This is a genomic window from Chryseobacterium sp. FR048 (assembly GCF_056844665.1).
In genome coordinates this window covers 807,399-865,069 of sequence record NZ_JBXDSE010000002.1, presented here as the reverse complement: position 1 = coordinate 865,069, position 57,671 = coordinate 807,399, and the positions used below count along the sequence as shown (strand labels likewise).

Annotated in this window: 48 protein-coding genes (1 of these 48 only partly in view); 28 read left to right on the top strand and 20 right to left on the bottom strand. The window is 37.7% G+C overall.

Going from position 1 to position 57,671, the window contains the following annotated elements; genetic code table 11:
- Positions 1 to 2,094 carry the 3' portion of a patatin-like phospholipase family protein gene (locus AC106K_RS08830; RefSeq protein WP_482444605.1) on the top strand. Its footprint begins 273 nt before the window's first position, so only the last 2,094 of its 2,367 coding nucleotides appear in the window; its start codon lies beyond the left edge, outside the window; the stop codon is at positions 2,092 to 2,094.
- A gap of 139 nt (positions 2,095 to 2,233) precedes the next feature.
- Here the strand turns inward: AC106K_RS08830 and AC106K_RS08825 are convergent, their stop codons facing one another.
- From AC106K_RS08825 to AC106K_RS08790, 8 genes are all read right to left on the bottom strand, one after another.
- On the bottom strand, positions 2,234 to 3,370 hold the full coding sequence (locus AC106K_RS08825; protein ID WP_482444604.1) for a cytochrome-c peroxidase: 1,137 nt from the start codon (positions 3,368 to 3,370) through the stop codon (positions 2,234 to 2,236).
- A gap of 10 nt (positions 3,371 to 3,380) precedes the next feature.
- Entirely contained in the window at positions 3,381 to 4,895 is a 1,515-nt protein-coding gene (locus AC106K_RS08820) for a DUF6850 family outer membrane beta-barrel protein (protein ID WP_482444603.1), read from the bottom strand.
- Between the two features lies 1 nt (position 4,896).
- Positions 4,897 to 6,117, bottom strand: coding sequence for a DUF4876 domain-containing protein (locus AC106K_RS08815; RefSeq protein WP_482444601.1), 1,221 nt, complete (start codon positions 6,115 to 6,117; stop codon positions 4,897 to 4,899).
- Between the two features lie 22 nt (positions 6,118 to 6,139).
- Positions 6,140 to 8,932, bottom strand: a complete 2,793-nt coding sequence (locus AC106K_RS08810) for a TonB-dependent receptor plug domain-containing protein (RefSeq protein ID WP_482444599.1) — start codon at positions 8,930 to 8,932, stop codon at positions 6,140 to 6,142.
- Between the two features lie 540 nt (positions 8,933 to 9,472).
- Complete coding sequence (locus AC106K_RS08805) at positions 9,473 to 11,428, bottom strand: T9SS type A sorting domain-containing protein (RefSeq protein WP_482444597.1); 1,956 nt, start codon at positions 11,426 to 11,428, stop codon at positions 9,473 to 9,475.
- 159 nt (positions 11,429 to 11,587) lie between these two features.
- Positions 11,588 to 12,766, bottom strand: coding sequence for an acyl-CoA dehydrogenase family protein (locus tag AC106K_RS08800; RefSeq protein WP_482444595.1), 1,179 nt, complete (start codon positions 12,764 to 12,766; stop codon positions 11,588 to 11,590).
- Between the two features lie 128 nt (positions 12,767 to 12,894).
- Entirely contained in the window at positions 12,895 to 13,683 is a 789-nt protein-coding gene (locus tag AC106K_RS08795) for an NUDIX hydrolase (protein WP_482444593.1), read from the bottom strand.
- Positions 13,684 to 13,706: 23 nt separating this feature from the next.
- On the bottom strand, positions 13,707 to 14,894 hold the full coding sequence (locus tag AC106K_RS08790) for an MFS transporter (RefSeq protein WP_482444592.1): 1,188 nt from the start codon (positions 14,892 to 14,894) through the stop codon (positions 13,707 to 13,709).
- A gap of 177 nt (positions 14,895 to 15,071) precedes the next feature.
- Between AC106K_RS08790 and AC106K_RS08785 the strand changes: the two genes are divergently transcribed.
- From AC106K_RS08785 to AC106K_RS08750, 8 genes are all read left to right on the top strand, one after another.
- A complete protein-coding gene (locus AC106K_RS08785) occupies positions 15,072 to 17,990 on the top strand; it encodes a SusC/RagA family TonB-linked outer membrane protein (protein ID WP_482444590.1) in 2,919 nt (972 codons plus the stop codon).
- 12 nt (positions 17,991 to 18,002) lie between these two features.
- The gene (locus tag AC106K_RS08780; RefSeq protein WP_482444588.1) at positions 18,003 to 19,553 is read left to right on the top strand and encodes a RagB/SusD family nutrient uptake outer membrane protein; all 1,551 of its coding nucleotides are present in this window, start codon (positions 18,003 to 18,005) and stop codon (positions 19,551 to 19,553) included.
- A gap of 3 nt (positions 19,554 to 19,556) precedes the next feature.
- Entirely contained in the window at positions 19,557 to 20,981 is a 1,425-nt protein-coding gene (locus AC106K_RS08775; protein WP_482444586.1) for a glycoside hydrolase family 30 protein, read from the top strand.
- A 9-nt stretch (positions 20,982 to 20,990) separates the two neighbouring features.
- Entirely contained in the window at positions 20,991 to 23,213 is a 2,223-nt protein-coding gene (gene bglX, locus AC106K_RS08770; protein WP_482444584.1) for a beta-glucosidase BglX, read from the top strand.
- Positions 23,214 to 23,255: 42 nt separating this feature from the next.
- Positions 23,256 to 24,065: a glycoside hydrolase family 16 protein gene (locus AC106K_RS08765; RefSeq protein ID WP_482444582.1), complete on the top strand. Its 810-nt coding sequence runs from the start codon at positions 23,256 to 23,258 to the stop codon at positions 24,063 to 24,065.
- Positions 24,066 to 24,101: 36 nt separating this feature from the next.
- Positions 24,102 to 25,541 (top strand): glycoside hydrolase family 30 protein, encoded by a 1,440-nt coding sequence (locus AC106K_RS08760; RefSeq protein WP_482444580.1) that lies wholly within the window; start codon positions 24,102 to 24,104, stop codon positions 25,539 to 25,541.
- 355 nt (positions 25,542 to 25,896) lie between these two features.
- Complete coding sequence (locus AC106K_RS08755; protein ID WP_156172976.1) at positions 25,897 to 26,709, top strand: hypothetical protein; 813 nt, start codon at positions 25,897 to 25,899, stop codon at positions 26,707 to 26,709.
- Between the two features lie 12 nt (positions 26,710 to 26,721).
- Complete coding sequence (locus tag AC106K_RS08750) at positions 26,722 to 27,612, top strand: protein-glutamine glutaminase family protein (RefSeq protein ID WP_482444579.1); 891 nt, start codon at positions 26,722 to 26,724, stop codon at positions 27,610 to 27,612.
- A 134-nt stretch (positions 27,613 to 27,746) separates the two neighbouring features.
- Here the strand turns inward: AC106K_RS08750 and AC106K_RS08745 are convergent, their stop codons facing one another.
- A complete protein-coding gene (locus tag AC106K_RS08745) occupies positions 27,747 to 28,556 on the bottom strand; it encodes an enoyl-ACP reductase FabI (RefSeq protein ID WP_062670284.1) in 810 nt (269 codons plus the stop codon).
- Positions 28,557 to 28,676: 120 nt separating this feature from the next.
- Complete coding sequence (locus tag AC106K_RS08740) at positions 28,677 to 28,976, bottom strand: DUF883 domain-containing protein (RefSeq protein WP_482444577.1); 300 nt, start codon at positions 28,974 to 28,976, stop codon at positions 28,677 to 28,679.
- Between the two features lie 133 nt (positions 28,977 to 29,109).
- Between AC106K_RS08740 and AC106K_RS08735 the strand changes: the two genes are divergently transcribed.
- The 4 genes from AC106K_RS08735 (at position 29,110) to AC106K_RS08720 (ending at position 32,569) form a co-directional block, all read left to right on the top strand.
- Complete coding sequence (locus AC106K_RS08735; protein ID WP_482444575.1) at positions 29,110 to 29,667, top strand: DNA-3-methyladenine glycosylase I; 558 nt, start codon at positions 29,110 to 29,112, stop codon at positions 29,665 to 29,667.
- A 261-nt stretch (positions 29,668 to 29,928) separates the two neighbouring features.
- Positions 29,929 to 31,197 (top strand): hypothetical protein, encoded by a 1,269-nt coding sequence (locus AC106K_RS08730; RefSeq protein ID WP_482444573.1) that lies wholly within the window; start codon positions 29,929 to 29,931, stop codon positions 31,195 to 31,197.
- Between the two features lie 170 nt (positions 31,198 to 31,367).
- Entirely contained in the window at positions 31,368 to 31,790 is a 423-nt protein-coding gene (locus tag AC106K_RS08725) for a MarR family winged helix-turn-helix transcriptional regulator (RefSeq protein WP_482444572.1), read from the top strand.
- Between the two features lie 2 nt (positions 31,791 to 31,792).
- Complete coding sequence (locus tag AC106K_RS08720; RefSeq protein WP_482444570.1) at positions 31,793 to 32,569, top strand: Rossmann-fold NAD(P)-binding domain-containing protein; 777 nt, start codon at positions 31,793 to 31,795, stop codon at positions 32,567 to 32,569.
- 184 nt (positions 32,570 to 32,753) lie between these two features.
- Here AC106K_RS08720 and AC106K_RS08715 read toward each other — a convergent pair whose 3' ends face one another.
- The 3 genes from AC106K_RS08715 to AC106K_RS08705 are packed head-to-tail and all read right to left on the bottom strand — an operon-like array spanning position 32,754 to position 34,642.
- Positions 32,754 to 33,272 (bottom strand): hypothetical protein, encoded by a 519-nt coding sequence (locus AC106K_RS08715; RefSeq protein ID WP_482444568.1) that lies wholly within the window; start codon positions 33,270 to 33,272, stop codon positions 32,754 to 32,756.
- A 6-nt stretch (positions 33,273 to 33,278) separates the two neighbouring features.
- Positions 33,279 to 34,133 (bottom strand): nucleoside phosphorylase, encoded by an 855-nt coding sequence (locus AC106K_RS08710; RefSeq protein WP_123940045.1) that lies wholly within the window; start codon positions 34,131 to 34,133, stop codon positions 33,279 to 33,281.
- Between the two features lie 23 nt (positions 34,134 to 34,156).
- Positions 34,157 to 34,642: a hypothetical protein gene (locus AC106K_RS08705; protein WP_482444566.1), complete on the bottom strand. Its 486-nt coding sequence runs from the start codon at positions 34,640 to 34,642 to the stop codon at positions 34,157 to 34,159.
- Between the two features lie 231 nt (positions 34,643 to 34,873).
- Here AC106K_RS08705 and AC106K_RS08700 point away from each other — a divergent pair, with 231 nt between their 5' ends.
- Positions 34,874 to 36,703, top strand: coding sequence for a cytochrome-c peroxidase (locus AC106K_RS08700; RefSeq protein ID WP_482444565.1), 1,830 nt, complete (start codon positions 34,874 to 34,876; stop codon positions 36,701 to 36,703).
- A 150-nt stretch (positions 36,704 to 36,853) separates the two neighbouring features.
- Here AC106K_RS08700 and AC106K_RS08695 read toward each other — a convergent pair whose 3' ends face one another.
- Complete coding sequence (locus AC106K_RS08695; protein WP_482444563.1) at positions 36,854 to 37,273, bottom strand: helix-turn-helix transcriptional regulator; 420 nt, start codon at positions 37,271 to 37,273, stop codon at positions 36,854 to 36,856.
- A 273-nt stretch (positions 37,274 to 37,546) separates the two neighbouring features.
- Here AC106K_RS08695 and AC106K_RS08690 point away from each other — a divergent pair, with 273 nt between their 5' ends.
- Positions 37,547 to 39,700: an alkaline phosphatase PhoX gene (locus tag AC106K_RS08690; protein WP_482444562.1), complete on the top strand. Its 2,154-nt coding sequence runs from the start codon at positions 37,547 to 37,549 to the stop codon at positions 39,698 to 39,700.
- 57 nt (positions 39,701 to 39,757) lie between these two features.
- A complete protein-coding gene (locus AC106K_RS08685; RefSeq protein WP_482444560.1) occupies positions 39,758 to 40,657 on the top strand; it encodes a leucine-rich repeat domain-containing protein in 900 nt (299 codons plus the stop codon).
- A 2-nt stretch (positions 40,658 to 40,659) separates the two neighbouring features.
- Here AC106K_RS08685 and AC106K_RS08680 read toward each other — a convergent pair whose 3' ends face one another.
- Positions 40,660 to 40,983, bottom strand: coding sequence for a translation initiation factor (locus AC106K_RS08680; RefSeq protein WP_047099033.1), 324 nt, complete (start codon positions 40,981 to 40,983; stop codon positions 40,660 to 40,662).
- A gap of 156 nt (positions 40,984 to 41,139) precedes the next feature.
- On the opposite strand from AC106K_RS08680, the gene AC106K_RS08675 reads away from it, so the two are divergent.
- The 8 genes from AC106K_RS08675 to AC106K_RS08640 all read left to right on the top strand — a co-directional run bounded on the left by AC106K_RS08675 (position 41,140) and on the right by AC106K_RS08640 (position 48,972).
- The gene (locus tag AC106K_RS08675) at positions 41,140 to 41,700 is read left to right on the top strand and encodes a hypothetical protein (protein WP_482444558.1); all 561 of its coding nucleotides are present in this window, start codon (positions 41,140 to 41,142) and stop codon (positions 41,698 to 41,700) included.
- Between the two features lie 42 nt (positions 41,701 to 41,742).
- The gene (locus tag AC106K_RS08670; protein ID WP_482444556.1) at positions 41,743 to 42,723 is read left to right on the top strand and encodes a hypothetical protein; all 981 of its coding nucleotides are present in this window, start codon (positions 41,743 to 41,745) and stop codon (positions 42,721 to 42,723) included.
- 135 nt (positions 42,724 to 42,858) lie between these two features.
- Positions 42,859 to 43,788: a DUF2268 domain-containing putative Zn-dependent protease gene (locus AC106K_RS08665; protein WP_482444554.1), complete on the top strand. Its 930-nt coding sequence runs from the start codon at positions 42,859 to 42,861 to the stop codon at positions 43,786 to 43,788.
- Positions 43,789 to 44,032: 244 nt separating this feature from the next.
- On the top strand, positions 44,033 to 45,574 hold the full coding sequence (gene gpmI / locus AC106K_RS08660) for a 2,3-bisphosphoglycerate-independent phosphoglycerate mutase (RefSeq protein WP_482444552.1): 1,542 nt from the start codon (positions 44,033 to 44,035) through the stop codon (positions 45,572 to 45,574).
- 149 nt (positions 45,575 to 45,723) lie between these two features.
- Complete coding sequence (locus AC106K_RS08655; protein ID WP_482444550.1) at positions 45,724 to 46,701, top strand: acyl-ACP desaturase; 978 nt, start codon at positions 45,724 to 45,726, stop codon at positions 46,699 to 46,701.
- Between the two features lie 98 nt (positions 46,702 to 46,799).
- Positions 46,800 to 47,231 (top strand): BT0820 family HAD-type phosphatase, encoded by a 432-nt coding sequence (locus AC106K_RS08650; protein WP_047099037.1) that lies wholly within the window; start codon positions 46,800 to 46,802, stop codon positions 47,229 to 47,231.
- A 164-nt stretch (positions 47,232 to 47,395) separates the two neighbouring features.
- Positions 47,396 to 48,205, top strand: coding sequence for a type I methionyl aminopeptidase (gene map, locus AC106K_RS08645; RefSeq protein WP_047099038.1), 810 nt, complete (start codon positions 47,396 to 47,398; stop codon positions 48,203 to 48,205).
- Positions 48,205 to 48,972, top strand: a complete 768-nt coding sequence (locus tag AC106K_RS08640; RefSeq protein WP_482444548.1) for a class I SAM-dependent methyltransferase — start codon at positions 48,205 to 48,207, stop codon at positions 48,970 to 48,972. Before map ends, AC106K_RS08640 begins: the two co-directional genes overlap by 1 nt.
- Positions 48,973 to 49,048: 76 nt before the next feature.
- Here the strand turns inward: AC106K_RS08640 and AC106K_RS08635 are convergent, their stop codons facing one another.
- From AC106K_RS08635 to AC106K_RS08625, 3 genes are all read right to left on the bottom strand, one after another.
- Positions 49,049 to 49,765, bottom strand: a complete 717-nt coding sequence (locus tag AC106K_RS08635) for a T9SS type A sorting domain-containing protein (RefSeq protein ID WP_482444546.1) — start codon at positions 49,763 to 49,765, stop codon at positions 49,049 to 49,051.
- A gap of 111 nt (positions 49,766 to 49,876) precedes the next feature.
- Positions 49,877 to 50,209 (bottom strand): DMT family transporter, encoded by a 333-nt coding sequence (locus tag AC106K_RS08630; protein ID WP_047099040.1) that lies wholly within the window; start codon positions 50,207 to 50,209, stop codon positions 49,877 to 49,879.
- A gap of 645 nt (positions 50,210 to 50,854) precedes the next feature.
- A complete protein-coding gene (locus AC106K_RS08625) occupies positions 50,855 to 51,418 on the bottom strand; it encodes a Crp/Fnr family transcriptional regulator (protein ID WP_185288188.1) in 564 nt (187 codons plus the stop codon).
- Between the two features lie 429 nt (positions 51,419 to 51,847).
- On the opposite strand from AC106K_RS08625, the gene era reads away from it, so the two are divergent.
- Together era and AC106K_RS08615 are read left to right on the top strand one after the other, a co-directional pair.
- Positions 51,848 to 52,723: a GTPase Era gene (gene era, locus AC106K_RS08620; protein WP_482444544.1), complete on the top strand. Its 876-nt coding sequence runs from the start codon at positions 51,848 to 51,850 to the stop codon at positions 52,721 to 52,723.
- A gap of 66 nt (positions 52,724 to 52,789) precedes the next feature.
- On the top strand, positions 52,790 to 53,221 hold the full coding sequence (locus AC106K_RS08615) for a DoxX family protein (protein WP_482444542.1): 432 nt from the start codon (positions 52,790 to 52,792) through the stop codon (positions 53,219 to 53,221).
- A gap of 75 nt (positions 53,222 to 53,296) precedes the next feature.
- Here the strand turns inward: AC106K_RS08615 and AC106K_RS08610 are convergent, their stop codons facing one another.
- Positions 53,297 to 53,446 (bottom strand): bacteriocin-like protein, encoded by a 150-nt coding sequence (locus AC106K_RS08610; RefSeq protein WP_482444540.1) that lies wholly within the window; start codon positions 53,444 to 53,446, stop codon positions 53,297 to 53,299.
- 121 nt (positions 53,447 to 53,567) lie between these two features.
- Between AC106K_RS08610 and AC106K_RS08605 the strand changes: the two genes are divergently transcribed.
- Positions 53,568 to 55,970 carry an alpha/beta hydrolase family protein gene (locus tag AC106K_RS08605; RefSeq protein WP_482444538.1) on the top strand — a complete coding sequence of 801 codons (2,403 nt, stop codon included), beginning with the start codon at positions 53,568 to 53,570 and terminating at the stop codon, positions 55,968 to 55,970.
- Positions 55,971 to 56,110: 140 nt separating this feature from the next.
- Here AC106K_RS08605 and AC106K_RS08600 read toward each other — a convergent pair whose 3' ends face one another.
- Positions 56,111 to 56,800: an HAD family hydrolase gene (locus AC106K_RS08600; protein WP_482444536.1), complete on the bottom strand. Its 690-nt coding sequence runs from the start codon at positions 56,798 to 56,800 to the stop codon at positions 56,111 to 56,113.
- Positions 56,801 to 56,876: 76 nt separating this feature from the next.
- On the opposite strand from AC106K_RS08600, the gene AC106K_RS08595 reads away from it, so the two are divergent.
- The gene (locus AC106K_RS08595) at positions 56,877 to 57,440 is read left to right on the top strand and encodes a Crp/Fnr family transcriptional regulator (protein ID WP_482444534.1); all 564 of its coding nucleotides are present in this window, start codon (positions 56,877 to 56,879) and stop codon (positions 57,438 to 57,440) included.
- Positions 57,441 to 57,671: the final 231 nt, after the last annotated feature.

Sequence of the window (57,671 nt, the reverse complement as noted above, 5' to 3'; positions counted from 1 at the left end):
AAGTCTACCATCTATAAAGTAGACTGGAACAGGATTCTGAGCAATAAAATTCCTTACAGCAAGGTGAATATCAGTGAGAAGGACGAATATGACAAATATATTCTTGAATTTCCCGTAGTGAAAGGAATTCCTACGCTTCCCAGTTCTTATATTGAAGGACAGTATATGGGAGAAGTACTGAATACACTTACCTTCAATGCCAAACACATCAATGACTTCAGCAAGCTGAGAATTCCAGTGGAGCTTACGTCTTCAGATATTGAAAATGGAGGGCTGATAATGCAGAAAAAAGGATCTTTACCATTAGCGATCCGTTCTACACTGGCCATTCCGGCTGCGTTTGCTCCTGTTTATATCGATGGAAAGCTTCTTGTAGACGGTGGATTAGACCGTAATTATCCTGCCAATGAGGTTCGGGAAATGGGAGCCGATTTTGTGGTTGGAGGCTATACCGGTTTCAGGCTCTTTACCAAAAAGGAAATTGAGAACCCGATGAAAATGATTTACCAGACTCATGCCATCCGTTCTGTAGAAGATTTCAAACATCAGAAAGAGCTGTCTAATATCCTGGTAGATTTTGTAGATCCTTTGGGTGATATTACCACTAAAGATTTCGCCAGATACAGAAAGATCATTAAAATCGGAGAAATTGAGGCCAGAAAGCACCTTCCTGAATTTGTAGCATTGGCAGAAGCGCAGCGTAAAGCCGGGATCAGATATGAGCATGAAATGATAGAGGAGGTGAAACTTCCGACAACGAAATTTACATTCAATGAAGAGGATGGAACTCCTATGACTGATGCTGCGGAAATTGAGGTGATCAAGAAACAGATGGGGCTTACGGAAGGAAAATACTATGATGTAAAAACGGTGAATGAAGCCATAGACAGAGTATTCGGTATGCGGCAATACCTAAAGGTGTACTATACTTACACCAATACCGGAGAAAGTCTTACCATGAATGTTTTTGTAAAAAGAGCCAAAAAAGGGGCCTTTAAGCTTGCCCTGCATTATGATACGGAGCAGTCTGTAGGAATTATTGTAAACTATACCTACAGAAATATTCTTCTGAATCGATCGAGATTCCTGGTAACAGTGGATATTTCTGAGCGTTTTAAAGCCAGATTGGCTTATCAGCAGTTCTTAGACAGCGGAGAGCGTCTATGGCTGGACCTGGAAGCTAAAATGATCCATCTTAAAAGTAATGACCTGAACTTCAGATTGTATGATGTAGGAAGTGAAGACACCAACGATAATTTCCCCAACCATATGTACCGGAATATAACGGGAAAAATAGCCCTGAATTATAACATCAGTCCTAATGCTTTAATCTCCCTGGGAACAGAATTCAGTACAGAAAGAATGTACAGTTTACTGGATAAAGTAGATCAGGCTAAAATAGATAATTACAGTAAAAAGCTTTATAATCACAGCAATTTCAATACTTTCTTGAAGTTTGAACAGAATAATCTCAACAAAAGATACTTTTCAACGAAAGGAAACCATCTTCAGATAAGCACAAGATTCTATTACGGAGACCGATACCAGCTTTATGATCTGGAAACCGTACAGCCTCTGCTGTATCCTATATTAAATCCTAAAGAACCTTATTATTATCAGCCTAAAAATCTGGTTTCTTTTACTTTAAATGAAAACTTTTCTTATCCGGTGACCAGAAGACTGGCTGCTAAAGTCAATGTATTTCTGGGAACAAGTTTCGGATCAAAAAGAGAGGATCAGGTGCCTTATCTTTTTCTTAATCAGAAATACAATTTAGGGGGAAGCGAGTATAATTATGACCTGCTGAGCCCGGAATTCAATGGTCTGAGACAGAAAGAACTGCCTATGACCTCTGTGGCAAAATTAGGATTGGCGCTACAGTACAGAATTATGAAAAGATTATATCTTACTCCTTCACTCAGCTATGGTAAAGTAAGTGAAGAGTATTCTCCCTTTAATGACAGTTTTAATATGTTCGGCTATGGGGTGAATCTGGGATATGAATCTCTTATAGGGCCTATCAGCCTGAATATTTCCAGAAATGACCAGCTTGATTTTTCAAGAATATATTTTACTATCGGCTTTAAGTTTTAGGAAGGAAGATGGAGGATGGAAGATACAAGAGCTTGAATTTAAGGGAATGATTGTAACTTTATGATTTAATGGGTTACGGTAACATTCATGTATTATTTATTTAATAGTACTTCTTCCAGCCTCCAGCTCAATAAGTTCTTTATTTCCTCGGGATGTCCGGACGGGGCATTTTGTAATAGCTCCCTGACATGGCTTTTAAAAAGGCGACAATGGCATCTATTTCCTGTTCATTCAGCTTTAATGGCTTTACCAGGCGATCTGTTACAGGAAAGTTAGGATCGGCTTTCTTTTCCTCAGGAGTAGGGTTGATCATTTGCATTCCGCTGTTGTATAGACTTACAATACCGTGCATATCATCCATTAAACCATTATGCATCCATGGAGCAGTATAATCCAGATCTCTCAGAGAAGGGGTCTTGAACTTTCCAACATCATCCGGCTTTCCTGTAATATGGTACAGACCAAGATCTTCATATTCTCTTTTATAGTAGGTAAGTCCTATATTGTGGAAAGATTCATCGGTCAGGTATTTTCCATAATGACAGTTCATACATCTTGCTTTGGTCCGGAATAAATGCATGCCGTATATCTCTTTATCGTTCATGGCTTTATAATCTCCGTTGATGAATTTGTCAAGTTTGCTGGGCTGGCTTCTGATGGTTTTCTGAAAAGCAGCTAGGGCTCTGGCAATTTTATCAAAAGTAATCTTTTCGCTCTGATATGCTTCTTTGAAGAGCGGCTTGTATTCTTTTATTTTGGAAAGTTTCCCGGCAAGTTTATCCGGGTTCATATTCATTTCATTGTGCGCTGAGATAGGACCTACAAGTTGTTTTTCCAATGTTGTTGCTCTTCCGTCCCAAAAATAGGAGGTTCTTTCTGCAATATTGAATAGAGACTGGGTATTCCTTTTTCCCTGTAAATGATCATTACCTAAGGCGACTTCCTGTCCATCTGCCCATCCTAATTCAGGATTATGACAACTGCTGCAAGAAATCTGGCTGGATGAAGAAAGTTTGGGGTCAAAAAACAGCTTTTTCCCCAGCATAACCTCTGGGAGCTCTTGAGTTTCATAATAGTTGGAATCCCATTCGATAGCCTCAAACTCCTTCCAGCTGACTTCAGCATCTACAGACGGTTTGGGCCAGTATTGTAAAGGTTTTTTGTAGTGAACCGCGACTTCTCCGTAGTCTACATTATGTTTTTGAAGGGTATGCTGCATAAAGAAGAGTGAAATTCCTCCAACGAGCATAACTAATTTAACATCTGAAAATTTCATGATAATAAGTTTAAAAAATACTTCCTATACTGACCGCCCATTGAGAATTGCTGTCGTGTTTAAAATGGCTGTACATCATTTTGCTTCCCACAAAAACATTCTTCATAACAGGAACACTGAAATGAAAATGAATATCAAGTTTAGCCTGCCAGAAATCAGAAGACTGAAAAGCATAATTGTCCTGAAGCATCTCATAAATGGCAGGTGTTCCGGAGCTGTTGAAAACAGCATCTTTATGATAAACATTGGTTGCGGAAAGGCCTAATAAGACAGAGAGTGTTTGATTTGATTTAAAAGTTTTTAACCATTGATAATCCAATCCATACGCTATTTTACTTAATTCTATTCTTGATAGAGGACTGCTGTATCTTTCCTTTTCCTGAGCCCACCCGAAAAAAGGTAGAAAAGAAGACTTTGCATCATCATTACCCATCTGTAAAAGTCCTTTGAAAATAAGCTGGTGGATCTTATGATTGTATTTTTCCACACTGCCTATCTGAATGTAATTTCTCGAATTTTCATTCAGAAAAAGGTTTTCAGTTCCTTTCCTTTCCATACTGTTTCCATCGGCAGTAATTCCCCAGACTATTTTCCCGGTATTAAAAAATCTTCCTAATGACACATTGAATTGCTGTTCTTCAACGTTAGATGCATTAAGATCCGAATATTCTGTCAGAAGCTTATCTATGTTCAGTTTTTTTAATCCCAGATTCAGATACCAGTTTCTGTTGTCAGCCTCAAAGATTTGTATTCCACCTCCATAGGACCAGCCTTCATAATAGGCCTGTCGAAGTTTTCCGGACAGAAGTTCATTATAATTTCCAAGTCCGCTCATATTATAGATCATAGGGTAGCCCTGGTTGCTTACAAAACTCAGATAATGTTTTTGAGTGTATTTTTCAGCCTCCAGATAAGCTCCCAGTCTGAATTTCTGAAACATTAGTTTATTGGCACCAAGGGCCAGTGAAAAATCTGCGGTTGTATTCTTTGGCCGGGGATCAGTATCTCTATAGCTCAATGTGGCTTTGTAACTTCCAGTAATGCCTATGGTATATGAACTGATCTTCTTAGAATAGCCTCCTGAGAAGCTGTATCTTTCAAATTTCATATCACCACCTACACTGTCGGCCGCTACATAAGGGTAGATAAGGTCATAATCCGTATTTTCATTCCATACCACCTGCTTGTTTTTTCCTTGTGAGTAGGAAGCATTACCCCAAACCGTCGTTTTACCATCAAGAGCCTGCGAGGTACGGGCTTCCGCGCCCCATAGATTGAACCCTTTTCCTTTTTGTTTTAACTGGTTGGGGGTGTCAGAATTTTCAGTAAACAGACGGAAAGTGGTGATATTGTATTTCCTGGCGTTCATCTGGCTGGCTGGATTTATCGTGATACTGTTTTTAAGCAACCTTTCGGCGCTGTATTCTTCACGAATTTTTCCTTTGATTGAATCATTGGTCTGAGCCTGAATGAAGGTGCCGGATAATGCGGTAAACAGGATGGGTATGGAAAGAAAATAATTCATTTTAGTTGAATAATGAAGGTTTTACACCATGTTCAAAGTCTGCAGTAGAATTGTTGGTATCTTTAAAGATATTTTTACCTTCCATTGTTTTTCCAATGATTTTTCTGCGTACAGATTTTCCGAAACGGTTTTTATCGCCATCAAATGACGTAACGGAAGTCCAGCCCATATCCAGTGAAGGCGAAGTTACCAGCCATTGGAAAGAGTCCTGTACACTTAAGTTTACAACGTCTGTAATCCATTCATTCGGGATTTTAACAGCGGTTCCGTCCATAGGATAAATATCTCCTCCGAAACTAAGGTTGTAAGTATAAGTGTATGAATTCTGAGCAACCAATCCTTCATTAGTCATTCCCTGCGGCATACGTGCCAGTGCATAAGCATAATATCCCTGATTATGGATTACCATTTTGTCGGAAACATTGATCATTTTTGGAACAGCAGGATTGTCGATGTCATCCGAATTTTCTTTGAAGATCTGGAAGTTAGCGGTAGAAAGATTAACAGATGAAGGGTTGAAATCTTTGTGATTGATGGCATCTTCAGCGATAATAATAGATTCACCAGGCTTTACAGGGTATATATTTCCGGTTCCCGGGATTCTGATGATTGCTCCGGCAGATAGAGTAGTTCCCATGATGTTTGGGCTGTAATCCTGCTTTTCATTGGTCATAAAAGCTGACTGTATCAACAGCATTCCGTCTGCATATAACAGCTTGTCTGTATTATTGGTGATTTTAAAATACTGATCCCCAAAATACATGGCTCCCTGCGGTGTTCTTGTTCCTGTGAAGAAAATCTCTTCCAGAATAAGATCGCTGCTGTTTCCTGCTTTCAGAGAAAGTTCTATGGTTTTACTGGCCTCATTGCCGTTGATCACCATTCCGTTTTGTACTCCGGCTACTTTCGCTTCTATAGATCCGGATGGGTCAGAATAAACAATGTTTCCTTCTGCAATGATCTGATAGGTTCCGGAAGGAAGACTAACCTGTAAGGTATTGGTATTTGAAAGCTCTTTTGTTAGAGTAAACCCAGAGTTAAGCTCTTTGAAACTTAGCGTCATTTTTTTATATTCCTTAACCTGAATATGATCAGGAATTACTTTGAGCTCCAGTTTTAATAAGGTTTGAGCTTCCGGAGTTTCGTTGGAATCCGAAGAGCATGACGTAATACCGATGAAAGCACACAATACAAATAGTGTTCTTAATAGATGTTTTAACATAAGTTGATTGAATTGAAATTATTTATAAATTGAAGTTGATCTCCATTCCGAAATAAGGATCGTAGGCTCCTTTTCTGTTGATTGTAATTCCGTTGATGCTGTAAGGAGCATAATAGCTGAAAAGCCTGCTCGCAAACATGGAGACTACAATGGCTTTATTCCTGAAGCTTTTGGTTACTTTCAGATTAAGGTTCATTTCCATGGGCCTTCTGACTGCATTATACAGATCCTGATTCTGTGCAATGACCAGGCTTTCAAGAATGCTTCCCTTCGCTGTTTCAGGATTGAAAGGGAAAATATTGCCATTCGGATCTACATAATGGCTTGGAATTCCGTTCATAGGGAGCATTTTTCGCATAGAATACCATGAAAATTGGAAAGAGGAAGAAAAAACAAGATCCAGTTTCGGAATATAAGTATCCATCATCAGATTTGTATTCAGGACTTCATTGATGGAGTTAGGTTCCATACCTTCATACAATCCGAGATAAGGATAAGGTTTTCCGCCGATCAGCAGATCTCTTCCTCTGTAGACAGGCATACTGTTGCCATATTTTGTCCGGAACCATGCTCCGTTAAGGGTAAATCTTGTATTAATTACCGGAATTCTATTGGATGAATATTGGAATTCCACACCTTCTTTATCTACTTTACTTCCATTTTGTTGTGTTGTATACAGGAAGTTTTCATTTAAGGTCTGATAGGGAAGTGTATTGATGTCCGGTGGGGAAGTGATGGCATCATGATTCAGTCCGGAGGTATCATATTTTTTGTACTGATAACCGGAATATTGATTCATGGAGCGGAAAGCATTATGCATATTTTCCTTAAAGACGGTCACAGATAGCTGATGAGCTCCGATACCCAAATCAATCCTTGCTTCAAATTTTTCATTGACAGCAGGTTCTATTTCCGGATTTTGAGGGTTGTAAATCAGTGTTTTGTAATTGATTCTTCTGTAATTAGGATTGTTATGGAAGTAATTCAGCTGCTGAATGTCTTTATAAATAAGTTCCGGGTAGAGCAGGTTAAGATCGGGGAACAGGCTTTGTTTACCATATCCAAGAGTCAGGGCCAGCTGAGTCTTTTTATTCATCCAGTCAAACGATGGAAGTTCCCATTGAAAATTGGCTCTGGGGTCAGCATAGATTTTTCCGTTTATTTTAAAATGCGAAGGCAGGTTCATCATTGAATTTCCTCTTACTCCCAGTGCAAGCGTGAATTTGTGGTTTCCGGCATTCATGGTACTGATCGATTCTAAAAATAGAGCAGAGGTGATATAGGCCGGGACGTCACGGTAGGCGCGGGGTCTGAAAGTTGCTTTTGGATCTATGGGTTTATAGATGTCACATTCCTGTCCTTTACCCCAGTTCTTACTCAATTGCCAGTCGAATCCAGCATTGATTTCATTTTTAAACGATTTGAAATCCACCTGAAATTTATTAATCATGCTAACAAATACATCCAGAGGTTTTCCATCGACCAGGTAGTTGGAAATATACCGGGGCTCAGGATAGTAGCCGTCAAATTCTCCTTCAGTCCTAGATAAGGGAAATGCTGTTGCATTCTCCAGTTGAACGAATTTGGTCTGTTTTATTTGGTCAAATCTCTGATTGATTGTTGCCTGTATTTCTGTTGCCTGATAAAAAGAGGACTTGTTTTTCGTATAGGTAAACAGATTGGACAGGCTTACAAGATGGTTATTCACCTCATAAGAATTCAGTTCAGAAAGATCAATGTCAGGATCAGACTTTGAGCCATCCAGAGAACCCGTATAACTCAGGTTGGTCTGCCATTTTGAGGTTCCCTGGTTGTGTTTTTTTTCTTTTACAACAGCAAAATTGGCCGTGATTCTTTTATAATTTTCAAGTCTGTCTCTTGGGTCAGCTTTGGCGTCCAGATAATCTATACCGGCATTGATTTTCAGATCCTGATCTTGGTTTTCAAAACCTTTATTGATGGCAAAAAGTTTAGAATAACCATCTGCTTTGAATCTGGCTTTCCATTTTGTATAGCCTGACTTATTGGTGATTTTTACAATTCCTGAAGTCAGGTTTCCATACCTAACAGAAGGTATTCCGCGGAGAACTTCCACACTTTCAATCTGATCTGTTGAAATGCTTCGCATGTCTACACCACTGGTCAGATTAAGCCTTCTTTTCAGTCCGTTGTTGGTTTTATCCAGAAAATCATAGGTATATTGAAGATTGGCTCCGGAATTCAGAGGGGCACCATCAACAAGGAATGTCGTTCCCATGGAGGAGGTATTATAATCACTTCCGGGTCTTCCGGTTTCACGAAGGCTTATTTTATTCATCTGATTCAGAACCGGATCACCTGATCTCCCTCCGGGAAGCAGTTCCAAAAGATCCGAGAAGCTTGAAGGCTGCAGGTGCTGCATAGCCCGCTGATTAATAATAGATGAAGACGTAAGCCCTTTTCCTTCTTTGGCGGTAATGACCACCTCCTCAATCGTATTTATTCTGTTGGTAAGAATGAGGGTAAATGTCTCTTCCTTTGTTATGGACAGAAGATTTGAATATCCGGAATGACCATTGCTGTCACTTTCTACTTTATATTTTCCAGGCACTATATAAATGACTGCAATTCCTTTATCATTGCTTGATACAGTATACTTATCCTGTCCGGATGAAATTTTGATTTCAGCATCTTTCACCAATTGTAAAGCGCTATCTTTTACTTCAAAAGTGACTTTTAATGTACGTTCCTGTGAGGAGATTGTTATTGCTGTAAAGAGAAAGAGGGAAGTTAAAATCTGGAGCCTCAGAGAGGAAAGGGAGTCATTGTGGACCATCTGTCATTATTCTTTCGGCAAAAGTAGGAGGCTCATCATGAGTTTGCTAATTTTATTTAGAATAATTTAAAATAATTGATATAAATCATTTTAAAATTGATGGAAATATTTTTGTTAAAATTTAAAATTTTACACTTAAGTGTCTTTTAAATAAGTGTATATGGTGTTTATCTAATGTTGTTTCTACTTTTTTTATTCGATCTTATTTTTTATAGTTATTTTTAAATGCCACGAATACACGAATGAATTTATTCGTGTATTCTAAATAGATTTGCAAATTATATCTTATTAAATTTATAAAAGATTCCTCTCTTTTTACTTCGTAACCATTCTATATATGAGTTTACCACATACTGTATTTATAATAGAGTTTTGCACTTTTCCCTGCTCTTTTATTCGTGAATTAGTGGCAAAAAAAATCATGTGCCTCAACAGGACCACTTCTCCGTTATCATCCATCATTTACAAAAAAAGCACTCCATTGCTGAAGTGCCAAAAATTAACTTGAAAAAATGATATATTATAGAAAATGAAATAGTGTTACAATTTGATTTTTTTATTAATGACTTTCCCGTTGACAAGAGTAACCTGTACCACATACACTCCGGGTTCTAAGCTTCGGGATTCGAAGATAGGTTTATTGATTTCCTGCTGAACAATCTGAGCTCCGGAAATACTGTAAATATTAATACTTTTAATATCACTGCCGGTTTTCACCTTGATTTGTCTGTTTTGTGTAAAAATATCGGTTGTATTTTCAGATGCCGGATTAGAGATCGCTTTATTAAACTGCAGATTGTAGAAAGGAGTAGCCACTTCAAATATATAGTTCTTAGTCTCAAGATCCTGAAGGCTGATTCCGCCGTTTTGCTGATATTGTTCTTTAGAAACAGTTCTGATCAAAGTTTTGTTTTCATCAAAAATATAAACGGCAGAAAGTTCTTCCTGATCAATTTTTAATTGTAAAATCCCCTTATTTTCTGACTGGATGATTTCATTTTCAGGAATTTCCTTGGGAGTGCTTTTGATGTATGGAAGCATTTTATTTTCATTGTTTTCCGATACTTTTAAAAGATAAACTCCATCTTTTAGTGAAGATAAGCTGCGTTCATTGGCTGATCTGCTTGCTGCTTTTTCCTGATTAAAGTCGGTAATCTCAACCAGCTGCATATTTCCAAGATCCGGTTTTATTTGTGAAGGAGATAAAGGAGCTGTTTCTGATGGAGTGGCTGCCGACTGTTTTCCAAAGATAGATCCTGCTATTGCCCATTGATTGAGGAGTCCGCCGCTTCTCAAAGTATTAAATTTTGCGTTGGATGCCAAAGTAAACGGAACAATACCGCCTACATGCCCTATAGGTCCCCAATAGAAAGAATCCAGTTTGTATTTATTCAGATCCCACCAAGGATAATATCCTCTTTGAACATCAATGGTTTTAGACGTATTTTCAGGCGGAATGGCCAGATCTACCGTAGAATGTCCTAAGGTCATAGGGGTTTTATTATACCAGTCATAGACATCTTTAGGCTTCATACACTGTCTCAGCTTATTGTTGGGATTATTGGTAACATCATTGACAAAACTGGGGGTAAAGAGTTTCCTCCAGATCACAGGTCCCCACAGCAGACCTCCATTGTCCTGTACAACATGATAATTATATCGGTCCAGATATTCTGCGGAAATCACTTCTGAAATATTGGTATTATAAGTTTGGTAGCCTGTATTGTTACAGCTGTGAAGAACATTGGCCAAAAATGCGGTGAACGGGTAAATATCTTTTTCCAAGACCCCTTTCTGGAGAGTAACTCCGGAAAAATCATACGGCCCGTCTCCCATATAGGCGTATTTGAATTGTATATTGTTCGTATTTGAAATGCTTAATCGTTTTAAAGTGGACATTGCTGCATGAGCTCCCTGTGAATAGCCTGCCAGAAAATATTCATCATAGCGTTTCACATTCAGCTGTGTCAGAGCTTTATTGGCTGCTGTGATAAAATCTATCGTAGCTCCTGCTTCTGTGGCATAATCCACATAAGGATGTGTACCTTCACCTGTTCCCATCCCTACATAGTCCGGAGCCATTAAAATATAACCATTAAGAACATAAGAAAGTTCAACAACAAATCCGGCAGTAAGCGCTCCTTTGAAATTGGAAGGAACGTTGTGTCTGCTGTCTGTTGTTCCGTGATCAGATACCACTGTAGAAAGCTTGAAACCAACATTAGGGTACATGAGCAATCCGGTAGCTTTTACAAGAACATTCTTTTCGTTTTTGGTGTAATAAGTGATTTTGTAGCCCTTCAATCCGACATTGAAGCTGTTGAGATAACTTACAAAATCCGGTGCATTCTGTTCACCAAGATTATTGGCGATGAAATTGATAACTCCCTGCGGTGTAAGATCCAGTTTCTGTTCCGCGCTTACCAGGTCTCCTGCCTGCTGGGCAAAGTAAAAAGGAGCGGATAGTCCTAATAAAAAAGTCGTTATTTTCTTCATATCGTGAATTTTTGCTAACCTCAAGGTAATAACTTTATTAAATCCACAAAAATATTCAGACATCAATAATTATTCATTGAATATCAATTCTCTGAAAAGTGAGTAAAATAAAAGAGTCTGATCCAAAGACCAGACTCTTTCAAAAAATATTTTTTTCGCTTAGAAAGCGTTGATACCTGTAATATCTAAACCGGTGATCAGCAAGTGAACGTCATGAGTTCCTTCATACGTAATCACAGACTCTAAATTGGCAGCATGTCTCATCATCGGGAATTCGCCCATGATTCCCATACCTCCAAGGATCTGTCTTGACTCTCTTGCAATGTCAATCGCCATTTTTACGTTGTTACGTTTAGCCATTGAGATCTGTGCAGGAGTTGCTTTATGATCGTTTTTAAGATTACCCAGCTGAAGACATAATAACTGAGCTTTTGTGATTTCCGTAAGGAACTCAGCCAGTTTTTTCTGTTGAAGCTGGTAAGAACCAACTGGTTTCCCAAACTGTTTTCTTTCTTTAGAATATTGAACGGCAGTACAGTAGCAGTCGATTGCTGCACCAATTACTCCCCATGAAATTCCATATCTTGCAGAATTCAGACAAGAAAGAGGTCCTTTCAGTCCTGTTACACCCGGAAGAAGGTTTTCTTTCGGTACTTTTACGTCATTGAATACCAGTTCTCCGGTTTTGGAAGCTCTTAAGCTCCATTTATTGTGAGTTTCAGGAGTGGTGAATCCTTCCATTCCTCTTTCAACGATTAATCCCTGTACTTTTCCTTCCTCATTTTTCGCCCATACTACAGCAATGTCGCAAAGAGGAGAGTTGGTGATCCACATTTTAGCCCCATTCAAAAGATAGTGATCACCCATATCTTTAAAATAAGTTTCCATAGATCCCGGATCAGAACCGTGGTTAGGCTCAGTCAATCCAAAAGATCCGATCATTTCTCCTGAAGCAAGCTTAGGAAGATATTTCTTTTTCTGTTCTTCAGAACCGAATTCATTGATTGGGAACATCACCAGAGAGCTCTGTACCGAAGCAGCAGAACGTACTGCGGAATCTCCTCTTTCAAGTTCCTGCATGATAAGACCATAAGAAATCTGATCCAGTCCGGATCCTCCATATTCCACAGGAATATATGGTCCTAATGCTCCAATTTTACCTAATTCTCTCATTAGGCCAGGAAGATCTGTATGATTTTGTGCTGCCTGGTCAATCTGCGGCATTACAAAACTTTCAACCCAATCTCTTATCGATTGGCGGATCAGTTTGTGTTCTTCAGTAAGTAAAGCATCAATTCCGTAATAATCAGGGATGCTTGTAAGAGGATAATATGACATGATTTTTTGATTTTGTTAAAAATAACATTTTTCGTGGTGTCTGAGAAATTTTTTTGAAAACTTATCTTAATGCTGGTTTTCAAATAGATAATGCAGTATTTTCCTGTTTTAGAGAGAAAGTCTGCATTTTAAGCCTCCTCATCGTTAGAGATAGGGTACTGATTCGTGGAATTGTGCACCTTGGTTTTAAATTTATACAGGTATGGTGCTTTGTTCGCAGAACCATCATATAACTTTTCCAGTCGGTCCAGGATATTAAGGCTTAATATTTTTCGCTGGAAGTTGTTTCTTCTGAATTTCTGGCCCAAAATGGTTTCATAAAGTGCCTGGAGATCTTTCATGGTAAACTTTTCCGGGAGCAGGTTGCTCGCAGCCACTTCCGTATTGATGTTCATTCGCAGGTATTCAAGACCGGTTTCTATGATTCTGTCATGGTCAAAAGCCATTTTTGGGAGATTATTCACCTCAAACCATTCGCAGCTTTCATTGAAAGCATCCGGAAAAGTATCGGCAATTGAAAAGTCGATAAGGCTGCAGTAGCCCACCGTGATGAATCTCTGAAAGATCCAGTGATCTTCCGGAACTTCTATTCCTTTATTCTTAAGAAGAATTTGATGTACATTGTTTTCGGTGCGGTCTATCCTTCCAAAGGTATGGAATTGCTTTAGAAACAAGTCTTTAAGGTGCGTTCTTTCATACAGAACCCTCGCTGCTGCTTCCCGAAGGTCTTCATCATTGAAAACAAAACCACCCGGAAGTGACCACAAATCCAGATCATGATACTTCAAAAGCAGGACTTTCAAAATATTGTTGTGAAATCCGAATATGGTGCAGTCTACAGAAATATGAGCTACGAAATCTTTGGTATCAATAAGTTCCTGAAGAGTTTCTTTGCTTTTTGTGTCTTTGATTTTCATGGCAGTAAAAATAAAACTATTTTCTATATTTTTCTTTTGGCGACGTTAAAATACACTAAACTGATCATAAAAAGAAGAATTACGCAGGATAAAATATATAACGGATAATAATTCAGCAATTGTTTTCCGAACAGTATGGCCATGATGATAGAGCTTACAGAACTGCCCAGAGAGGAGAAAATAACAATAAGTGAAGTGAAAAGATTGATCTTTTCTTTATCGACCTGTGCGATCATTCTTGAGTTGATAACAGGGTAGAGCGGAGATAGGAAAAGCCCAATAACCGGAAATAAAAACAGAATCAGCTTTGAATCTTCAGAATCAAAATACTGTATTCCTACGATGGTGATCAGCAGAATGATAATGAAACTTATACAGGCTACATAATATCCCGGCAATGAAAACTTTCGGATAATATTAGCGGTGACCGTTCTTCCTGCATAAGAAAACAAAGATAGGAAAGAAGTGGCCTGAAGAGCAAAAAATGAATTGACCTTCAGATGGTTTTTATAAAATGACGGAAGCCAGGAATTGAATCCCTGTTCTATGAAAACAATACAAAAGATCACTCCAAGAAATAAAGCAACCGAAGGAGTAGTAAATCCTGAAAGCTCTGAGATGATATTTTTATTTTCCAGAGGTTTGGCTTCAGAGATGTCAGCTTTTAAAAGCATGAATATGGTGACTGCAGATAAAACCGCAATCAGAAGGAATCCAAATTTCCAGAATTCAGAATACTGACTGGAGATCAGCCATCCAAAACCTGTATTGACTACAAAAATTCCGATCATAAAAGAAGCTTCCACACTGTTCATGGTTTTTGCCAGTGACTTTTCATCTGAAATATTATTCCTGATGATCCCGAAAACACAGATTTTTCCGATGGCAAAACACGCCCCAATGATGGCAAACCATAGTTTATAGAACCAGAAAACTTCAACAAATGGAAGAAGACAAGAGCAGACTCCCACAATGGCTAAGGCTAAGATCAGAGCTTTTTTTGCTCCGGTTTTATTGATGAAGCTGACTGCAAAAAGAGAAATGAAAGCAATGGGAAGGTCTTTAAACGATTCCAAAAAGCCCAGTTCACTATAGGTAATATGGGTATCTGCGAGCTGCAGAATGATAAGACCCATGCAGTTTAATACCATAGAGAAGATCAGAAAGGTCAGTTTGAGCGGAAGAGAGATTTTTGAAAGCTTGACGGTCATTTTCGGGGATTGTCTGGATTGAATTTTTATCGCTTTTTATCAATTATTGATGCGAAGATATGGCTTTTAACCCTCAGAAATAAAAGAAAAATTAAAATATTTGTGAATGGAATGTTAATTAATTGAAAAAAAATATATTTTTATTGTCTCAATTTGAGAATTAAACAATAACTATATATGAATGTAAGAATATCAAGAAGCTTAGGAGCAGTAGCCGTCCTCTATTTTACGGCAAGTTTCAACGCTCAGACTCAGAAAAAAGACACGATTTCCAAAGAGAATAAAATCGACGAAGTCGTAGTGATAGGTTACGGTACTCAGAAGAAAAGCAATGTAACCGGAGCTATTGCCAGTATCAAAGCCAGTGATATAGAAAACATCCCGGCGGGTAAACCTGAACAGGTATTACAGGGAAGGGCTGCCGGTGTTGCTGTAGTAACGAATTCCGGACAGCCAGGTGCTGCGGCAACCGTACGTGTACGGGGAATTACCAGTTTCGGGGCAGGAAGCAACAGCCCTTTATGGGTAGTGGATGGTATTGTGGTAGACAATATCGGATGGCTGAATCAGTCGGATATAGAAAGTATTGAGGTACTGAAAGACGGAGCATCATCTGCAATCTATGGAGTTTCTGCTGCGAAAGGAGTAATCCTGGTAACCACAAAAAAAGGAAAAAAAGGAAAACTTCTTCTTTCTTATAACGGCTTCTATGGTTTTTCCAATGCCTCTAAAAAGCTGGATCTTCTGGATGCCAGCCAATATGCCAGAATCATTAATGAAGGTTTTGTGAATGATGGAAAAGCCCCAAGATTTACTAATCCCGACTCATTCGGTAAAGGAACCGACTGGCAGAACACGATTTTCGGAACCGGTGAGAAAAGCTCGCATGAAGTAAGCATTACGGGAGGCAATGACAAGTCAAGTTACTATACCTCATTTGGATATTTTGATCAGTCGGGTATCGTCATGAGTGATATTTCTTATTATAAAAGAATAAACGCCAGATTTAACTCCAGCCATAAGGTGACGGATTATCTGACATTAGGGCAAACCTTTGCCTATACACATACGAAATCTCAGGGAGTGAGTGCCAATGAAGAATTCGGAGGACCGCTGGCTTCTGCTGTTAACTTAGATCCTATCACTCCGGAAGTGGTGACAGATTGGTCAAAAGTAGACCCGGGTGGCTATACAAATCCCTATATCATTCGTGATCCGAGCGGTAATCCGTATGGAATTTCAAGTTATGTGAACAATGAAATGACCAATCCAAGGGCTTTCCGTACTATCCAGCAGGGAAATTACAACTGGTCTGATGATTTTGTAGGAAATGTATTTGCTGAGCTTAAGTTTCTTAATCATTTTACCTTCAAAACAAGTTTAAATGGTAAAAAATCGTATTGGGGAAGCCGCACTTTTACCCCTAAGTATTATTTAAGCCCCAACTATAGCAATACAAATTTCAACAGCCTGAATAAGGTAGAGGAAAACAAGTTTGAATGGAGTATGGAAAATACTTTGACGTATCAGAACAAAATTGGAGATCACAATTTCAACGTGTTGATAGGTCAGGGAGTATATCGCTATAATATTTCAGGAGGAACAAGCTTAACGTATAGTAATCTGCCTATAGATCACTGGCAGGATGCCTCTTTTAACTTTGATATTTCCCAGGATAATATCATTGCAAAAGGATGGGACGGCATCCAGACCCGTAAAGCATCCTACTTTGGAAGAATTATTTACGACTATGCAGACAAATATTTATTCACAGGGACAATCCGTAGAGACGGTTCTTCAAAATTTGCTTCCAATCAGCATTGGGGAACCTTCCCGTCGATGTCTTTAGGATGGAATGTTCATAAAGAAAATTTCTGGCCGGAGAATAAAGTAATCAATAATCTGAAACTGAGAGGAGGTTACGGAGTTTTGGGAAATGATGAAATGGAAAACTTCAGATTTGCCAATTTCATGGTTTCAGGAAGTAATTATACCAATTCCGGGAACAATATCATTATCGGATATGCCCCAAGTACACTGGCAAATCCACATTTGAAATGGGAGCAGACCAGCCAGCTGAATATTGCAGCAGATTTAAAACTATTCAACAATTTCACACTTACCGCAGATTGGTATAAAAAGAAAACTACTGATATTCTGAGACAGATCAATATTCCGGGGTACGTGGGCGTTCCTAATTTACCTTGGTCAAACGTAGGAGATATGGAGAATTCCGGGCTTGAAATTGAGTTGGGCTATAAAAAGAACTGGCAGGATTTCAGCATATCGGTCAACGGAAACTTTGCTACGATAAAAAACAAAGTACTGCGCTTAGAGGATGATATTGATTATTTCAACCTTGCTTCTTTCCAGACAATGGGCCCGGTGTCAAGAGTGCAGGTAGGACAGCCTTACGGATCATTCTATGGTCAGACGTATAGTGGCGTTTTCCAGAATCAGGCACAAATTGACAGTTATGTAAACGCGAATGGAGGTAAATTACTTCCTGATGCAAAGCCGGGAGATTTCATCTGGCAGGATAATAACGGAGACGGTAAAATTGATGAAAATGATAGAGTGAATTTAGGAAGTTCCATCCCAAAATATACTTTCGGGCTTACGGTTAATTTAACCTACAAAGACTTCGATTTTATGATGTTTGCACAAGGGCAGGCAGGTAATAAGATATTTCAGGGGTTAAGAAGATTAGATCTTCCAGATGCCAATTATCAGACAAGAATCCTGGACCGTTGGACAGGTGAGGGATCTACTAATGATAATCCTAGGGTGACAAGAAATGACCCTAACCATAATTACTCATGGATGTCAAACTACTATCTTCAGAAAGGAGACTATGTGCGTCTGAAAATTGTTCAGTTAGGCTATACACTTCCTAAAGATGTTACAGGCCGCTTTGGAATGAGTAAAGTAAGGCTGTATATCACCGGAGAGAATCTTCTGACGTTTACAAAATATACAGGTTATGATCCTGAAATCGCCGGAAGAAACAATTCTGAGCAGGACATTATAGGAGTTGACAGAGCTTATTATCCACAGGCCAGAACGTTCTTGCTGGGTGCCAATATTCAATTTTAATACATTAATAACATGAAAAATAAGAGTTTTATATATAAAGGACTTGCAGTTACATTATTGGCAGGTTTGAGTTTGGGCAATATTGCCTGCAGTGGTTCCTATCTGGATGAGGTAGAAAATTCAGGAGCTTTCAAGAGTGAAGAGTATTTTCAGAACGAAACGCAATCATTCAGTGCATTGGTTTCCGTATATGATGTTTTAAGAAAATATTCAGGAGGCTTTGAGAATACGGTTACTTTTTTTAATGCTGGATCCGATGATTTTTATTCAGGAGGCGGAAACTCCAGTGATGGAGCTGGTATACAGGGAATCAACAATTATGCACTTAATTCCAATACGATGCCTGCAAGCTATTGGAGAGATTATTATCAGGGAATTGCCCGTGCTACACTTTTAATAGAAAGAGTTCCGGGAGCTTCTATGAATGAAAGTGTTAAAAAAAGATACATTGCTGAGGCAAAAGTACTGCGTTCTCTCTATTATTTTGAACTGGTAAGAATGTTTGGGAATATTCCATTGATTCTTAAAACCATAAAATATGATGACGACTACTGGAATATTCCACAGGCAAAGCCAAGCGAGGTATATACCCAGATAGAAAATGATATCGTGGCGGCAATTCCGGATCTGATGATGACGGCAACCGGAAACGACAGAGGACGAATTACCCAAGGAACGGCCAGAGCCATATTGGGAAAGATCTATCTGTATGATAAAAAAATGCCCGAAGCAGCAGCTCAGTTTGCCGAAGTGAACGGTACCCCGGGAGGAACCAGCCAATATGGATATAAACTTGTAGAAAAATATGAAGACCTGTTTAAAGTAGGTCCGGAAACTGTAGATCCATATAAGTTTTCTACAGAATCTATCCTGGAAGTAATGCATACCAATAAAGGAAACTCTGATTGGGGCTTCTGGGGCCAGGGGAAAGATGAAGGAAACTCTATCAATGCAATGGTAGGACCGCGTTCTTATTCCCGAAAAGATATTAAAGATAATGATGCTCCGGATCTTTATTCAGGTTGGGCATTCAATACGGTAACAGAAGATTTTGTCAGCTTTATGGGGAGTGATCCGAGATTAAAGACAACGGTCTTCGATGCCAAACAGCTGGTTGCAGAAGGAAAGATCTCCTATAGCCCTGCATTTGCAGATACCGGGTACTTTTTAAACAAGTATTTACCTACCAATGACCTGAGAAGCTCACTTCCCGGAGCTACAGAACTGAATTTCAGACAAAATTATATTGCGATAAGATTAGCAGATACTTACCTGATGGAAGCGGAAGCTTTAGGAGGTGCCGGAGCCAGAGCCCAGGCATTGCTGGATGCTGTAAGAGCCAGAGTAAAATTAAGTTCTGTTCCTGTTTCCCTTCAGGCCATCAAGGATGAAAGAAGGAGAGAACTTGCGGGAGAAGGACACCGATGGTTTGACCTTGTCAGATGGGGAGATGCTCCATCAAAGCTTGGATTTAAAGGGTTTAAGGCTAATAAAAATGAAATTTTGCCTATTCCGTTTAATGAGTTGCCTAATACAGCTATGCACCAAAATCCAGGCTATTAAAACATGAAGTTTCACAACTTATATAGTTTCTTTAAAGGTACTGCACTGCTATGCGGTGTGGTACTTTTTCCTTTATCATGTACCTCTGTTACTCAAAATAGAGGCGGTGAAGTTCAGTATTGGCTTACCAAAGGAGATGAAAGCGTAAAATTACAGCTTCAGAGCCCGGCCAGATTTGTAAATACGTCCAACAGCTTTCAGAATATTGAAATTGATGCTTCACAAAAGTTTCAATATGTTGACGGCTTTGGGTATACATTGACGGGAGGAAGTGTTGAGGTAATCAACCGTTTATCACCTTCAAAAAGAAACGCCTTGCTTCATGAACTTTTCGGAACAGATAAAAACTCTATTTCGGTCAGTTACCTAAGATTGAGCATCGGAGCATCAGATCTTGATGGAGATGTGTTTTCGTATGATGATCTCCCTGAAGGGCAAACGGATGTTTCTTTATCAAAATTCAGTATGGAAAAGGATAAAGCGCTGATTGCTATGTTGAAAGAAATTCTGACCATTAATCCTAAGATTAAAATCATTGCAACACCGTGGTCTGCTCCCGTTTGGATGAAAGATAATGGAAAGTCAAAAGGCGGAAGTTTAAAACCTGAATTCTATGGGGTGTATGCCGATTATTTTGTAAAATATATTCAGGAAATGAAAAAAGAAGGTATTGCCATTGATGCGGTAACTCCTCAGAACGAGCCGTTGCATCCGGGAAATAATCCCAGTCTGTATATGTCTTCAGAAATGCAGGGCGAATTTATCAAAAAACATTTGGGGCCTGCTTTTAAAGCCAATCATATCAAAACAAAAATTGTGGTCTATGATCACAATTGCAACAAGCCTGAATATGCACTTCATATTCTGAAAGATCCTGAAGCCTATCAATATATAGACGGATCTGCTTTCCATCTGTATGAAGGAGATATTTCTGCATTAAGTACCGTTCATAATGCCTTTCCTGAAAAAAACCTCTACTTTACAGAACAATGGACAGGTTCAAAAGGAACTTTCAGCGAGGATCTGAACTGGCATACCAAAAATGTAATCATCGGGTCGATGCGAAACTGGAGCAAAACCGCTTTAGAATGGAATCTGGCCAACGATCCTGAGTACGGACCTCATACAGAAGGTGGCTGTACAGAATGTAAAGGTGCTCTCACGATTTCAGACAGTGAAAATTTTACGAGAAATGTTTCTTATTACATCATTGCTCATGCTTCAAAATTTATTCCCGCAGGTTCTCAGAGAATTGCTTCAACACAGACAAAGGCTCTCTCAACAGTGGCATTTATGACTCAATTTGGGAAAATAGTTCTCATTGTTCAGAATGATCATAAAGAAGATGAGAATTTTAATATTAAATTTGCCGGGAAAACGGCTGCAGTAACAATTCCCGGACATTCGGCAGCAACTTATATTTTTTAATCAGACATCATGAAAAAAGTATACTTTTTATTAGCATTTTCGACATTGGGAATGAATGTCTACGGACAGAAAACAGTAGATCAGAAAGTTGCAGAGCTGCTTTCTAAAATGACCCTGGAAGAAAAAGTAGGGCAGATGGTCCAGTACAGCGGATTTGAATATGCTACCGGACCTCAGCATTCCAATTCTGCGGCTGTTTTGGAAGAAATAAAAAAAGGGAAGGTAGGTTCTATGCTGAATGTGGCCGGATCAGAAGAGACGAGAGCTTTTCAGAAACTGGCCATGCAGTCGAGACTGAAAATTCCTTTGCTTTTCGGGCAGGATGTTATTCATGGTTACCGTACTACTTTTCCTGTCAATCTGGGTCAGGCGGCAAGCTGGGATCTGGGATTGATTGAAAAATCAGAAAGAATTGCTGCCACCGAAGCCTCAGCCTATGGAATTCACTGGACATTTGCCCCGATGGTGGATGTTGCCAGAGATCCGAGGTGGGGAAGAGTGATGGAAGGTTCCGGAGAAGATACTTATTTAGGTACAAAAATAGGATTAGCCAGAATCAAAGGATTTCAGGGAGCAGGATTGGGAAGCCTTGATGCAGTGATGGCCTGTGCAAAACATTTTGTAGCCTATGGAGCGGCAGTGGGTGGCAGAGATTACAACTCTGTAGATATGAGCCTCAGGCAGCTGAATGAAACCTATCTTCCTCCCTTCAAAGCAGCTGCAGAAGCAGGTGTGGCCACGTTTATGAATTCTTTCAATGATATTAACGGAATTCCGGCAACTGCCAATCAGTATATTCAGAGAAATCTGCTGAAAGGAAAATGGAATTATAAAGGTTTTGTGGTTTCAGACTGGGGAAGTATCGGGGAAATGATTCCTCACGGGTATGCCAAAGATGCTGCTGAAGCTGCTGAAAAAGCTATCTTGGGCGGAAGCGATATGGATATGGAAAGCCGTGTTTACATAGCAGAACTTCCAAAGCTGGTGAAAGAAGGAAAGGTAGATGCCAAACTGGTAGATGATGCCGCTGGAAGAATTCTGACCAAGAAATTCGAAATGGGACTTTTTGATGATCCCTATAGGTTTAGCAATGAAAAAAGGCAGAAAGACCAGACCAATAATCAGGATAACAGAAAATTCGGAAGAGAATTCGGATCGAAAAGTATTGTTCTTCTGAAGAATCAGGGAAGTGTTCTTCCACTTTCAAAAACAGTAAAAACGGTTGCTCTGATCGGCCCTTTCGGAAAAGAAACGGTGGCCAATCACGGATTCTGGTCTGTAGCATTCAAAGATGACAACCAAAGAATTGTTTCACAGTTTGACGGCATTAAGAGTCAACTGGATAAAAACTCAACTTTACTTTATGCAAAAGGGTGTAATGTGGATGACCAGGATAAGACTATGTTTGCAGAAGCTGTGGAAACTGCAAAAAAAGCAGATGTTGTCATTATGACATTGGGTGAAGGCCATGCCATGAGTGGTGAAGCGAAAAGCAGAAGTAATATCGGATTCTCCGGCGTTCAGGAAGATCTGTTGAAAGAAATTGCCAAAACAGGTAAACCGATTGTTTTAATGATCAATGCAGGAAGACCGTTGATCTTCAATTGGGCTACAGATCATATTCCTGCCATTCTATATACCTGGTGGCTGGGAACGGAAGCTGGAAATTCTATTGCAGATGTTTTGTTTGGAACGGTAAACCCCGGAGGAAAGCTTCCGATGAGTTTCCCGAGAACAGAAGGACAGATCCCGATCTATTACAATCATTATAATACGGGAAGACCGGCTAAAAATAATACAGACAGAAATTATGTTTCTGCTTATATCGATCTTAATAATGATCCGAAATTCCCGTTCGGTTATGGCTTAAGCTATACCGATTTTAAATATTCTGATATGGTTTTGAACTCTACAAATCTTACTGGAAATCAGATATTAAGTATCAGTGTTATGGTTTCCAATACCGGAAAATATGACGGTGAAGAAGTTGTGCAGCTCTATATCAGAGATCTTTTCGGAAAAGTGGTAAGACCTGTAAAGGAACTGAAAGGTTTCCAGAAAGTGTTCATTAAAAAAGGAGAAAGCAAAAAGGTTGATTTTAAACTCACGCCGGAAGATCTGAAATTCTTTGATGACGACCTGAATTTTGATTGGGAAGGAGGCGAATTCGATATTATGATTGGAACGGATTCTCAAAATGTACAGACCAAAAGAATTAACTGGACAAAATAAATTCATTCAAGAGTAGGGAGCATTGATCAAAATAAGATAGATATGAGATTTAAAGCTAAAAATATCATCAGAATAGGGGCGGCAGGAGCTTTGTTTATGTTTACCATAAGCTGTGCTTCACATCGGCCTGATGCTCACAGAACCCTTATCTGGAGTGATGAATTTAATGGAAAAGGACTTCCGGATTCATCAAAATGGAACTATGATGTAGGCGGAGGCGGTTTTGGAAATGAAGAAGCTCAGTTTTATACCAAAAACAGACTTGAAAATGCCAGAATGGAAAACGGAAATCTTGTGATTGAAGCCAGAAAAGAAAATTGGGAAAGCAATAAGTATACTTCTGCAAGGCTTTTGACCAAAGGAAAATTCTCTTTTCAATACGGAACTGTTGAGGTAAGAGCAAAACTTCCTAAAGGAAGAGGAACCTGGCCTGCCATATGGATGATGAGTGAAAAGATGAAACAATGGCCGGATGACGGTGAGCTGGATATTATGGAACATGTTGGTTTTAACCAGGGCTATATTCATGCTTCGGTTCACACCAAAAAATACAATCACATCCAGGGAACACAGAAAACAGATACCTTATTGGTAAAAGATGCCAGCGAGAAATTTCATGTGTACAAAGCAGACTGGACTCCTGAAAAAATAGATGTTTATATCGACAACAGAAAGTTTTTCACTTATGAAAATAAAAGTGAAAACTACGAAGCCTGGCCTTTTGATCAGCCCTATTTTATCATTTTAAATCTGGCAATCGGCGGTTTGTGGGGCGGAAAAGAAGGTATAGATGATTCTATTTTTCCACAGAAGTATTATATAGACTACGTAAGGGTCTATCAAAATAAATAATGAATAGGGGACGCAATCGTCCAAAATAAAAAAATCATGAGAAAACTAATTGTAAGTTGTTTTTTAGTAGGTATTGTCGTGAATGTCAATGCTCAGAATTATTGGAAAAAGCATGAAGGAAAAACAGCTAAAGTAATCCTGACCAACGCTAAGGTGGAAGAAAGGATGGTTGACAAAGGGGCGGTGAAGTTCGAGCAATTTGGCCAGCCGAAAGAAACGGAAGCCTGTATTTTTGTAGCCCCCAATTTTAAATATCAGAAACTGATAGGAATAGGGGGAGCAATTACTGATGCCTCAGCAGAGACTTTTTATAAAATGCCGAAGAACAAACAGAAAGAAATTCTGGATGCTTATTTCGGTAAAAACGGACTGGGCTATACCATCGTTCGTACCAACATGAATTCCTGCGATTTCTCCAGTGATTCCTATACTTATGTAGAAGATAATGATACGAGTCTGAAGACTTTCAATGTCGCTCACGATGAAAAGTATAAGATTCCGATGATCAAAGAAGCTAAGAAAGCGATAGGAAATAATTTCATGTTCTATTTCTCTCCATGGAGTCCGCCAGCCTGGATGAAATCTAATAAAAGCTTGTACAAAGGTGGAAGACTTGAGAATCAGTATTACCAGACCTGGGCAGATTATTACATCAAATTCATTAAGGAATACGAAAAAAGAGGCATCAATGTCTGGGGATTAACGGTTCAGAATGAGCCTATGGCTACCCAATCCTGGGAATCATGCATCTATACGGCTGAAGAAGAAGGGGATTTCCTGAAAAACAATCTAGGGCCAACTCTTTGGAAAAACGGCTATAAAGATAAAAAAGTAATGATCTGGGATCACAATAGAGACCTTATCTATCAGAGAGCAACCACTACACTCAGCGACCCTGAAACCTCAAAATACGCTCATGGAATTGGCTACCACTGGTACGAAACCTGGAACAACAAAACCCAGCTTTTCGACAATTTAGCAGAAACACACAGAGCTTTCCCTGATAAATTCCTGGCATTTACAGAAGGCTGCAAAGAACAATTCAAAATGGATAGAATTTATGATGTAAGCCTGGGTGAATTGTACAGTAAAAATATGCTGAACGATTTCAATAAAGGAAATGCTTTATGGACCGACTGGAATATTCTGCTGGATGAAACAGGAGGCCCCAACCATAAAGGAAACTTCTGCTTTGCTCCAATTATCGCAGATACTAAGACAGGAGAAGTATACTATACCTATGAGTACTACTATATAGGTCATGTTTCAAAATACATCAAGCCTAATGCACAAAGAATAGGAAGCTCTTCCAACAGAGCTGCATTGACCTCTTCCGCATTTATGAATGAAAACGGACAGCTGGTGACAGTAATCATGAATGATTCTGATAATGATATTGAAGCCAATCTCTGGATTGAAGGGATGGCTGCTAAGCTGAATGCTCCCGCCCATTCTATACAGACTGTAATCCTATAACTTCATATTAATATATTTTTGACAAGCTCCGGCGGCCTCGAAGAGGCCGTCGGAGTTATTATTTTATAAACATTTCTTTCAGATTTTTGATTTTAAGTTCATTGTATGGCTTCATGTTTCTCACCATGTCCTTTGTTTGTCACTTCAATTTTGCCACCCACACATACAGAATGAATCTTCAGTAAGAATTTTGAAATGATTAATGGTATCTTTTTCTGTAGTTTTTTCCCAGGCAAGAGGAGCGTATTAGGATGTTTGCTTATCGTATTGAGAAAATAATGTGTTATTAGGTAAATATTATTAAATTTAAAAGAATGTTTAGTGAAAAATAAATATTAACAAAAAACAAATAATCATGGCAAATTTATTATGGTATCCAATTAATCCTACTCTTACTGATAAGGGGGCATTTTCAGCTTTAGCTTATGATGAGAATGGAAAAGAATTAAAACCTATTCCTTTAGACCCGGGAACTGATCCATTTTCTCAGTTTCGTGTTTTACAAAGTTCATTTAATATTCAAGTTGCGGCTAATATGGGTATTGGAGTGGGATCAATTAGTGGAAATTATAGTGCTTTTATCTTATCTTATGAAGCAATGGTGTTTACTGAAAAGATTGTAGAGTCCCCAATCGGTGGTAAAATATATGGTACCCGGTGGGGAGCCGGATTAAGGGTGATATTAAAAGTATCCGAGATTAAATCTAATGTAAATTTTAATTTTGGAGCAATTGCAGCAAGTACTGAATTAGGTTTAGCAAAAGTAGAATATGAAATAAATGGAATTGGAATTAATAAACCCGATATTCTGGCGGTTTTGCCAGGCCCCGGAGATTTCAATTTTACCAATTATAAAAAAATATTAGATGCTGTAGATGCTGTTAAAACCTATATGTCTCAGCATACAACAGATTTACAACCTAAACCTTTTCAAGTTTTCGTTACCGATGATAGTAATAAAGATATTTTTACAGATACCAGGGGTATTTTATATGCAATGAGAAACATTGTGTCAAGAAATTCTTTAAAAACAGCAATCAATAACTCTCAAAATAAATATAGTATTTCAACAATAAAATCTGCATATGCTAAATTTCAAATTTTTGACGAAAACCTTGAACCAACAAGAGATCAAAAAAAACTGGCTGAAGATTTTCTGAATACTTAAAAAGTGTAAATAATGTACAGATTAATATTATTTATGATATTCCTGATTGGAGCAATAAATATTAACGGGCAAGAATTTGTTCCTATTAAAGAAAATGGACTTATGAAAAATGCTCAGGCATACGGAGCTTTATTATGTCCTCTTAATAAAAACAAAGCAGATAAGGTATTGAAAAAGGTAATAGAACTTAATATTACTAATAAGCATATAAATGGCTATTGCGAAGCCAGGGCTCATTTTCTAAGTAATAAAATATCTTCTTTAATTACAGAAAATGGATGTAGTATTGGAAAGATATGGGCTTTTGCACCCTCACTATATACTATGGTTTGGGATAAAAAATTGAAGGCTGAAAATCCATTATTTAAAGGCGAGAATGTAACCTGGGGCTATCATGTAGCTCCCTTAATTGCAATAGAAAATGGAAGTAAAACTGATACTGTAGTCGTTGATTTTTCAATAAAAGATAAGGCATTCATCCCATATAAAGAATGGCTTAAAAAATTGAATTGTCCTGAAGCAATTTATTTATTCACGGATCACAATTATTACCTGTTTAATACTTTTAATGGCTTGATATTAACAGGGGATAATTATAATAATTTTAAAACTCCGGACAGTTTTCCCCAGATAATTACTGGTCATTTCTATTATTTATTAAATAATGATACTTTAACCGTTCCCACTGGGTTATCTTATAACGATCTTGCAATCCATTTAATTGAAAAGTATTATTCGGATCCCCGATATAGTAGCTACAAATTGCAGATAAAAGATTTAGTAGAGAAGAATGAGGGAATGGGAAATCTTGTAAACCGTTCTTTGAACAACCTTCCCAGTGATTTAATTGAAGATTGTATAAAGTTTTTTAATGAGAGGCTAGAGTATTGGAAAAAACAATGAAGTGAAAACAGAAATAATTCATTTTAATCAATGTTGGTACAACCTCTGAAATTTAATATTTAAAACAAAAACCCATAAAAAAATTTATGGGTTTTATATTTATTTTAATCGAAACTTTTACCAGTCCGTTTTTATTATTCAGCATCATATTTACTGATCACTCTCTGAGTAACTCCTGAGCTGCTGAATCCTCCGTCATGGAAAAGATTCTGCATGGTTACTTTTTTCGTAAGATCAGAGAATAGAGTCACACAATAATCTGCACACTCAAGAGCGGTTGCATTTCCTAGAGGAGACATATCTTCAGCATATCCAAGGAATCCTCCGAAACCTTTTACTCCGCTACCAGCAGTAGTCATGGTAGGAGATTGGGAAACTGTATTCACACGTACCTTTCTTTCACCCCAATAGTTTCCGAAAGTTCTTGCAATACTCTCCAGATAAGCTTTATTATCAGACATATCATTATAATCCGGGAATGTTCTCTGAGCAGCAATATAAGTAAGGGCCAAAATACTTCCCCATTCGTTCATACAGTCTTTTTCCCAAGCTACACGCATTACTTTATGGAAAGAAACAGCTGAAATGTCCCAACCTTTCTCTAACCAATCGTAGTTCATTTCTGTATAGTGTTTTCCTTTTCTTACATTGATGGACATTCCGATAGAGTGTAGGATAAAGTCGATTTTTCCAAATTTTGCAACAGCGGCATCAAAAAGTTTTTCAAGATCTTCTATAGAAGTAGCATCAGCACCGATCACTTCAGAACCTGTTTTTTCTGCTAAACCATTAAGCTCTCCCATTCTCAAAGCAATAGGAGCATTAGATAAGATAAATTCAGCACCTTCCTCATGGCATCTTTCAGCAACTTTCCATGCGATAGATTGTTCATTAAGGGCTCCAAAAATAATTCCCTTTTTGCCTTTAAGTAAACCGTATGACATAATTTTTTAATGTTTATTATAATACAAATGTAGCAATAATTGTGCTTATGGCATAATAAAAAATGGAGCCTTATCAATTTAAGACTCCATTTTCTTGAAAATATTTATATGACTGAAATTTTAATTGGTTTTCTTGTTCCATTCTGCTTTTACATCTTCCGCTGCATCTTTAGTTTTTTCCCAGGCTTCATCTGCTTTATCCTTAATGTCTTCCCAGGCATCTGTTACATTAGCTTTTACCCTGTCGAGCCAGTCTTCCTGATTAGCTTCCTGATCATTGCTCCGCTTTTCATTGATATAATCTTTGGCTCTGTCTGCCAATTCATTGATTTTCCATTTGGTTTTGTCCGCTGCGTTCTGTAAAGAATTTTCTACATTGTTTACTGCATTTTCCGCTTTGTTGTAATCTGAATTGTTCATAATAGTATAAATTTGGTAACAGTAAATAAACAATAACCATTCCTAAAGTCAGGCAATTCTGTTAAACTTTTCATAATCTTTTGTTATTCTTTTTCAAATCAATCTTACCTTTATTCTATAAATATTGATAATTATGGAAAAAATACGTTGCGGATGGTGTGATAAAGATGATCTGTACAGAAAGTATCATGATGAAGAGTGGGGAAGACCTGTGTATGATGACGAAACCATATTTGAGTTTCTGATTCTCGAAAGCTTTCAGGCCGGTTTGAGTTGGTATACCATCCTCTCCAAGCGGGAAAACTTCAGAAAAGCTTTTGATCATTTTGATTATAAAAAAGTGGCGGTTTACTCTGACCGTAAGATAGAAGAGCTGATAAATAATCCGGGAATTATCAGGAATAGGCTTAAAATACTTGCCACCGTTACCAATGCACAGAAATTCATGGAGATTCAGTCTGAGTTTGGCAGTTTTTCCCAATATATCTGGGGCTTTATCGACGGGAAACCTATTGATTCCAAACCCAAATCTTTATCTGATATACCGGCAACAACGGAAATTTCTGATACCATTTCCAAAGATCTGAAAAAAAGAGGATTTAAATTTATGGGATCAACAGTGGTGTATGCGCATATGCAGGCAACAGGAATGGTGAATGATCATATTGAAGAATGTTTCATTAGAGAGTGATAAATTTTATTTTATTCAAATTTTAGTGATATTTATTATTAAATATTAAATGGGTGTTTGGTGCGGTCTGGTGTATGGTTTCTCAAAGTGCTAATGAGTGAAAGTGTGTTTAAGTTATTGATATTAAATATTTTTCATTATAATGTGAATAGTGGCGTATTTAATCACATTAGAGTGTTTTAAATTGTGATATTTTCAATAAAATTGGTTTTTTATTAAAAATTTGTATATTTGCATCCTCGAAAAATACAACTAATACAAATGAATTATAAATTTCGATTAAGCCTTCTTTTTTTACTGTTTGTTTTTTTTATGCATGCTCAGATTGGGATTGGGCTTCCAAGTCCGGACCGTTCAGCTATGCTGCATATAAACTCTACCAATAAGGGAGTACTATTGCCGAGTATTGCATTAGCTTCAACAACAGATAATGTTACCATACCTTCTCCGGCAGATGGACTTATTGTATGGAACAATGGAACCGGAAGCTTAAAAGAAACAGGATTTTATTACTGGTATAATTTGAAATGGAATCTTCTTGTATCCAACTCTGCCGGAACTTCTAAAGGAGATGGCGAAAGCTGGAAACTCACGGGAGACAATGTTGGAAACTATGGTGGGGCCAATACCAATCTTTCATTAGGGACAAAGACAAGAGACGATCTGATCTTTAAGGTAAATTCTTTAACAGCCGGAAGACTGGGAGTGGATAATTCCGTGAGTCTGGGATTGGGAGCAGATGCAGGACAGAATGGGATCGCTATTGGAAGTTCAAGCTCAGCATTCCAGGGAATATCTATCGGGAGTGCGGCTGCAGTTTCAGCAAATGATGCTTTGGCGATCGGAAACAAAACATCAGCCAGCGGATTTAAATCTACGGCAATAGGCTTTAATGCCGAGACGACGAATAATGAATCAACAGCCATTGGAAATCATGCTTCAGCGGCAGGTTTTCAGTCGGTGGCATTGGGATATAGTGCAAAAACAAATACAAATAATGAAACAGCTTTAGGATACAATGCGGTTACCAACAGTCAGAATTCAACAGCGGTAGGTTCAGGAGCCAATGCTTCAGGACAGTTTTCTACTGCAATAGGATATGGAGCATCCACCTCACAGGCCAATACCATTGTGCTGGGAAATAATAATGTAAATGTAGGTATTGGTACGGGGGCTCCGAATACTTCAGCGAAACTGGATGTAAACGGGCAATACAAACTTGGTGAGAAGGGAAGTATACAGAAGAATCAGATCAGCTTTGAAGCATGGCCGGGAGTTTCTGTTCAGAATTTACCTCCGGGGAAATCTGCTACAGTGGAGATTACAATTCCAGCCGAATTACAACCAGGTTCTACAAGAGCGGTAGTAGTAGTTTCGCCGGCAGGAGACTTTGTAGGAAACTCTTCATTTTCCATCTCCAATCCAAGGTTGACCTCAGCATCCACTATTGCCCTTAATCTGACTAATATTTCGGGAAGTGCAAATAGTTTGTATTCAGGTCATTTTTATATAATGATCAATGAATTTTAAGTGAGATAATAAGTTTTATTATAGTTGATATGGTGTTAAGGACCTCCGGTTTTGGAGGTCTTTTTTTGTGAAAAAAATAAATTTGATTAATCATTCATTCAGAAATAATATTTTAAACAAATATATTGTGCGCAAAATAAATTGACTATTTTTGTTTTTTAAAAAAGCTTATGATCGCTCTTTCTGAACATTTATGTTTTAAAACATATGCCGTTTCAAGGTATATTACAGGATTGTACAAACCATATCTGGATGAAATTTCATTGACTTATCCTCAGTATCTGGTGATGCTGGTATTATGGGAAAATGGTGAAATGAACATAGGAAAGATCGGTGAATACCTTCATTTGGATAACGGAACACTTACTCCTTTATTGAAACGTATGGAAAAACACGGACTTCTTAACAGGACCCGTAGTGCTGATGATGAAAGGGTAGTGCTTATCAGTCTTACAGAAAATGGAAAATCCCTGAAAGATAAGGCTAAACATATTCCGGAAGCAGTTCAGAGCTGTTTTCATCTCAGTCATGAAAAAAGAGCGCAGCTGAAGTCTGCTTTAGATGAAATTATATCAACACAATCTTTGTCGTAAATATGAAGAAAATAGGAATCATTGGTTATGGCTGGCTGGGAGCAAGAATGGCAGATGCCATGTCTGGTCAGTACGAAATATATACAACCACAACTACACAGGAAAAAGCAGATGCATTGAATGCACAGGGACTTGATGCTGTAGTAGCCACTTTTCCGGATTATCAACTCACTGAACATTATCCAAGATGGAAAGAAATAGATAATCTTGATGTTTTAATCATTACAATTCCTATTTCAGGAAAAAGCTGTTGTGTAAGCTCTCTGTATAACAGGATTCAGAATTTATCAGCATTCATCGGGGATTTTAAAGGACAGCTCTTTTTAATGAGTTCCACAGGAGTATATTCAGACGTCCAGGGAGAATTTACAGAAGAAGATGTGCCTGTTGAAAACGTTTCAGGAGAAAGAATGATAAAAAATAAATATCCACAGGTCAATATTCTGAGATTGGGTGGCCTGATGGGAGATAACCGGCTTCTTAAAAACTATAAAGTCTCGAATCCGGACCATGCCGTTAATCATATTCATTATGCTGATATTTGTTCTATTATTTCTATAATGATCGAAAAAGGAACAGAAGCTAAACTCTATAACGTAACAGCTCCACTTCATCCTCCAAAAATTCAGGTGCTCAATGCTCAGAATAATGTACCGGATAATGAAGAAACAGAAGTGAAAGGCAAGAAAGTTTTATCTTCAAAATTAGTCTCAGAGCTGGAATATGTCTTTCAATATCCTGATCCAAGGAAATTTCATGAGGTCAATTTGAGTCATTAAAAAAGTAACTGACTGCAAGAAAAATCTGCGCAATCCGCAAAATCTGCAAGAAAGAAATTCAATAGCAATGGGCTTTAGCCCATTCAAAAAAAAGAGAAGCCATCCATTGGCTTTAGCCAAAACCTATAAAAAAACCTCTGGAAAAATCCAAAGGTTTTTATATTGAATAGGGTCTATAGACTGTTTATTTTACGGTCTGAAAATATTCTTTTTCAGCAAAACTGTAAGCGTGAAACTTTTTCATTCCGATCCAGTTGAAATTCAGTCCAAGTTTCTCACTGTATGTATCAATATTAGAATATTTCTCTTTTAAAGAATCGTCATCAAAGATGATGGAATCCTGCATGATTTTACCATCAAATACTCCCAGAAAATAATCATCCACGGGCATACTTGCAAAATCGGAAGTGTGCTGAATGAGAAAGTTTTTGATATGATGTTCCTCAATGAGTTTTATAATATCCAAAACGGTGTGCTTCTCATCCGCCCCCCATAAGACCAGATCGTCAGGCTGATATTGCTTGAAGTCATCAAGCAGATCCTGTACATGGTCATATTTCTGAGCATCCTCAATAAACCAGGATATAGAAGATCCGGGAATATCAAAAGGAACAAACAGAACATTCCTGATCTTAAAATGAACAATGCTTTTATCTAATTCAATAGACTGATCGGTAATAAAACAGCTGATGTCTTGACCCATAAAGGTTTATTTAATAATTCTGTCAAGTACCCATGTGATCAGGTTCTTTTCAGAAGCATGATGATCTGCAGAGAACTCACCACGTCTTCTGTTGGCAATTACGTTATTTACGGTAATAGCCTTGTGTCCTAATAATTTTGAAAGAGCATAGATCGCAGACGTTTCCATTTCGAAGTTGGTGATCCCAAGATCGTTCAACGTTTCAAGGAACTGATCATCTACCGCTTTCAGACGAAGCTGTCTTCCCTGTGGAGCATAGAATCCCGGGAAAGTTGCTGTATTTCCGTGGTATTTGGCATCTTTATAATATTCTCCCATTTCTTCAGCCCAATCTGAGAAGTAAAGCATTGGCTTGATTCTTTCATAAGGGAATTTTTCCAGGAAGTTCTTAGAGAACTCATTTTCGAAGTTGTAGTCCTGATAGAAATGCATCAGCCCGTCTAGTCCTACCACGTTCTGGGTCACAAGCATATTGTCTACCTGTACGTCCGGGTTTACACTTCCGCAGGTTCCCATACGGAAAAGTTCAAGAGCTTTGTGCTCAGTTTTGAATTCTTTATTCTGAAGATCGATATTCACCAAAGCATCCAGCTCGTTCATTACAATATCGATGTTTTCTGTTCCGATACCGGTTGACATTACAGTGATTCTTTCACCACGAAGCGTTCCGGTGTGCGTATAGAATTCTCTTTTGTTCTTTTTGATCTCTACTGTATCAAAATATTTTGAAACTTTTGCTACTCTGTCCGGGTCACCTACAAGGATGATTTTGTCAGCAATATCTTCAGGTAAAAGATTTAAGTGGTATACACTTCCGTCTTCATTCAGAACGAGTTCTGAGGCAGCAAGTTTGTTTAGCATAATATGTATATTTTTTGTTTTTTTTAGTTAATGAGAATGGCATCTTTATAAGGAGAAGCCATCACTTCGTAGATGTCGTTGTATTCTTCTATAATTCTTTTTTGGCCGTTCATGATCTCATAGACTGTAACGACTGTTTTTTCAATATTTTTAGGGTCTTTTCTCTGTGAAGTAAGTTCATAGAAATGACCGTCTTTTTTCAGAACAGAAATCAGCTCTTCTTTGGTTGAATTATTGGAGGTCATCATTCCCGGAAAATCCCTGAGTATATCTGTGAGATCAGTATACACTTTGTAGGGTTTTGTCACTCCATTAGAATAGACGTATACATTAGGAATCTCTTTATTATTCTCAAGACGTACCAGGTAATAGTCATTCCCTTTTTTCTCAGCATATACAGCCATTTCCTGTTTCTTTTCAGGGAGTTTTTCCTGCTGCTTTTTCTTCTGGGAAAATGCAGTCAGAGAAAGGAAACTTGCAGCAAAGGCAACCAATAGCTTTGTTTTCATAATACGATCTTAGTTTTTGATGTGTTGAATTTAATTAAAAAAATCCTCTCCCAATACCTCCTCACCATTATTTTACCGGTATTTCAGAACATTCCGGTTTTATTAAGAATAATGAATTTGATTTCGGGGTTTAAAATTAGTGAAAAATATGATACGGGAAATATAAACATTATTTAATCTGCTATTAAAATTGGGATAATATCAGTTTGATAGTTTTGCGGCTAAAAATTCATGAGATCGTACCCACTGCTTGTTGTCATCCTTTTAATAGGATTTGCAGTAATGTCTTTCAATCCGGTGTACAAAGGAAAAGAAAGTGAAAATACATTTGTTAATAAGGGCTTGTCTGACTTTAAAGTTAAACTGGAGCAGCTGAAATCAGATGCCAAACTCTTCTCAGAAGAGCAGATTACCCTTGCTGAATTAAGAAAATCATTGAGCAGTACGAGAAACGCATTCAAAGAAATTGAATTTTATATTGCCTATCATTATCCGGAATTTACCAAAACCCATTTGAATGCAGCCCCTTTATTTCATATAGAAGCAGCGGGAACAACAGCATATACATTACCTCCTGAAGGCTTGCAGGTACTGGATGAACTGATCTTTTCCGAAGAGGCGGAAGATGAAAGAGAAAAGATAAAAACAATCACAGACTTTCTATACAACAGCTATTCAAAATTTTATCTGAGTTCAGTGAAAAACGGACTGAGCAAAGGAAATAACAAGACATTACCTCTACGTATTGAGCTGATCAGGATCTATTCATTAGGAGTAACAGGCTTTGATACTCCGGGATCTTTGAATATTTCTGAAGAAACGGGGCACGCCCTTTCAGGAATGCAGCAATACATCCATGATGATCCTTATTTTAAAAACTATGATAGACAAAAAGCGGATCAGATTTTAACTGGAGCTATCGGCTATCTTTCGAAAAATACCGATTTTGAAACTTTTGACAGAATTGAATTTTACAAAAAATACATCCAGCCATTATACGAAGAACTGGGTAAATGGGACGGAAGACCTGATGATCTGAAAGAATTTTCCGGCTGGAATGTGGGAAACAAAAACTTTTTCAGCAGCGATTTCCTGGATCCCTATTTCTATACTTTGCTGAAATCTTCTGAAGACAGTCCTGAACTCCGCAATCTTGGAAAATCGATTTTTTATGATCAGAATCTAAGCGGAAATGGGAAGATGAGCTGTGCAACCTGTCATCTTCAGGAAAATGCATTTACAGACCTGAAAGCAAAATCCCAAAGCAATGTGGAAGGGAAAACGGTTTTGAGAAATTCGCCGTCCTTGTACAATGCTGTTTTTGCCAAAAGGTTCTTCTATGATCTGCGGGCTTTCTATCTCGAGCAGCAGGCGGAACATGTGATCTATAATGAAGACGAATTCAATACAAGCTATGCCAGCATCATTCAGAAACTTAAAACAAAACCTGAATATAAAAAAGCATTCCGCAAGGCTTTCAAAGATGGGAATATCAGTAAGGAGAATTTTTCAATGGCTTTAAGTTCTTATGTTGCTTCATTGTACTCTTTTGACAGTGACTTTGACCGTTTTATGAGAAATGAAAAGAATGTTTCGGATGATGTGAAAAAAGGATTCAACCTGTTTATGGGAAAAGCCAATTGTGCAACCTGTCATTTTGCCCCACATTTTTCCGGACTTGTTCCGCCTTTTTTCCACGAAAATGAATCTGAAGTTCTAGGAGTAACGACTAGACCGATTAAGCAGCTGCCTGTTGAGCTGGATCAGGATTTAGGAAGAGGAAACAGTCCTGTGAGAAAGGAAAAATCCTGGATCTATGATTATTCATTCAAAACCGTTACCGTCAGAAATATTGCCCTTACCAAGCCTTATTTCCATAATGGGGCTTTTAATACATTGGAAGACGTGCTGGATTTTTATAATGAAGGTGGTGGAGAAGGATTAGGATTGAAAATGAAGAACCAGACCCTTGCTCCGGATAAACTGAATCTTACCCAAACGGAAATCAGACAGATCATTGCTTTCCTGAATGCCCTTACGGATGTGAGTAAAGCGAAATAGACGAGTTTCGGGTTTCGGGATTTCGGGTTTGTGAGGACCGAGATTCGTAGGGATGATATGGTTTTAGTAAAATAGGCTAAATTCTGAAATTGGTGTAGATCATGTTTACACGGTTTCAGAATTTAGCCTAAAATTATTTTATAGACCAGATCAGTCTGTTTGTTTTGTTTGAATCAGCTTTTCAAGTTTATCAATCATTTCCTGTTGTTGTTTCAGCATACGCTCATAAAGTTCAACCATTTTGTCAAGAGGATTGAAAGTAGGTTGATTATTAAAAAAGGCTGGTTGTTGACAATTATCAAATGAGGCTGTATTAGAAATAATATTGATGGCTTGTTCTTCATCAAAGTTCTCAATTGCTTCAGCCGGCACTTTAAGAATCTGAGCTACCTGTGCCAGAATATCAGATTCTACTGTTTCTTTTTGTTCCAAAAGAGAGACTTTCTTCTGATTCCAGTCTTCGCCCAATTCGAAAGCTAAGGCTTCTTGCTTGATGCCCAGCATTTCCCGGAAACGCTTGATATTTCTGCCCTGATGTATTTTTTTATTTTGCATAGCTGTGTCAATCATAATAACAAATATAAAGTTTTAAGAGATAAGAATAAAGCTTGTTTTCAAAATAAATTATCTTCTAAAATATTCATGTTTTTGAATAAAATTTCTCATTTGTGAATGATTTAGCTTATTGAATATAATTTGTTTTGAAACAATTAACAGAAACTTAATCCTCTTAACATTAGGTTTTAAATAAATTAATATTCCCGGTTTTATATTTAAAATCCTATTAACAGAGGGGTGGCCCTAAAAAAATAGTTTTGCACCATCTGATAAATCAAATAAAAAATGAAGAAAAAACTACTAACAATTGGAGCTTTGGCTCTACTTGCCGGTACTGGCATCCAGGCGCAAACCTTAATATTCGATAAAGGAACGTCATGGAGTTACAAAGACAACAACCAGGCTCAGCCGGACGCATGGAAAACCAAAACTTATGACATCTCAACATGGGCTGTTGGAAACGGTCCGCTAGGATACGGAGATCCTGTAACGACTACCATCAACTCCGGGCTTACTACGGCTTATTTTGCAAAAGATATTACAGTAAACCTTGCTACACTTTCTGATAATATGGAACTTGGTGTGATGAGAGATGACGGTATCGTGGTATACCTTAACGGTGAAGAAGTGGTAAGAGATAATATGCCTGCGGGAGCCATTACTTTCAACACTTTCTCAAGTACAACGATTGACGGAGCTGCAGAAAATGTATACAATATCTTCTCTATTCCGAAATCAAAATTTGTAAATGGGGTCAACAGAATTTCTGTTGAACTGCATAACAGAAGTGTCACCAGTTCGGATCTTAGAATTGATGCTTACCTGAAAACAACATCCAATACAACTACTCCTGTGGCTTGTAACGGAACCCATATCAGCTGTTTTACGTCTATTGTACCTACTACGCAGACCGGGAAACTGATTATTCCGGCAGAACACAAATACCAGCTTATTCTGAAAGAAGGTGACAACTATACTGAAGGCGGTGGTATGGTAGGAGGTCAGAACGACTTTACAGCCTACGTTGCCAAATCAGGAAGCAGTACCAACGGGTATCTGTCTGTAAACCACGAGACCAATCCTGGAGGAGTGACTATGGCAGAAGTGAACTATAACGGATCAACAAAACTTTGGGAACTGACAAAATCAAGAGCTGTAAACTTCTCAGACCCTAGCCTTGTACAGACCATCAGAAACTGTTCAGGAGGTATTACTCCTTGGGGAACGGTGATTACTGCTGAAGAATCTGTGAGTTCTAATGATGTAAATGCTGATGGATACAAAGATTATGGATGGTTGGTTGAAATTGATCCTGCAACCGCTCAGGTAATTTCTAAAAACCCGAATGGAACCAAAGGAAAGCTTTGGCAGATGGGAGTGATGAACCATGAGAATGTGGTGATCAATAATGCCGGAACTATTGCTTACTATGGAGAAGACGGAGGTACTCATATGGTATACAAATATGTAATGGATACTCCTAATGATCTTTCTTCTGGGGATCTTTACGTATTAAAATTAGATCAGGGACTGAATACCGCAGGAGATCCGGCAGGAACTACAGCAACGTGGGTAAAAGTTCCGAATAAAGAAAAAGCAGATCAGAATAATACTGCAAACCTTGCTTTTTCTGCAGGAGGTACTAAATTTAATGGTATTGAAGACGTTGATATAAGCCCGTTGGATGGCAGAATTTATTTTACATCCAAAGGTTTAAACAAAGTATACCGCTTAAAGGATGACGGTACAACAGCTTCGAATGTAGAAACTTTCGTAGGAGGAGCTTCTACGGTATATTCTTTCGATACCGCTCAGGGAGTGAAATCTGAAGTATGGGCAGACGGAAATGATAACCTTACTTTCGATGAACTTGGAAACCTTTGGGTGCTTCAGGATGGTGGTAAAAACTACATCTGGGTAGTAGCTCCGGATCATACACAGGCTAATCCTAAAGTGAGATTGTTCGCATCTATGCCAGCAGGAGCAGAACCTACAGGGCTTACCTTTACTCCCGATCACAAATTTGGTTTCTTCTCCGTTCAACATCCGGATTCTACCATCTCTACCGATATTGACGCAACAGGAAATACAATAGATTATAAAGGTAAATCTGCAACTGTAGTAATTGCTCTTAAAAGCAACTTAGGAATCGAAGGTTCTCTAGGTACAATCGATAATAAAGTGGCTGAGAATACAGTAACTGTAGCTCCAAACCCAACTTCGGGAATCGTAAAAATCAATTCTGCAAAAGGTTTGAAAGATATTACAGTAACGGCTTACAGTTTAGACGGAAAGATCGTTTTTACGAAGAAGTTCAATGGAGTCAGCAAAGCTTTGGATCTTGACTTCACACAACAATTGGAAGGATCCCGTGTTTTAGTATTGAATATTGAAGCAGAAGGCGGATTCCAGAAAACCGTAAAACTTTTAAAGAAGTAAATTATTAATAAATTCCGGTCTTCCGGCAGCGAAGCTGCCGGAAGACCTTTTCTATATATGAAAAAGCTTTTCTTATGTATTTCCTTAGTGGTACTTTCTCAGGTGAAAGCACAGATCGACCCGGTAAAATATCCTACATTTACCAATATTGAAGATGCTTTAAAAAGTAAAAAAGCGGTTTATAGCATTAGTTTCAGAGAAAAAGGACTCTTTAATCTTCCGCCTCAGATCGTGAAACTCGATTCGCTGTTCTTTCTGAACATGATGGGGAATAAACTTGAGAAAATGGATAAAGAACTGTTTGCACTGAAAGAACTGAAAATATTAATCGTCAACGAAAACAGCATTAAATACATCCCAGATGAAATAGGCGAGCTGAAGAAACTGACTACTTTTTCCATGAACCTGAATAACCTGACCAACATCAATCCTAATATAGCAAAACTTCAGAACTTACAGGTCGTTCATTTTGATGCCAACAATCTTAATGTTTTTCCTGAGGCTTTGATGGAAATTCCGAATCTGGTAGAGATTAATCTTCAGGGAAATCAGATCAGCTTTATTGCAGATCAGCTGGATCGGATCAAAAACCTGAAATTTCTGAATCTTTCCGATAATCAGATCAATGATCTGGGAAACTTATCTTTTCCTAAAAATTTAAAATATCTGGAACTGCAGCAGAATGCCATTGTAAAACTTCCTGAGAATCTGTTCAAATCCAGAAACCTCGAATTTCTGAATGTAAGCGGAAACAATATCAAAGAAATATCACCGGAAGTAAAAGGGCTGAAAGGCATTGTCAGTATGAACCTGGCCAATAACAACCTAAAAGACCTTCCTGTAGAAATCAGTCAGCTGAAAAATCTGAAAACCTTGATTCTTACAGGAAACCCTATAGAAAAATCTAAAATTGAAAATTTAAAAACCCTGTTGCCGGGAACCGAGATCTATTTCTAGATCTACCCGCCGACACGTTTGGTTTTATATCCCATCTCTTTAAGGATATTCATTATTTTATCACGGTTATCTCCTTGAATGATGATCGTTCCATCCTTCTCAGAACCGCCTATGCCTAAGGTGGTTTTTATTTTCTTTGAGATTTTTTTCAGGTCTTCTTCACTGCCTTCCCAACCCTCAACAATCGTTACAGGCTTACCGTTTCTCCCTTTTTTCTCAAATTTGCATACCAAAGGTTCCTTCTGCTTGAATGCTTCTTCAGGCATCTCAAAATCCTGCTCCTCATGATCAGGAAAAAGATTCTTTAATTGATCTCGTAAATCCATAGAGCAAAATTAAAAAGAATTACCGATTAATAAATAAAATCCCCTCGAAAATTGCAGAATAATTTAGGTAAGCTTTTCTGAAAATATTTGTCATATTAGCCCTTAAAAATGGCCCAAAATAAATATATTAGCCTGTAAACACTGAATTATAAAAGAATGACAGAAAACAATCAACGTTTTTCTATGAAAGAATGGCAGCAAAATCACTTAGATTTATTAACAGAATGTATCATTAACGAAACAACCTATTTATACCACTACCTCAAAGAAAAAGAGGATGAAATATATGCAGTAAGTTTAATTCTTGATTCTGATGCTTTAACAGCCTACTTAGCTGTTTCCACTTATGGAAGCCTTAAAAATAAACATAAAAAAAAGAAATGGAATTCTGAAGAATGGGTATTTACGATAACAGATAATGATGCAGAGCCCAATCTCGATACATTTACTAAAATAATGGTAACAAGATACCGGGAAGAACTTGTTCCTAAATTTAAAGAGGGATTCAAATATGCAGATGAAAGAAAATCAAATATAGAGATGTACACGAAAAGTTTAAAACAGGCTAAATCTGAGCTGGCAAAAAAACTGGATTTGTCTTTTAATGACATGATCTTTTTTGTCAATATTCCGGGTGAACCTAAAGTTGTCAAAAAATCGGCAAAAATAGTGAACAAGGATTCAGAGCTTTTAAATGATCTTCTCAAGGCCTATTAAAAGCTTAATCTTTCGCTATAAAAAGAAAAGATATAATGAAAATTGAAAATAAAAAAACACTTAAAAATAGGGAGAATGCTGGCTGATCTACATAAAATGAGCTTCATTGATATTGAAAATCTATCGGATGAAAAAAATAAAATACTTACAGTACGAATTGAAGAACCCGTTGAGGTTGAAAAACTGGTTATTTTAAATACAATACTGGATATAAAGGAGCTTTTAGTCTCTGTTATTATAGAATCAGAGAGCTGTCTGTCTGATTCTCTGGCTTCCGGTATTCATGTTTTTCCCTATTTGTCCAATATTTCCAGATTGAAAATATATGTCAGTGACTATGATGTGAAATTGGAAAATCTGAAATTCTTGAAGAGTATTCATCATCTGAAATACCTGGATATTTCAACCCATGCGAAAAAGAATCTTAAGTTCGATGAGTTAACGAAATTTCCGGCAATAGAATACTTTAGTTACCTGTGTGAAGGACTAAGCAAAGAACAGCATCTTGTTGTAAACAATTTTTCAGGGCTGAAATATCTGGCAGTATATGATTTGAATTTAGCATTAATGAAAATCCATACCTCAGTAAATGAGTTGAGGATACACCGGAAATTAACGAATCCAGCGTTGTTCTTAGAAAAGTTCCCCAATATTGAGAGCCTGGTTGTAGAAAAGTGTGATGATCTGGACTTTCAAAACAATATAGCAGTTCATCCCAATTTAACAAATGTTTCTCTAAGATATATGAACAGTATTGTTGAAATTCCAAGGTTTGAAAATCCGGGAAAAATTAAAAACCTATCTCTTTTAGGATTAAAAAAACTTAAGTCTATCAATAACATTAAAGAAATGGAAAATTTAGAAGTACTGGAAATTACCAATATCAGGAATGTAGAAATTGAAGACTTCTTAGTGTTAAAAGAATTGAAGGCGTTAAAAAAAATATACCTTGTATTTGAAAAAGCTCATCTTAATATCGAATTTGAGCAATTTGCCATAGAAAATGAATTGTCACTAATATAATGAAACATAGAGGGAAATAAATTTATATAACTGAAACTGATGGTGTTTCAGAAACCTTTCCGCTATTGTAATATAAATCTTAGGTTATCCTGAAGTTTTTATATTTTTGACTGATTTTATAACTTGAAAACTAATATGAAAACCAACCACCTCGTTGCTTTTTTGCTGTTGACTTTTGGAATAGCCAAAGCTCAGACCGCATTCTCCGGTGATCCTCTAAACGCTGTATTCGAAACCAAAGATACCGACCGCTTCTGGAAAGCATTTGATAAAATGGAAACGTCTAAAGAAAATCCGTTTGCAGACTATATGAAAAATGGTTCGCCGGGCGTGAAAGGATTTACAGAATTCAGAATCATCAATGCAGATTCATTATATTCAAAAGTAAAAAAGAGACGGGAAGACTATTTGAAAAGCCGTAATGTGCTGGCTGGAATAGGACAAAAAGAAAAGAAAACCAGAGCTATCTACAGTGCTTTGAAGTACTGGTATCCGGAAGCCACATTTCCGCCGGTGTATTTTGTATATGGAAGATTTAATTCAGGAGGAACCTCTTCCAATGATGGAATTATTATCGGAACCGAAATGCTTAAAAATCTTGATGGGGTTACTGGACTTATTGCTCACGAGTTGATTCATTTTGAACAGAATGTTGATGGAAAAAATACTTTGCTAAAACAATCTCTGGTAGAAGGAAGTGCTGATTTTATCGGGGAATTTATTTCCGGAGAACATATCAATCCCGTTCCGTTCCAATATGGGGAGAAAAATGCTGACAGACTGTTTAAAGAATTTGTACCTATCATGAAGCAGGAAGAACAGAAAGATTGGTTATACGGAGTGAGCAAAAAAGATGACCGTCCCAATGACCTGGGATATTGGATAGGATACAAAATTACCGAAGCTTATTTCAATAAACAGACCGACAAACGTAAGGCAATCCATGATATTCTGAATATTAAAAACCCTCTGTTATTCCTGAAAGAAAGTGGTTTCCTTGATCGCTATATCCAGGAATATACGAAGAAAAATAAAATGAAGTTCGACGATTTTTTTAAAGATTAGAACGGATTAGACAATCAGAATACTTTGATATAGAAGTGTTTTGAAATGCAATAATTTATCAATCTGCGAAATCAGCATAATCTGCGAGACTTATTATTCTCTTAAAGATCCTGTTGATTTTGCAGATTTTTTTCTTTTATCCGATGCAGTATATAGAAGAAAATGGAGATAAATAAAATTCGGGATTTCAAATTCTTCTATTCATCGGAAATTCGGTAAATTTGTAGTACAAAAGTTTTACAAAATGTCAAAAAAAGCAATACTGGCAATCCTTGACGGATGGGGATTGGGAACAAACCCGGACGTTTCCGCAATAGATAAGGCAAACACACCATTTATAGACAGCTGTTACCAAAAATTTCCTCATACAACCCTTGAAGCAAGCGGACTGGCTGTAGGACTACCTGCAGGGCAGATGGGAAATTCCGAAGTAGGTCACATGAACCTTGGTGCCGGAAGAGTCGTTTACCAAAACCTGGTAAAACTGAATATGGCCGTGGAAAACGGAACTTTAGGACAGGAAAAAGTGATTCAGGATGCTTTTGAATATGCTAAAAAAGAAAATAAAAAACTACACTTCATAGGATTGGTATCCAATGGAGGAGTTCACTCTCATATCAATCACCTGAAAGGATTACTGACGGCTGCAAAAGATTTCGGTCTGAATGAGAATGTTTTTGTACATGCCTTCACAGACGGAAGAGATTGTGATCCGCATTCAGGATTCGGATTTATTGATGAACTTCAGAAGCATATGGAAGCTACCACAGGAAAACTGGCAACAGTAGTGGGCAGATACTATGCGATGGACAGAGATAAAAGATGGGAGCGTGTAAAACTTGCTTATGACGCCCTTGTAGAAGGAGTAGGAGAGCAGACTACAGATGCTTTGGCAGCCATTAAGGCTTCTTATGAAAATAATGTAACCGATGAATTCCTGAAGCCTGTCATTTTGATGAATACAACAGCAACAGGGAATGTAGTACCGGTAGCTAAAATCAATGACAATGATGTGGTGATCTGTTTCAATTTCCGTACAGACAGAGGAAGAGAGATCACAGAAGTTCTTTCACAGAAAGATTTCCCGGATTATGGGATTAAGAAACTTAACCTTTATTATATTACGTTGACGAACTATGATAAAACATTCCAGAATGTTCAGGTTGTTTTCGACGAAAATGTATTAACGGAAACGATGGGGGAAGTGCTTGAAAAAAACAACAGAACCCAGATCAGAATTGCAGAAACAGAAAAATACCCTCACGTTACTTTCTTCTTCTCTGGAGGAAGAGAACTGGAGTTTGAAGGGGAAAGAAGATTGCTGTGCCCAAGCCCGAAAGATGTTCCTACTTACGATCTGAAGCCTGAAATGTCAGCTTATGATATTACCAATGCTATTGTACCGGAACTGGAGCAGGGAACTGCGGATTTTGTTTGCTTAAACTTTGCCAATACCGATATGGTAGGGCATACAGGCGTTTTTGAAGCGGCTGTAAAAGCGGCAGAAGTAGTTGACCAGTGTATAGAAAAAGTAGCAACAGCTGCGTACGAAAACGGATATGCTGTTTTTATCCTGGCAGACCACGGAAATTCTGATGTGATGATCAACGCAGACGGAACACCAAATACCCAACACTCTACCAATCTGGTTCCGTTCATTGTGATGGATAAAGATCATACATGGAACTTAAAACAGGGAAAACTGGGTGATGTAGCCCCTACCATCCTTAAAGTAATGGGGGTTGAGATACCGGATGCCATGACAGGAGAGGTTTTGGTTGACTAATATTCAATAATAATCATAAAAAAATGTCGTTATAATGACAGATAGGCATTTTTTTATGATTTATGTCAGATAAGGTATGAGTTGCATACTTTATTATGCGCTAAATAATAAATAAATCATATCTTTGCTAATTAAAACTGAATATAAAAATGTATCAAAAGCTTGTTAGGAAAGAAGTAATGGGATTATTGGAAAAGGAAGTAGGTTCTTTTCTTGAAAAATTTTTAACGCCAATTGAAAAAATTTGGCAGCCGTCCGATTATTTGCCAGATCCATCAAGCGAAGAATTTAAACATGACTTAGAAGAAATTCAGACTTTTGCCCGTGAAATGCCTTACGATCTTTTTGTAACCCTGATCGGAGACTGTATCACGGAAGAAGCTCTTCCTTCCTATGAATCCTGGCTGATGGGCGTTGACGGTATCAATCAGGAAGAAAAAGTAGGCTGGGCCAACTGGGTGAGAGCCTGGACAGCTGAAGAAAACAGACATGGTGATCTATTGAACAAATACCTTTACCTGTGTGGAAGAGTGAACATGAGAGAGGTTGAAATTACCACTCAATATCTGATCAACGACGGTTTCGACCTTGGAACCAGTATGGATCCTTACAGAAACTTTATCTATACTAGCTTCCAGGAGACAGCTACCAATATCTCTCACAGAAGAGTAGGTACACTGGCAAAACAGTCAGGGAACGGAAAATTGGCTAAAATGTGTGGCGTAATTGCAGCAGACGAGGCAAGACACGCAAAAGCTTACAAATATTTTGTTGCAAAAATCCTTGAAATAGACCCTTCAGAAATGATCCTTGCCTTCGAAGATATGATGCGTAAGAAAATCGTAATGCCGGCTCACTTAATGAGACAATCCGGGCAGAAAGCAGGGGAGCTTTGGGGACATTTTTCAGATGCTGCACAAAGATGTATGGTATATACCGGTCAGGATTATATCAACATTATGAAAGACCTTTTAGATGAATGGAAAATTGAGCACGTAAAAGGACTTACTGAAAAAGCTGAAAAAGCTCAGGAATATCTGATGAAGCTTCCTTCAAGATTGCAGAAGATTACAGACAGAGTATCTACTCCGGATCTTCAGTTCCAGTTCAGCTGGGTGAAGAGCTAACGGTTTATATTATTCTTTAAATTATAAAAAGTATTGAGTGCCTTTCTTTTGGGCACTCTTTTTATTTCTTATCTTTGCAAAGCTAAAAAAAGAACAAAATGTTAAATAATAAAAAGATTGCTGTTGACTTTGACGGAACCATTGTGGATGACGCTTACCCGGCAATCGGAAAACCGAAAACCTTTGCTTTCGAAACTCTGAAGAGACTTCAGGCTGAAGGGTACAGACTTATCCTTTGGACTTACAGACACGGAAAAACATTAGACGAAGCGGTAGAATTCTGCCAAAAGAATGGGGTTGAGTTTTATGCTGTCAACTCAAGTTTTGAAGGAGAAGTTTTTGACTCCGAAAACCAATCCAGAAAATTGGATGCAGACTGGTTCATAGACGACAGAAACTTAGGCGGTTTCCCTGGATGGGGTGAAATTTACAATATTATTCAGGAAAGAATAGAATTCCGTGTAGAAGGAAAAGAAGTTCTTGCCTATTCAAAACTAAAAAAAGAAAAGAAAAAAGGACTTTTCTGGTAAAATATAGAGGCTGGAAGCTGGATATTAGAGGTTAGTTTTTTAATATCAAAAGTTTCTGATCTTTTATAATTTATGATAGAAAGTTCATAAGATGATTAGACGCAAAAGTAAGCGCAAAGCTGTAATCTGGCTTCTAACATCTAATATCTAACATCTATACAACAATGATTCAATTAAAAACGATAGACGAATTACGTCTGATGAAGGAGAGTGCCCGACTGGTTTCTAAAACATTGGGAATGTTGGCAAAAGAAATAAAACCGGGAATTACGACTTTATATTTGGACAAACTGGCTCATGACTTTATCAAAGATCATGGGGCTGAACCTGCGTTCTTAGGATACGGAGGTTTCCCGAACTCTCTGTGCATTTCTCCGAATGAGCAGGTAGTACACGGTTTCCCGAATAATGAAGTAGTGAAAGAAGGCGATGTTCTTTCTGTAGACTGTGGGGTGATCCTTAACGGTTTCGTGGGTGATCACGCTTATACTTTTGAGATCGGAGAAGTGAAGCCGGAAGTTAAAAAACTGTTACAGGTTGCTAAAGAATCTCTTTACAAAGGAATTGAGCAGTGTATCAGAGGAAAAAGAATCGGTGATATTTCCCACGCCATTCAGGCACATTGTGAAAAAGAAGGCTACGGAGTTGTAAGAGAGCTTGTAGGTCATGGTTTGGGAAGAAAGATGCACGAAGATCCACAGGTTCCTAACTACGGAAGACAGGGGAGCGGAAAAGTGATCAAAGACGGTTTGGCCATCGCTATCGAACCGATGATCAACCTGGGAACAGAAAAAGTAAAATTCCATAATGACGGCTGGACGGTAACTACGCTGGACAACTTGCCATCTGCTCACTTTGAGCATGACGTTGCTGTGATTAACGGTAAACCGGTATTGCTTTCAACATTTGAATATGTATACGAAGCATTAGGAATTGTAAGTGATGAAGAAAAGCAGTTCCAACTGGATTTTTAATGAAAAAGGTTACTAAACTTTTACTGAATAAAATTCCTCGTCCGATGCTGATCAAAATGAGCATCTGGGCAAGACCGCTTATCTATCAGATGTTCAAAGGAGACCAGTTTTATGATCCTATCGACGGAAGATCTTATCGTAAGTTTCTTCCCTATGGATATGGAAAACAAAGGGAAAATGCCCTTTCTCCCGGAACATTAAGCCTGGAGAGACACCGCCAGATGTGGCTGTATCTTCAGAATGAAACTGATTTTTTCATTAAAAACTATAAAGTATTGCATATTGCTCCCGAACAGGAATTTCTAAGGAAATTCAAAAGAATGAGCAATCTCAATTATATTTCTGCAGACCTTTACTCTCCGATTGTAGATGTGAAGGCCGATATTCTGGACTTACCCTTTGAGGACGAAAGCTTTGATATAGTGTTCTGCAACCACGTTCTGGAACATATTGAAGACGACGCCAAAGCAATGAGCGAATTGTACAGGGTAATGAAGCCGGGAGGCTGGGGAATTCTTCAGGTTCCGATGAAAAACTCATTGGAGAAAACCTATGAAGACTTTACCATCAAAGATCCTAAAGAACGCCAGAAACATTTCGGGCAGTATGATCACGTTCGTTGGTACGGTATGGATTATTTTGACCGTTTGAAAAAAGCCGGCTTTGAAACTGATATTAATTTCTATTCACAGAAATTTTCAGATGAAGAAATCAAAAAATACGGACTGAGAAGCAATGAAATTCTACCCGTAGTTTATAAAAAATAATGCAGATAAAGCTAATAAATAAAACCGTCCTCAAATAATGAAGACGGTTTTGTTTTTTTTGAAAATCTGACGTGTTTTATTCTTTAATAAAAGGAACAGATTGATAGTTTTCAGCAGTCAGAATATATTGCCCTTTGGGAAGGGTTCTCACATTGATTTTTATATTTTTATCATTGCCATTTGTTTCGTAAACAACCTTTCCCGATGCATCGAAAATCTTTACAGGAAGGTTTTTCTGGATATTTTCTACATAGAGATCTTCCTTTACCGGATTAGGATATACCGAAAATGTTTTCTTTAAGGCTTTAGCCTCTTTGGAAGACAGATAAAAATTGTTGTAATAAATCTGGTCTCCGTTATCAGGGTTGGTAATGATCAGTGTTTTGCCTGAGCTGCTGTCTGTAATTTCATAATTTAAAGTACTTCCGGTTACAGTGCTGACGAAAATGTTCTGATAAATGTTATCAAAAGTATTAACAGCCGTCGCATTATTTCCCATATAGGTTGTAAGCGTACAGCCTAAGCCTTTTTTAATGAAGCTTGAAGAGTTAGGTACAAACTGCAGATCGATCGTACAGGTGTTGAAGTATTTTGAATCAAAATAATATTCCGTTCCGGGAGTGCCGGTTGCCATTCTGAACTTAGAAGGATTGAGAGCCGCATCCATGGCAGGAACATTGGTGGTCTGACCATTATAAATAGTCTTCGAAATATACCACTCATTATTCAGCAGATCCTGGCTTTGAGCCCACGCAAGACCACTCATTAGTAAAAAGAGTACCGTTTTTTTCATGATTAAAAGTTTACTTAAAAATAACACTTTTCTATTAATAACAGAACATAAAAAAACCGCCTTCTTATAGAAAACGGTCATTTTTAAATATAGATAGAGTTTATGTGCTTTTTAATGGGATGTAGAAACCGCTTTCAGGCCTACTACAGAACCAATAAGGGTAACAATGAAGAATATTCTCCAGAAACTTACAGGATCTTTAAAGAAGAAAATTCCCATTAAAGCCGTTCCTACAGCTCCAATCCCTGTCCATACCGCATAAGCTGTACCAATAGGTAAGGTCTGGGTTGCCTTGATGAGTAATAGCATACTTATCGTCATGGTTACCAGGAATCCTGCAAACCAATAATAAGACTCTGTTCCGGAAGTTTCTTTTGCCTTTCCCAAACATGATGCAAATGCAACTTCAAACAATCCGGCAACAATTAAGATAATCCAATTCATTTTTTTTAAATTTTTCTACTGCAAATTTCAGCATTTGAAAAGAGAAATAATTTTACAATTGTTAAAAAATGAAGGGTTGGGTAGAAAATTTGAAGAATGGAAGCTGGAGGTGGGAAGAAGGAAGGTATTCTGGTCGCCAGAATAAATTTTTGTTTATAATTTTCCTGATAGGACTTTTATTATTGTGAAACTCGCTGATTTTAATTGGATGTTTGTGCTGTGTATACTGCATTACATCGTATTATGCCGCACTGTACACTGTAATACAATTACGATCAATAGGAGAGGGCAGCCAAAGTTATGATTATCAATAGAGGCGGATCATTAACACGCTATCACTATCAATGAAAGCAGACTATCAATATACTTTATTAATAGAAGTAAACTCTCAACGTGTTATCATTATCAATAGGAACGGACCATGAACATGCTATTACTATCCATGGAAGCAAACTATCAATGTGAATGAATCAGATTATCAGCATATTATGATTATCAATAGGAGCGGACTTTAGTCCGCTTTCAATATAAAATACCTTCCTTTGGCTTTAGCCAAAACTTAAATACGCTACAACTAATGAGTAAAAGACGTCTCGCAGGTTACCAGAACCTCCAGCTTCTCTCTTCCAGCTCCCATCCAATAACCTACTTAATCTCCGCCCGAATCCTGCTCAGACTCACTTGTGTAATCCCAAGATAAGACGCAATATAGCCCAGCTGAACCCTTTTCAGCAGATCCGGCTGATAAGTCATAATATCTTTATACCGTTCCAGAGAAGTTTTGAATTGTCTGGAAATAATCAGCTCTTCTGATTTGATCATTTCCGCTTCAGCCAGTTTCCTACCCCAATTGGCAATATGAATATCTTCATTGAAGAGTGTTTTGAGGTTTTCAGTCTCCAGTCTGTAAAGGTCACAGTCTTCCAGTAATTCAATACTTTCATAGCCGGGCTTATCTTCCACATAGCTTTTCATCGAAAGGACGCATTGTCCCTCGCTTCCGAACCAGAAGGTAATATCATTTTCCGATGTAGAGGCATAGGCTCTGGCAATTCCTTTGCGGATAAAATAGACATAGGGAATTACTTTATCAGCTTCCATCAGGCAAAAACCTTTAGGATGGGAAACTTCGGTGATATGCTGTTTCAGGCTGGCTTTAGAAGTTTCGGGAAGAAGATAAATGGCGTCGAGAATCTGGTCTATATTCATAAAGATGAATTCTAATAGTCAAAAATATCAGTTTTAGGCAATGCGATACAAAATTATTTTATGGTTTTTTCAGAAAGAGAGAATAGGCATCGCTTCGAACCTCTATTTTAACTGGAAAGAATCTTCAGCCTTTAATCGTCATATTTTATCATCAGACTTATGAAAATCTTTGATTTTCTTCTTCTGTGAACTTCTGACCAGCATATTATTAAACTTCTAAAGTGAACTTAAGTGTTTAAAAAAAAATCTTTTGTGATTTTTAAGGTTGAAAATCGGGTGAACTTAAAAAAAATAGAAATAAACCTTCTTTTAAAACCCTTTTACAAAGTTATATAAAGCCCAATAACTCTCTTTTTTCTTTTAAAAATTGAGATTACCCGTAAAGACCGATTTTGTTTTACTAACTTTGCAGTTCGTAATATTATTTTTATGCACAAAGCTGGATTTGTAAATATAGTTGGAAAGCCCAATGCCGGGAAATCGACCTTACTCAACCAATTAATGGGGGAGAAGCTGGCGATTGTAACGCAGAAGGCCCAGACAACCCGTCACAGAATTTTTGGTATTTATAATGAAGAGGACCTTCAGATCGTATTTTCCGATACTCCGGGAGTATTGGATCCTAAATACGGATTGCAGGAAAAGATGATGGATTTTGTAAAAGATTCCCTTCAGGATGCCGATGTATTCCTGTTTATTGTAGATGTTACCGATAAGGCGGAACCGTCAGAATTTTTAATTGATAAATTAAATAAAATCCCTGTACCTGTACTTCTTCTATTAAATAAAGTAGACCAGACCGATCAGGCAGGTCTTGAGAAGCTGGTAGCAGACTGGCACAATAGAATTCCGAAAGCGGAAATTCTTCCTATTTCTGCGCTGAATGCTTTCAATACGGAGGTTATTTTACCTAAAATAAAATCATTGCTGCCTGAGAACCCACCTTACTATGATAAGGACCAGTTTACAGACAAGCCTGAAAGATTTTTCGTTAATGAAGCGATTCGTGAGAAAATCCTTCTGAACTATGATAAAGAGATCCCGTATTCTGTGGAAGTGGTTACAGAGCAGTTTAAAGAAAAAGAAGGAATTATCTTTATAGATTCTATCATCTATGTAGAAAGAGATACTCAGAAAGGTATTATTATCGGTCACAAAGGGGAAGCGATCAAAAAAGTGGGAACTGATGCAAGATTGGATCTGGAAAAGTTTTTCTCTAAGAAAATTCACTTAAATTTATTTGTTAAAGTGAAAAAAGACTGGAGAAAGAATGACAGAGATCTTAAAAATTTCGGTTACCGCTAAACTAAAAACGCTGTAATCCCGTTGTATTAAAAGATTTTTATTACCTTAGTCTAAATTTTTTAGTAAATGATGAACTATAACAATTCCAATTCAGGCTCAATACTTAAAGATATTGTTGTATTAGCAGTGAGGGTATTTATCGGTTTTGCGATGCTTTCTCACGGGTTCCCCAAACTCCAGATGCTTCTGGCAGGTGGTAAAATCGAGTTTTTCGATTTTATGGGAATGGGACCTCAGATTTCTTTAATCCTTACCGTTTTTGCTGAATTTGTTTGTTCAATCTTACTGATATTAGGGCTTTTTACAAGGGTTTCTTTAGGTTTTCTGATCTTTACGATGGTCATAGCTGCTTTTGTAGTCCATGGTGCTGATCCTTTAGAAAAAAGAGAAATGAGCCTTGTTTATCTTTCCGTATACCTTCTTCTGATGGTTGTAGGAGCTGGAAAGGTTTCTGTAGATCATATGATAGAAAGAAGAAAAAGAGCTTCAGACTGGTAAAATATAAAACAGATACAAGATACAAGATACAAGATACAAGATAAAGCGGCGCCCTTAGGGTGCCGCTTTCTGTTATTAATAATTGCAATGCGGTAAGCATTCCCAGATCAGGTTTCCGTTTTCGTCTCTTACTCTGCAGGCCATGTATCCTGAATCGCATAATGGAGCACTTCCGCCGTTGATCGTTTTCAAGTTCTTTTTTGATAATTTTCTTAAATTTTTCATATTATTTTTAATTTGTACAATAAAAGTAATAAAAAACCATTATATGACACTAAAAAGTGTCTTATTTTTTTAATTTTATCAATCTTTCAAAATTCACTACATTCGTAGAAAATGAATTTATATGAAGATAAAACTGACTATTTGCCTTCTGGCATTTCTCAATTTTTATGATGCACAGGAGAATATTACTTACCAAAAGCCTTCTGCCGAAATCCTGAAACTGGCAGATTATCAGAGGCCACCAAGCGTTCTGATGAACAATAAGAAAGATTGGGTGGTGTTCACTTACCGTCCAACGTACAAGACACTTCAGGATCTTAACCAGCAGGAGATGAAACTGGGCGGACTGAGAATCAACCCGATGACTAATATTGCAAGTACCGTTACCTATTTTAATGATCTTAAAATCAGAAAAATCAATGATAAGAACGAAACGCTGGTAAAGAATCTGCCTGCCAATGCAAGAATTACATATATTTCATTTTCACCTGATGAAAAGAAGCTGGCTTTTACCAATACAACCGATAAGGGAGTGGAGCTTTGGACCATTGATCTGGAAACCGCTGTTGCCAAAAAAATTACATCAGATAATCTGAATGCCAATTTAGGAATGCCTTACGTATGGTATAATGACTCACAAAGCTTATTAGTCAAAGTACTTCCTCAGAACAGACCAGCTCTGATTGATTCCAGTAAAGATCTTCCTACAGGACCTATCGTCTCTACAGCCGACGGAAAAGTATCTCAGAACAGAACCTATCAGGATCTTTTGAAGAATCCTCAGGATGAAAAAAACTTTGAAGTTCTTACCGCAGCTGAAATTTATAATGTAGATCTGAACGGAACCCTTAAAAAAGTAAAAGATCAGGATATGTATTCCGGATTAAGCTTTTCTCCAGACGGAAATTATCTGATGACATCAGTAATAAAGAAGCCATTTTCCTATATTGTACCTCTGAATCGTTTTCCAACGACCACTACGGTGTATGATATGAAAGGAAATACTGTAAAAGTAGTCAACGAAGTTCCTCTGAATGAAATCATGCCTAAAGGTTTTTCTTCCGTAAGAACCGGAAAGAGAAATATGATGTGGAGAAGCGATGCTCCGGCGACATTAGTGTTTACTGAAGCTCTGGATGGAGGAGATCAGTCGAAAGCTGCAGAATACAGAGATGAGATCTTTACCTGGGATGTACCTTTTACTGCCGCTCCTAAATCTTTCTTCAAAGTAAAACAAAGATACAATGGAGTAAGCTGGACGAATGATCATTACGCTATCGTTTCAGAAGACTGGTATGATACAAGAAATACCAAATCTTTCCTTGTAGATCTGAATAACGGAGAATCCAAAGTGATTGAAGACAGAAACTCTCAGGACGTTTACAGCGATCCGGGGAACTTTAATACCGTGAAAAACCAATACGGAAGATTTGTTGTAGACATGAAAGGAGGGAAGGCTTATCTGATTGGTGAAGGATTTACAAAAGATGGCCAGCACCCGTTTATAGATGAAATGGATGTGAAATCATTGAAAAAGAAAAGGCTGTATTCTTCAAATGTGAAAAATGCAAAAGAAGCTATTGTTGATATTCTGAACCCATCAAAAGGAGAAATACTGACCACTCAGCAATCGCCAAGCCAGTACCCGAACTATTTTAAAAAGAATATCAAATCCAATAAAGCAGAGGCTGTTACTAATTTTGCAAACCCTTTTGAAAGCATTAAGGACGTTTATAAAGAAGTAATTACCTACAAAAGAAACGACGGAGTTACTTTAACCGGGACTCTTTATCTTCCTGCGAACTATGACAGAAAAGCGAAAAAGGAAAAACTTCCTTTACTGATCTGGGCATATCCTACAGAATATAAAGATAAAAATACAGCAGGGCAGAATACCCAGAACCCGAATGACTTTACTTTCCCTTCTTACGGATCTTTTATCTATTGGACTACGAAAGGCTACGCCGTTTTGGATGATGCTGCTTTCCCAATCATTGGTGAAGGAAAAACAGAACCAAATGATACATTCCTTCCTCAGTTGGTAGCAAATGCTGCGGCTGCTATTGACGCCGTAGATCACTTGGGTTATATCGACAGAAAGAAAGTAGCTGTAGGAGGACATTCTTATGGTGCTTTTATGACGGCTAACCTTCTGACACATTCTGACCTTTTTGCGTGTGGTATTGCAAGAAGTGGAGCTTACAACAGAACACTGACTCCGTTTGGGTTCCAGAGTGAGCAGAGAAACTATTGGGATGTTCCGGAGATCTACAACACAATGTCTCCATTCATGCATGCTGATAAAATGAAAACACCGCTTCTGCTGATCCATGGTGATGCAGATAACAACCCGGGAACTTTCACTTTACAGACTGAAAGATATTTCCAGGCTCTGAAAAACCTTGGAGCTCCAGTAAAAATGGTTCTTCTTCCAAAAGAAGCCCACGGCTATCAGGCAAAAGAAAATATCTTACATGTTTTATGGGAACAGGATCAGTTCCTTGAAAAGTGTTTGAAGAAATAAAAATACAAAAGAGGCTGTTTATCTTAAACAGTCTCTTTTTGATTTAAAAAATATATTGAGGAAGTTAAGGCAGAATTTATAAATTAAAATCTTTTTAAGATCATTCAATGGTTTGCCAATCAGAATTCAAAAATTGGTTTTTAAAGGTGTTTCAGGATTTCATCAATACTTTTCAGTTCCATAAAATTCTGATGCTCCAGATTGACATCATGCTGCTCATGGCTCCAGGTAACATGATAGGGAATATGGGCTGCAGACCCTCCAATTTCAAGGACAGGCAAAATATCCGACTTTATTGAATTTCCAAGCATTAAGAAATTCTCAGGCTGGCAGTCCAGATGTTTCAGTAGCTTTTTATAGTCATTCTCTTTTTTATCACTCATGATTTCAATGTGATGGAAATATTCCTGTAATCCGGAGTTCTTCAGTTTACGTTCCTGATCCAGCAAATCTCCTTTTGTCGCAACCACCAATCTGTATTTTCCTTTAAGGCTTTCTAAGGTCTCCGTCACCCCCTCCAGAAGCTCAATTGGTTTCTGAAGAAGCTCCTGACCAAGTTGAATGGCTTTATTAACCAGTTCCAAAGAGGCTGTATTATTAGAAATCCGTCCAATGGTTTCAATCATGCATAACATAAATCCTTTTACTCCATAACCATACAAATGAAGGTTTTGCATCTCTGTTTTGAATAGTTCCTGTGATACAGAATGCTGTGGAAGATAATCCTCAAGCAGCATACAAAATTCTTTTTCGGCTTCCTGAAAATAAGGTTCATTGATCCAAAGAGTATCATCAGCGTCGAAGGCAATGGTTGTAATATGATTATTCATTTTTGTTTTGTAATTTTCTCCCTGCAAAATTCAATATAAAAACTTAATTAAAAAAGGACATTTGTCCCGGATCAATATGCTAAGAACAAATCAGGCTTTTCTGGACTATTTTGAAGAACTTTACAGACATCAGAAAGAGGAAGACAATATAGTGCTGAAATCTTTTTCCAGAGACGAAAAGATACTGATACAGGATCGACCGCTTTCCAGACTGATGCTTATCAAAGAAGGTATTGCCAAATGTTATTTTACCGAAGAGAACGGAAAAGAATTTATCGTTGAATTTCTGGGAAACGGTGAAATCCTTGGAGAAGTGGAATTGATTAAAAATATAAGCTGTTTGTGTGGTGTACAGGCCATCTCTGATGTGGTAGTTTACGAAACCAATATCCCTTATTTCAAATCGCTGATCCAAAAAGACCTTACCCTGAATCATTTATTATTGAACTCTTTTGCAGAGAGAATTGTGAATACATCCAGCAGAGCCTCTTACCAACAGTTATACACCGTAGAGCATACTTTGGGACAACTGTTGGAGATGCAGGTTAAGCAGAAAATCCAGATTTCAAAAGAAGATATGGCTGCCTATCTGGGCATTACGGTAAGAAGTTTAAACAGAATTCTGAAGGATTTGAAGTAATGTGTTGAGAAACGCTAAGCGATAAAGAATTCTAATGCATATGTTTAATCCGCAAATTTGATTAGATGTTTTTTTCTGCCACTAATGCACGAATCTTTTTTTATTCGTGCATTAGTGGTAATTAAAAAAAAGAATATTATTCCGTATTTGTTGTTTTATTTGTGGGGTTATTTTGTTTTTTATTGTTTTAATTTGATATTTTGATTGTTATTTTGTGGGGGGTGTTTTTAA

Coding starts and splice junctions, on each gene's coding strand:
- AC106K_RS08825 (WP_482444604.1), bottom strand. CDS start 3,370: ATGAAATTTTCAGATGTTAAATTAGTTATGCTCGTTGGAGGAATTTCA.
- AC106K_RS08820 (WP_482444603.1), bottom strand. CDS start 4,895: ATGAATTATTTTCTTTCCATACCCATCCTGTTTACCGCATTATCCGGC.
- AC106K_RS08815 (WP_482444601.1), bottom strand. CDS start 6,117: ATGTTAAAACATCTATTAAGAACACTATTTGTATTGTGTGCTTTCATC.
- AC106K_RS08810 (WP_482444599.1), bottom strand. CDS start 8,932: ATGGTCCACAATGACTCCCTTTCCTCTCTGAGGCTCCAGATTTTAACT.
- AC106K_RS08805 (WP_482444597.1), bottom strand. CDS start 11,428: ATGAAGAAAATAACGACTTTTTTATTAGGACTATCCGCTCCTTTTTAC.
- AC106K_RS08800 (WP_482444595.1), bottom strand. CDS start 12,766: ATGTCATATTATCCTCTTACAAGCATCCCTGATTATTACGGAATTGAT.
- AC106K_RS08795 (WP_482444593.1), bottom strand. CDS start 13,683: ATGAAAATCAAAGACACAAAAAGCAAAGAAACTCTTCAGGAACTTATT.
- AC106K_RS08790 (WP_482444592.1), bottom strand. CDS start 14,894: ATGACCGTCAAGCTTTCAAAAATCTCTCTTCCGCTCAAACTGACCTTT.
- AC106K_RS08785 (WP_482444590.1), top strand. CDS start 15,072: ATGAATGTAAGAATATCAAGAAGCTTAGGAGCAGTAGCCGTCCTCTAT.
- AC106K_RS08780 (WP_482444588.1), top strand. CDS start 18,003: ATGAAAAATAAGAGTTTTATATATAAAGGACTTGCAGTTACATTATTG.
- AC106K_RS08775 (WP_482444586.1), top strand. CDS start 19,557: ATGAAGTTTCACAACTTATATAGTTTCTTTAAAGGTACTGCACTGCTA.
- bglX (WP_482444584.1), top strand. CDS start 20,991: ATGAAAAAAGTATACTTTTTATTAGCATTTTCGACATTGGGAATGAAT.
- AC106K_RS08765 (WP_482444582.1), top strand. CDS start 23,256: ATGAGATTTAAAGCTAAAAATATCATCAGAATAGGGGCGGCAGGAGCT.
- AC106K_RS08760 (WP_482444580.1), top strand. CDS start 24,102: ATGAGAAAACTAATTGTAAGTTGTTTTTTAGTAGGTATTGTCGTGAAT.
- AC106K_RS08755 (WP_156172976.1), top strand. CDS start 25,897: ATGGCAAATTTATTATGGTATCCAATTAATCCTACTCTTACTGATAAG.
- AC106K_RS08750 (WP_482444579.1), top strand. CDS start 26,722: ATGTACAGATTAATATTATTTATGATATTCCTGATTGGAGCAATAAAT.
- AC106K_RS08745 (WP_062670284.1), bottom strand. CDS start 28,556: ATGTCATACGGTTTACTTAAAGGCAAAAAGGGAATTATTTTTGGAGCC.
- AC106K_RS08740 (WP_482444577.1), bottom strand. CDS start 28,976: ATGAACAATTCAGATTACAACAAAGCGGAAAATGCAGTAAACAATGTA.
- AC106K_RS08735 (WP_482444575.1), top strand. CDS start 29,110: ATGGAAAAAATACGTTGCGGATGGTGTGATAAAGATGATCTGTACAGA.
- AC106K_RS08730 (WP_482444573.1), top strand. CDS start 29,929: ATGAATTATAAATTTCGATTAAGCCTTCTTTTTTTACTGTTTGTTTTT.
- AC106K_RS08725 (WP_482444572.1), top strand. CDS start 31,368: ATGATCGCTCTTTCTGAACATTTATGTTTTAAAACATATGCCGTTTCA.
- AC106K_RS08720 (WP_482444570.1), top strand. CDS start 31,793: ATGAAGAAAATAGGAATCATTGGTTATGGCTGGCTGGGAGCAAGAATG.
- AC106K_RS08715 (WP_482444568.1), bottom strand. CDS start 33,272: ATGGGTCAAGACATCAGCTGTTTTATTACCGATCAGTCTATTGAATTA.
- AC106K_RS08710 (WP_123940045.1), bottom strand. CDS start 34,133: ATGCTAAACAAACTTGCTGCCTCAGAACTCGTTCTGAATGAAGACGGA.
- AC106K_RS08705 (WP_482444566.1), bottom strand. CDS start 34,642: ATGAAAACAAAGCTATTGGTTGCCTTTGCTGCAAGTTTCCTTTCTCTG.
- AC106K_RS08700 (WP_482444565.1), top strand. CDS start 34,874: ATGAGATCGTACCCACTGCTTGTTGTCATCCTTTTAATAGGATTTGCA.
- AC106K_RS08695 (WP_482444563.1), bottom strand. CDS start 37,273: ATGATTGACACAGCTATGCAAAATAAAAAAATACATCAGGGCAGAAAT.
- AC106K_RS08690 (WP_482444562.1), top strand. CDS start 37,547: ATGAAGAAAAAACTACTAACAATTGGAGCTTTGGCTCTACTTGCCGGT.
- AC106K_RS08685 (WP_482444560.1), top strand. CDS start 39,758: ATGAAAAAGCTTTTCTTATGTATTTCCTTAGTGGTACTTTCTCAGGTG.
- AC106K_RS08680 (WP_047099033.1), bottom strand. CDS start 40,983: ATGGATTTACGAGATCAATTAAAGAATCTTTTTCCTGATCATGAGGAG.
- AC106K_RS08675 (WP_482444558.1), top strand. CDS start 41,140: ATGACAGAAAACAATCAACGTTTTTCTATGAAAGAATGGCAGCAAAAT.
- AC106K_RS08665 (WP_482444554.1), top strand. CDS start 42,859: ATGAAAACCAACCACCTCGTTGCTTTTTTGCTGTTGACTTTTGGAATA.
- gpmI (WP_482444552.1), top strand. CDS start 44,033: ATGTCAAAAAAAGCAATACTGGCAATCCTTGACGGATGGGGATTGGGA.
- AC106K_RS08655 (WP_482444550.1), top strand. CDS start 45,724: ATGTATCAAAAGCTTGTTAGGAAAGAAGTAATGGGATTATTGGAAAAG.
- AC106K_RS08650 (WP_047099037.1), top strand. CDS start 46,800: ATGTTAAATAATAAAAAGATTGCTGTTGACTTTGACGGAACCATTGTG.
- map (WP_047099038.1), top strand. CDS start 47,396: ATGATTCAATTAAAAACGATAGACGAATTACGTCTGATGAAGGAGAGT.
- AC106K_RS08640 (WP_482444548.1), top strand. CDS start 48,205: ATGAAAAAGGTTACTAAACTTTTACTGAATAAAATTCCTCGTCCGATG.
- AC106K_RS08635 (WP_482444546.1), bottom strand. CDS start 49,765: ATGAAAAAAACGGTACTCTTTTTACTAATGAGTGGTCTTGCGTGGGCT.
- AC106K_RS08630 (WP_047099040.1), bottom strand. CDS start 50,209: ATGAATTGGATTATCTTAATTGTTGCCGGATTGTTTGAAGTTGCATTT.
- AC106K_RS08625 (WP_185288188.1), bottom strand. CDS start 51,418: ATGAATATAGACCAGATTCTCGACGCCATTTATCTTCTTCCCGAAACT.
- era (WP_482444544.1), top strand. CDS start 51,848: ATGCACAAAGCTGGATTTGTAAATATAGTTGGAAAGCCCAATGCCGGG.
- AC106K_RS08615 (WP_482444542.1), top strand. CDS start 52,790: ATGATGAACTATAACAATTCCAATTCAGGCTCAATACTTAAAGATATT.
- AC106K_RS08610 (WP_482444540.1), bottom strand. CDS start 53,446: ATGAAAAATTTAAGAAAATTATCAAAAAAGAACTTGAAAACGATCAAC.
- AC106K_RS08605 (WP_482444538.1), top strand. CDS start 53,568: ATGAAGATAAAACTGACTATTTGCCTTCTGGCATTTCTCAATTTTTAT.
- AC106K_RS08600 (WP_482444536.1), bottom strand. CDS start 56,800: ATGAATAATCATATTACAACCATTGCCTTCGACGCTGATGATACTCTT.
- AC106K_RS08595 (WP_482444534.1), top strand. CDS start 56,877: ATGCTAAGAACAAATCAGGCTTTTCTGGACTATTTTGAAGAACTTTAC.